The organism is Luteibacter jiangsuensis (assembly GCF_030812295.1).
GTDB lineage: Bacteria > Pseudomonadota > Gammaproteobacteria > Xanthomonadales > Rhodanobacteraceae > Luteibacter > Luteibacter jiangsuensis_A.
Window position 1 is genome coordinate 1,035,839 of the sequence record NZ_JAUSSK010000001.1, and the last position, 57,671, is coordinate 1,093,509.

Consider the following 57,671-nt stretch of genomic DNA (forward strand, 5'->3'; position numbering starts at 1 on the left):
CGGCAAGGATCCGAGCCTGTTCAAGGGCCGTGAGATGACCTACTACGGCCGCTGGACCTACAAGTACGAGGAAGCCGCCCGGCAGGGTGCCGCCGCGGCCTTCATCGTCCACCAGACCGAGCCAGCCGCCTACGGCTGGAACGTGGTGCAGAGCGGCTGGACCATGCCCCGGCTGGATCTCCCCGAAAGCGAAGATCCGGCGCCACGCCTGCCCGTCGCGGGCTGGCTTACCCACGAGGCGGCCCAGCGGCTGTTCGCCAAGGCCGGCAAGGATTTCGACGAGCTGGCGAAGCAGGCGGATATACGCGGCTTCAAGGCCGTGCCGCTGGACGCCAAGGCCTCGATCCATCTGCAAAGCACCATCTCCCATTCGCTCAGCAACAACGTCATCGCCATGGTCAAGGGCAGCGAGAAGCCCGACGAGGCGATCGTCTACAGCGCGCATTGGGACCACCTCGGCCGCGACCCCGCGCTCAAGGGCCACCAGATCTACAACGGTGCGATCGACAACGGGACCGGCATCGCCGCCCTGCTCGAAATCGCCGGCAAGTTCGCTCAGGACAAGCCGAAGCGCTCGGTGATCTTCGCCGCGGTGACGATGGAGGAGTCGGGGCTGCTCGGTTCGAAATACTACGTGGCGCACCCGCCCTTCCCGCTGGCGAAGACCGTCGCGGACATCAACATGGACGCCCTGCCGATCACTGGCCCGACCAGGGACATGGAAGTGGTGGGGCTAGGCCAGAGCGATCTCGAAGATGCCTTCGCCGAGGTTCTCAAGGCCGACGGCCGCGTCGTCAGCGGCGACGCCTCACCCGAAAAAGGCCACTATTTCCGCTCCGATCATTTCAATTTCGCCAAGGCCGGCGTGCCCGCGCTTTCCGCCGGTGGCGGCATCGACATGGTGAACGGCGGGAAGGCTGCCGGCGAGGCGGCCGAGGCCGACTACGTGAAGAACCACTACCACCAGCCCACCGACGTCTACGACATGCGCTGGAACTTCGATGGCGTGACGCAAAACGTGAAGGCGTTCTACGCACTGGGCGAGAAGCTGGCCAACAGCGACATGTGGCCAGCTTGGAAGGACGGCAGCGAGTTCAAGGCGGTACGCGAGAAGTCGCTGGCGGCCGGCTCGAAGAAGAAATAATCCGTGTAGCCGCCCCATGGTGGGAGCCGCTTCTTCGTGGGAGCGGGGTCGGCTCACACCGGATTCGGTCTTTCTCTTTCCGTCGTCAGTAATTGACCTGCAGCTGGACTCGCAACAACTGCCCGTCGATCTTGCGGTGCGGTGCCGTACTCACGTCCGTGCGCCGCATGTTCGCGTAGGCCACCGCGAGTTCGATCGCGTTCGACGGTTGCCACTCGACGCCGGCCTCGAGTTCGTCGACTTCCATCCGCGGCGTGTTCGTATCGAACTTGGATGCGCCGCGATAGGTCTGCCATTTCGCATACGGAATCAGCGAACCGAATCCGCCGTCGAATTTATACATCACCTGAGCATAACCGCCACGCAAGGACCTGGTGCGGATCGTTCGCCGGGCGAGGTCGAGTTCGGGCCCCTTGCCCACGGTCCACTCGGCCTGGAACCCGAATGGCTGCGGGTAATACACGACATGCGCGCCCACGCGGCGATCCGTCGATCCCGCCTCCGGCGCATCCACACCCGGCGTGAACGTGCGGCCGCCGATCGTCGTGGAGGCCGTGCTCACCTTGTAACGGCCTGAGTACGCATCCGCGCCGACCTCGAGATACTGCCCGTTGGCGAACTTGAACGGATACGAGAAGTGGACGACGGAATGCAGCTGGTCGTTGCGATCCGGGCGGTTCGCGCCCTGCCCGTTGTACACGCCGAAGCCGATCACGCCATAGTCGCCCGAACCCTTGAGGCCGGACTTCTGCAGATAGGCGAAGCGCTCCTTCGCCACCTTCGGCGACCAGTAGGCGAACACGCCCAGGTCGCGCTCGTCGCGGACGCCGGAATTCAAGGCATCGGCACGATCGAGCGCGATACGGTTCTGGCTCGACTGCAGGTCTTCCCAACCGTAGGGAATCTTCGACTGGCCCGCGCGGATGCGCCAGGTCTTGTCCTTGGTGAGCCAGATATCGGCGTACGCGTCGCGCAGCTGGGCGAAGTGGGTGGTGCTCGACCCCGATGGAGTACTGGCGAGGTCGGGCTGGATGTAGATCGACATGTTGTCGGTGACATCGCCGCTGATGACGACGCGCGCACGGCGTACCCCGAATCCTTGCTCGCGGCCGATGAAGCGATCGCCCGGCGACTTGAGGTCCTTGGCGTCCTCGCCGAGTTCCTGGTTGTAGCGCATCTGCACATAACCGCGGATGCCGATCTTCTCGTACCAGGCCTTGGCCGACGACGACGCGGGTCTGGCTGCGGCGATGGCGGGAGACGAGGAAGCTGCGGTGCCGGCCGTGCCGGAGGCTGCCGGGGTGGCCGTTCCCGTCGTCGCCACGCTCGCCGCTGGGGCCGTCTCGTCGCTCGCCGGCACGAACCGGCCCAGGCGCTGACGGCCCGGGCCCGGCTCCGCGAAGATCTGCCGCGTGTTCGTGTCGACATACAACTCCACGGCCGCCTGGGGGGCACCCTCGGCCGCCGCGGTACCCCACATCGTCCAGAAGGCGGCAGCCAGGGGAAGTCTTTTCATTGCGCGCTTGCTCCGAATGGATTGAGAAAATACTCAAACGTCGTCGATCATGCGATTAAAATCAGGAAATAGCGTGATCGACGCCAACCCGGCGCAAGGTAGCCATCGCGCATTTCACTTACGTGACACCGGCCGCCTCACGTTGCAAACGCGTGTTACCGCAGCGCAACACTTTCGTCATGACGGTGACACGGGGGATAATTCCATCCAGACGCGCCCTCGCCAGGGGACGACGGCCCTGCCGTCGTCGGCGAGGCACTCTCACCCAGTCCCATCCAGGCGGAAAACCACAACATGTCTCTCGCAAGCTCGCGCCGCATGCCGCGACGTCTCGTCATTGCCTTGTCCATCGCCACGGCGCTTACCGCCGGCGCGGCCATCGGCCAGGACGCCTCGTCCAACACGCAGCCATCCAGCGCCCCGACCCGGACGGCCACCCTGCAGACCATCAACGTGACCGCGGAAAAGCGCACCGAAGACCTGCAGAAGGTACCCATCTCGATGACGGTGGTGACGGCCGAAAAGCTCGAGGCCTTCGGACAGGCGGGCGACGGCGTGCTGCAACTGGCTTCCCGCGCACCCAGCGTGTACGCCGAGACGTCCTATGGCCGCGAGTTTCCGCGCTTCTACATCCGCGGCCTCGGCAACAGCGATTTCGACCTCAACGCGTCACAGCCGGTGTCGATGGTCTACGACGACATCGTCCAGGAAAATCCGATCCTCAAGGGCTTTCCCCTGTTCGACCTGGAGCAGGTCGAGGTGCTGCGCGGTCCGCAGGGCACCCTGTTCGGCCGCAACTCCCCGGCCGGCGTGATCAAGTTCGAATCGCGCAAGCCCACGCAGGAAACGGAAGGCTATGCCCGCGTTTCCTATGGCTCATACGGTACGGCCAATGCCGAAGCCGCGATCGGCGGCAAGATCAGCTCGAGCTGGTCGGGCCGCATTTCCGCCCTCGCACAGCATCGCGACGGCTGGATCGACAACGATTACACCGGCAAGAAGGACGATCTCGGCGGCTACAACGATCGCGCCATCCGCCTGCAGGCGCTCTATAAGGCCACGGAAGACTTCGACGCGCTGATCAACGTGCACGGCCGCTGGCTCGATGGCAGCGCGATGGTCAACCGCGCCAACTCGATCACCCTGGGTGGCGACCAGTTCGTTCCCGGCTTCGACCGCGATTCCGTTTCGCAGGACGGCCGCAACAAGCAGCACCTGTTCACCTGGGGCAGCAACCTGCACCTGAACTGGCATTTCGGCGACCTCAACTTCGCCTCGATCACGGGCCTGGAACGCGCGACCACGTACAGCCTCGGCGACGTCGACGGCGGCTATGACGCATCGGGCACGCCGGCCAAGGCCAGCTTCACCAACCGCGTCACGCCGTTCTACTCCGAGACCGCCGATGCGCTGCCGAAGGATCGGCAGATCACCCAGGAATTCCGCCTGTCCAACGACAGCGCCGAGCGCCTGAAGTGGCAGGTGGGCACGTACTATTTCGACGAAGACATCGCGATCACGAATTTCTCGTACGACACCCTGAACAACCATGTCCTCAATGGCTGGGTCGATCAGAGCCAGCGCACGAAAGCCTGGGCGGTGTTCGGCTCGGCCGATTTCCAGTTCACCGACGAGTTCGACGTGCGCGCCGGTGCGCGCTGGTCGCACGACAAGCGTGACTTCAAGGCGGAGCGCTTCCTCGGTTTCACCGGACCGGTGGGCCCGCTCACCTCGGATCCGACCGACGCCCGCTGGAGCGGCGACCTGACCGGCACCTGGCAGCTGTCGAAGAACGCGAACGTCTACGCCCGCATCGCCAACGGTTTCCGCGCACCGAGCGTGCAGGGCCGCATCAACTTCGCCAACAGCATCTCCACGGCGAAGCCGGAGACCATCACCTCGTACGAGATCGGCTTCAAGTCGACCACCGACGACAACAAGCTGCGTTTCAACGCCGACATCTACAAGTACAACATGCACAACCAGCAGCTCACCGCCGTGGGTGGTGCGACCAACGTCACGCAGTTGATCAACGCGAAGAAGACCGAAGGCTACGGCGCCGAATTCGACCTCGAGGCCTACCTGACGCCGCAGTTCTACATGACCGCCGGCGGCAGCTACAACCATACGGAACTGAAGGACCGCAACCTCGCTGTGGCACCGTGCGGCGGTGGCTGCACCGTGCTCGATCCGCTCAACGCCACGGGCAATGCGCTGATCGACGGCAATGTACTGCCCAACGCGCCGAAGTGGATCGGCACCTGGACCGCGCGCTACGGCATCCCCTATGGCGAAAGCGGCGAGTTCTTCGTGTACACCGACTGGAACTACCGTAGCGAAGTGAACTTCTTCCTGTACGACTCGCAGGAGTTCCGCAGCAAGCCGTTCCTCGAAGGCGGCGTCCGCATCGGCTACAACTGGGAGTTCGGCAAGCGCGAGATCGCCCTGTACGGCCGCAACATCACCAACAAGAAGGTGATCACCGGCGGCATCGACTTCAACAACCGCACCGCGTTCGTCAACGATCCGCGCGTGGTGGGCGTGGAGTTCCGCGCGGAGTTGTAAGCGGCCTCACGGTAGATGGGTAGGTCACGGCCGGCTCCTTCGGGGGCCGGCCGTTTTCGTTTCTGGCCGCGCTGCCGCGCGGATCGCCGACAAGGTCGGCTCCCACCGGGTTATCGCGGCTGGTGGGAGCCGACCTGTCGGCGACAGGCTCCTCCCGAAGCGATGCCGCCTAAACCTTTCCCGCCAAACCCGCATCAGAACGGGTGCCACAGACGCACCCCACCAGCACAGCGCCTCACGGCATAGGCCATAAGTCATAGGGGATTTAACGAAATTCCCGTTGACGACCGAAAATCTGGTGTTATAGTTCACTACAACACCGGTCACCCAGACCACTACTGGAGAGAGCACCATGAAAAGCCCCAACTACATCGCCCTGGCCGCCTCCTTCGCCATCGCCACCGCCGCCCTGGCCGTTTTCAGCAGCACCTCGACCACCGCCGCGCCCCTGACCGAGATCAACGGCGCCAAGGTCACCGACCTCGCCCCCATCGTCGTCTACGCCGATGCCGGCGCGAATGTCGCCTCCCTCTAACCCGAGTCCCGCAACAAGTCATCGGAGTCGTCCCATGAAAGCGCCGAACCTCATCGCCTTGACCGCTTCCATCCTGATTGCCGGCACCAGCGTGTTCGCCCTGCGCTCCTTCGATGACCGCGCCGCCGCGATGCTCGCCGCGCCGCACTTCGTCAACGGCATCCATGTCGTCGACCTGCCCTCGCTCGAAGTGCGGCCCACCGACGCCGATGTGCGCGAGGCCATGCTCCTGGGCGAGGCCACTCTCGATTCGGCCGCGGCCGCACTGAAGCGCAGCGCCGAAGATCGTGCCGCCGCGCTCATCGGTGCGCAGCTGGCCATGCCCTACTATTCGTTCGGTAACGCACTGCGCCACACGGCGAAGGAATGACATACATGTCCATCACCTGGAACGACAGCGTCCCGATCTACCGCCAGCTCCGCGAACGCGTGGTGGCGATGATCCTGGATGGCGCCTTGAACGAAGGCGATCCGCTGCCGTCGGTACGCCAGGTCGCGGGGGATTTTCAGATCAATCCGCTGACCGTATCCAAGGCGTACCAGGAGCTGGTCGACGAACAACTGGTTGAGAAACGGAGGGGTCTTGGCATGTTCGTGATCGATGGGGCGCGCGAAGCGCTGCTCAAGAGTGAAAGGGAGCGCTTCCTGCGCGAGGAATGGCCGGCCTTGTTCGCCCGCCTGCAGCGCATGGGCCTCGATCTGAAAACCCTGATGCGTGAAGCCACAGGCTCCACGGAGGACCCGTCATGACCGCGGTCGTTACCGCCACTGGCCTGACCAAGCGCTACAAGTCGTCGCTGGCCCTGGACGGCGCCACGTTCCAGATCGGCTCGGGCCGCATCGTCGGCCTGATCGGACCGAACGGCGCCGGCAAGACCACGGCGCTGAAGGCCATCCTGGGCTTGACCACCTTCGATGGCCAGCTCAACGTCCTCGGCCTCGACCCGCGCAAGGATCGCGACAAGCTGATGGAGCAGGTGTGCTTCATTGCCGACGTGGCCGTTCTGCCGCGCTGGCTGAAGGTACGCGACGCGGTGGACTTCGTCGCCCACATCCATCCACGCTTCGACCGCGCCAGGTGCGACGCCTTTCTGGCCCGCACGAAGCTGCAGCCGGAACAGAAGGTGAAGCAGCTTTCGAAGGGCATGATCGTGCAGTTGCACCTCGCCCTGGTGATGTCGATCGACGCGAAGCTGCTGGTACTGGACGAACCGACGCTGGGCCTGGACATCCTCTACCGCAAGCAGTTCTACCAGTCCCTGCTGGAAGACTACTTCGACGAGGAAAAGACCATCCTGGTCACGACCCACCAGGTGGAGGAGATCGAGCACATCCTCACCGACCTCATGTTCATCCGCGATGGCAAGATCGTGCTCGACACCGACATGGACAGCCTGGGCGAACGTTTCGCCGAGGTGCTGGTAGGCGCCGAATTCGCCGCGGCGGCACGCGAACTGAAGCCGCTGGATGAACGTCAGGTCTTCGGCAAGAGCGTTTTCCTCTTCGACAACGTCAGCCGCCCACAGCTGGAGCAGCTGGGCGAAGTACGGCGACCGTCGATCGGCGACCTCTTCGTCGCCACCATGAAGGGCACCTACGCATGAAAACCTTCTACTGGCTGGTCAAGCGCGAGTTCTGGGAACACAAGGGCGGCTTCTTCTGGGCACCCGTGGTCACCGGCATCGTCTTCCTGGTGCTCAACACCATGGGCATCATCCTCGGCGAGGTGTTCGGCCGCCGATCCAACTGGGGCGGCTTCAAGTACAACGGCGACCTGCACTTCCAGGGCAGCAACATCACACCGGAAGACCTGCACAATGCGGGGGCCGGTATCGACATCATGCTCTACGCCATCGCCGGCATCGTCTTGGCCGTGACCGCGATCGTCGTGTTCTTCTACTGCCTTGGTGCCCTGTACGACGACCGCCGCGACCGCAGCGTCCTGTTCTGGAAATCCCTGCCGCTGTCCGATACCTCGACGGTGTTGTCCAAGGTCGTCAGCGCCATCCTGCTCGCTCCCGCTATCGCGGTGGTGGTCGGCGTGATCGTCGGGTTGGCCCTGGCCATCCTGGTGGCCATCGTGGCGACGATGCACGGCATCGGGGTGTGGAGCCTGCTGATCGAGGCGCATCCGTTCCGGGTGGTGCTGAACCTGGTGCTGCTGATCCCGCTGTACGCCATCTGGGCGCTACCCACGATCGGTTGGCTCCTGCTCTGTTCTTCGTGGGCCCGTGGCAAGCCCTTCCTCTGGGCGATCGCCCTGCCCGTCGGCGCCGGTGTCATCGTCTCCTGGTTCGGCCTCATGGGTATCGCGGGACTGTCGAGCGGCTGGTTCTGGAAGAACGTGGTCGGACGCATGCTGGGCAGCCTGATTCCGGGCGGCTGGGTGGGTAACGCATCGCCCCTGGTGATGCCGAGCCGCGACGATCCGGCGGCGGTGCTCGAGGCCCTGGACCTGTCCTACCACTACAGCGCGCTGGCCAGCCCGTCCCTCTGGATCGGTGCCGCGGCAGGCGTGGCGATGATCGCCGGCGCCATCTGGTTCCGCCGCTGGCGCGACGACAGCTGATGAGATAACCATCGCGACGGCTCCTTCGGGAGCCGTCTTCTTATTGAACGGGGAGAAGTCGCCATGTTTCGTACCGGTCTTCTGTTTTCCTGTCTGTTGCTCGCCCTGCCCGCCGCGGCCGCCGACAAGCCGCTTCGCGGCGCGGCGCTCGATCAGCGCATCACCTTCCTCATGAAGGAGGCGAAGGTACCGGGGCTGGCGGTGGCCATCGTCGAGGATGGCAAGGTCGTCTCGGTGAAGGCCTACGGCCAGCGCGATGTCGAGCAGGGGCTCCCGCTGACCACCGACACGGTCATGTACGCCGCATCGCTCACCAAGGCAGCGTTCGCCTACGCGACCATGTCGCTGGTCGACGCGGGCACGCTGAAACTGGACGCCAGCATCGCCGGCGACCTGCCCAAGCCCCTCCCGGACTTTCCGAAGTACGCCGACCTTGCCGGCGACGAGCGTTGGCGCCGGCTCACACCGTCCATCCTGCTCAGCCATCGCACGGGCTTTCCCAACTTCCGCTTCTGGCAACCGGGCAAGGACTACGATCCGAACGGGAAGCTTTCCTTCTATTTCGATCCCGGCACCCGCTTCGGTTACTCAGGCGAAGGCATCAACCTGATGCAGTTCGTGCTGGAGAACGGCAAGTCGATCGACGTCGACACCTTGATGAAGAACCGCCTGTTCCAGCGCTACGGAATGACCCGAACCAGCATGACCTGGCGCGACGACTTCGCGGAAAACGTCGCCATCGGCTACGACGAAGAGGGCAAGCCACTCGGGCACAAAAAGCGCGAATCGGTCCGCGCCGCCGGCTCGATGGACACGACCATCACCGACTACGCACACCTGCTCGCGGCCATGTCACGCGGCGACGGCCTGAAGGCCGCCACGTACCGCACGTGGTTGAAGCCGGTGGTGCGTATCCGTTCCGTGCGGCAGTTCCCCACCATCGGGCTGGCGGACAGCCACGACAACGATTCGATTTCGCTGGGTTACGCCATCGGCGTGGGGACGTTCGAGTCACCGCGTGGCCCGGCGTTCTTCAAGGAAGGCCACGACGACGGCACCAACAACCTGTTCGTCTGCCTGGAACGGTCGAAGACCTGCGTGCTCTTGATGAGCAACAGCTCGCGCGGTGAATCGATCTTCGCCTACCTGCTGGACGATGTCCTGGGAAAGACCTGCTTCCCCTGGTACTGGAACAGCTATATCCCCTACGACCGGCCGGAGCTCCGCTCGGAACCGGTCGTGCCGGATCGGCATCCGGCGTGCGCGATATGAAGCGGAGGCGCTGCTATCCTCTTCGCCGCCCGGCAGGAGCCGGATGACACCAAGGGGATAGAGCAATGATTGCCCGCCGTACCGTCCTGCTGTCCGCCGCCATCGTCGCGGCGCTCGGCCTCGCCGCCTGCCACAAGAAAGACGAAGCACCGGCCGCCGATCCGAAAGCCGTCGCCGCCGCCCAGGCGGCCATCGCCTCGCCGGCCTGGCTGCGCCAGCACCTGCCCGCACAGACCGTCGCCTACCTGCGCATCCCGTCGCCCTGGGCGGCGATCGGGGGCGTACCGAACGGACGCCCCCTCGACGCGGCCCTTTCGTCCAAGGCCCACCTCGATACCGTGGCGCGCATTCGCGAAAGCATGGCCAAGGACAAGGTGCTCGCGGATCTCAAGCTTGCACCGGTCGTGAACCTCCTGCTGGGCGACCTGCGCTCGCCGGTGGAAGCCGTGTTGATCGATCCACTCGGCATTCCGGCGCCCACCTCCCGCGTGGTCCTCACCGCCGTACTCGATGTCCCGTCGATCGAGGCGTTCAACGCGCGCATCGCCTCGCTGGACACGACCTCGCCACTGCTCGCCGCGCCGCTGGACGCGCAAGGCAATGGTCAACTCACCGGTGGCGGCGCCATCCGTTACGTCGTCGCCGAACACCGCCTGTGGGCGACCCAGTCGGCGCAGGAGCCGAGCGACAAGACCAAGCTTGACGAAGTGATCGCCACCATCGGCAAGTCCGCACCGGCCACGGCACCCGTCACCCTGGGCACGCTGGAACAGCGTATCGATACCTCCGGCGAAGGCCTGTTCGGCTGGGTCAGCGTGCGCGGTGTCGGCGGTGTCGCCGCCGCGCAGGCCGGCGATTCCCCGCTCGGCAAGCTCCCCGCCGACTTCGCCTCGAAGGCGGACGCCATCGCATTCGGCGGCGGCACGGTCGATGGACGGGCGCAATTTCGCGTCATCGTGCACGCGCCACAGGCTCGCCTGCTGCAATACCTCGCCCCACACGCCTTCGCGCCGGACCTGAAAGCGGCCGGCGAACCTCGTTGGGCGATGACGCTGTCGCTACCCGATGCCAAGGCGTACAAGACCTTCGAGGACAATCTCAACCTCGACTTCGGCCAGGACGCCGCGAAGAGCTACCGGGCTGGCGTTGCGAAGATAAAGACCCGCTACGGCGCCGAGCCGGCCGACTGGTTCCGCTGGTTCGGCCCGGAGTTCCTCGTGTTCTCCGACGATGCCGGCCTGTTCTTCGCCCTGCGCACGCCCGATCGCAAGGACTGGTACGCGCGGATCGACTCCCTCGCCGCGAAGGGATGGAAGACCGGCGTGTCGACGGTCGACGGCACCGAGGTGCACTGGCTGTACATGCCAGGACCGGGCACGGAAGACATGCCGGCCGACGCCGATCCGACGCTGAAACCGCTGATGGCCCTCACCGGGCGCCTCGGTGGTCGCTCGTACTGGGTGGAGGACGGCGACTGGATCGTCATGGCGAAGGTGCCCCAGGCACTGTCCGACCGCGCCGCGGCCAAACCGGACACCTCGCTCGACGACTGGTTCAAGGCGCGCGCCTATCCCGGCAACCGGACCCTCGTCGGCTATACCGCCACCAGCCGCGATGCTCAGCGCGAGGCTTATTACAGCTACCTGCAGATCCTGCAGTTCCTCGGTGCCGCCTCGGGCGCGGATGTGGACATCAGCCGCCTGCCCTCCGCGCATACCCTGAACCTCCCGGAGAAGGGCGTGATCGGCGCGGCGGTGGAGGTCGATCCGGAAACGCTTGCGATCTCGTTCACCTACGAGCAAAGCCCCGTCGAGCTGGTCGGCTCGGTGGGCGGCATGGGAATCGTGGCCGGCACGGCCATCGTGGCGGCTATCGCCGTGCCGCAGTACCAGAACTACATGCTGCGCAGCCAGGTCAGTGGGGCGCTTGCCGCGGCGGATGCCGTGAAAGTCGCGGTGGCGGAGCACCGGCAGAGCACGGGCAAGTTCCCGGCCAGCAACAAGGCCGCCGGCCTGGGTGCGCCGGAAAGCCTCGGCAACGAGTACGCCGGCTCGGTCGAAGTGGGACCCGGTGGCGAGATCGTCGTCACCATGGACGCCACGCCGCCGCACAAGACCGACGCGCGGCTGGATTCCGCCACGCTGGTGCTTACGCCTCGGGTCGAGGGGAACGCGGTCTCGTGGGGCTGCTCCGGCGAGGGCGTGGATGCCAAATACCTGCCGGCGAACTGCCGGGACGAGCCATTGCTGCCCTGACGGCATGGGCGGCCGCTGACGGCGGCCGCGTCCCGCGGGGGCATGCTCACAAGTCATGCGGACGCCACGCTTTTCCTTTATAATCGGCGGCTTCCCAAACCAAAGAGGCGATCCGGCCCACTGCCGGCGCATAACGCATGTCGATCGAAAACCTGCGCAATATCGCCATCGTCGCTCACGTCGACCATGGCAAGACCACCCTCGTCGATCAGCTTCTGAAGCAGTCGGGCACGCTCAACGAGCGTACCGTGCTGGCCGAGCGCGTGATGGATTCGAACGACCAGGAAAAGGAACGTGGCATCACGATCCTCGCCAAGAACACCGCGATCACCTGGGAAGACAAGAAGAAGGGCGTCAAGAACCGCATCAACATCGTCGACACCCCGGGACACGCCGACTTCGGCGGCGAGGTCGAGCGCGTGCTGTCGATGGTCGATACGGTGCTGATCCTCGTCGACGCGATGGATGGCCCGATGCCGCAGACGCGCTTCGTCACCCAGAAGGCGTTCGCGATGGGCTTCAAGCCGATCGTCGTCGTCAACAAGGTCGACCGCCCGGGCGCCCGTCCGGAGTGGGTCGTCGAGCAGGTGTGGGACCTCTTCGCGAAACTCGGCGCGACCGATGAGCAGATGGACTTCCCGATCGTCTACGCCTCCGCGCTGAACGGTTACGCGTCGCTCGACGAGAACGTCCGCGAAGGCGACATGACCCCGCTGTACGAAGCGATCATGCAGCACGCGCCGAAGCCGGACGTCGATCCCGATGGCGCCTTCCAGATGCGCATCAGCCAGCTGGACTACAACAACTTCGTCGGCGTCATCGGCATCGGCCGCATCCAGCGCGGCACCCTGCGCAAGGGTATGCAGGTCGCCGTGATCGACCGCGAAGGCAAGAAGCGCCAGGGCAAGGTCGTCCAGGTGCTGGGCTTCCTCGGCCTCGAGCGCATCGAGCAGGATTCCGCCGAAGCGGGCGACATCGTCGCCATCTCGGGCATCCCCGACCTGACCATTTCCGATACGGTCACCTCGCCCGACGTGCCGGAAGCGCTGCCGCCGCTCAGCGTCGACGAGCCGATGATCAGCATGACCTTCCAGGTCAACAACTCGCCCTTCGTCGGCAACAAGGATCTCTCCGGCGGCAAGTTCCTCACCAGCCGCCAGCTGCGCGAGCGCCTCGACCGCGAAAAGGTGCACAACGTCGCCCTCCGCGTGGAAGACGGCTCCGACGCCGACAAGTTCCTGGTCTCGGGCCGCGGCGAGCTGCACCTCTCGGTGCTGATCGAGAACATGCGTCGCGAAGGCTACGAGCTGGCCGTGTCGCGTCCGGAAGTCATCATCAAGGAAATCGACGGCCAGAAGATGGAGCCGATCGAGGAGTTGGTGATCGACGTCGAGGAAATCCACCAGGGTGGCGTCATGGAGCGCCTGGGCATCCGCAAGGGTGAGTTGAAGAACATGGTGTCGGACGGCAACGGTCGCGTCCGCCTCGAGTATGAAATTCCGGCTCGCGGCCTGATCGGCTTCCAGAACCAGTTCAAGACGCTGACTCAGGGCTCGGGCCTGCTGTTCCATGTGTTCAAGCATTACGGTCCGTACACGCCGGCTCCGATCGCGAAGCGCCAGAACGGTGTCATGATCGCCAACGCCGCGGGTACCACCCCGGCCTACTCGCTCGGCCCCCTCCAGGAACGCGGCAAGCTGTTCGCCGCCGAGGGCGACTCCGTGTACGAAGGCCAGCTGATCGGCATCCACGCGAAGGACAACGACCTCACGGTCAACGCGATCAAGCCGAAGCCGCTGACCAACATGCGCGCCTCGGGCAAGGACGACGCCATCCAGCTGACCCCGCCCACGAAGTTCACGCTGGAGCAGGCGCTGGACTTCATCGACGACGACGAGCTCGTCGAGGTGACGCCGAAGGAAATCCGCATGCGCAAGAAGCACCTGACGGAAAACGACCGCAAGAAGGCATCGCGCGGGGGTTAAGCGCTGTTCCTCGTGCGTTGAAGAGAAGGCCCGGCGAATAGCCGGGCCTTCTCGTTGATGGGCTGCGCTGCCGCGCGGATCGCCGACAGGGTCGGCTCCCACCCCACTCCTCCCTGCCCGGCGACCTTGCCGCTGCCTGGTGGGAGCCGACCTTGTCGGCGATGGGTGCTCGCCTCACCCTGGCGCTCTGCCGACCAGCTTCAACAAAAGGTCGATCTGTTCCTGCTGCTTCGCCAGCATGCGTTCGAGCTGGTCGCTGCGCATCTGGTCGAGCTTGTCGTGCAAGCCCATGATCTCGATCTCGGCCCGCAGGTTCACCTTGTAGTCGTTCGCTGCATCGAGGCGGTCCTTCGCGGCCTGGCGGTTCTGGCTCATCATGATGACCGGTGCCTGGATGGCGGCGAGCATCGACAGCAGCAGGTTGAGGAAGATGTACGGGTAAGGGTCGAAGGGCCGGTGCAGAAGATAGGAATTCAGGCCAGTCCACAGGGCCAGCACGATCGCGAAAATGATGATGAAGGTCCACGAGCCGCCGAAACGCGAGACCTTGTCCGCCAACCGCTGGCCGTAGGTCAGGTCCGAACTGAAGACCTCGTTGACATCCTCGGCCAACAACTTGCGCTGGACCAGACGGTCGAGTATCCGTTGTTCGGCGTGGCCGAGATCCGACAGGCTCTTGGCGAACCAGCGGCGCGCCGCGTGCTCGCTGGGGTGTTCATTCTCTGACATGGGGCTATCCTCTCGAAGACAGGGATCGGTTTCCGGCATGACGCTAGCACGCCCCGAGAGGACATCGCTTGTCGCGATATCCCATAGGCATCCAGCGTCGCGTGGACGTCATCCGATGTCCGAGGACAGGCGTGCCGGCGTCGGCCATGCGGACATCGCTCACCACCTCCCCGCGGACACGCGGAAGGAAGTCCGGGAACTCCCGCCTTACATAGTCGATCAATCCTTCGCGAACCTTGCAGCGCAAGTCCCACGACTTGCCGGAGTTCGGCGAACTCACCAACGCGCGTCGCTGCATCGCCTTGTCGTTGGCATCCACCACCTGCAGGGCACAGACCCGCCCGTCCCATTCCGGGGACGCCTTGCACAGGCGCTCCAATTCCGCACGGAGGGACATGCCATCAGGGCCACGCCGATGCCTAGCACCACGATCACCACCATCGCGGGCGAACGCGAAACGCGTCCACGGATGCGCAAGATCAGGCATCCACTCGGAAGGGTTCATGGGCCCCTACCCTGGAACGGACGATGTCCACGTTTTGTTGTGACGCAGCAGGGGCGAGGTAAAGTGAGGCCATGGCCACCCGCCTCACCACCGAAGCCTTCGTCCTGCCAGACCTGCTGCAACCAGGGCTGCGTCTGGTCATCTGCGGTACCGCCGCCGGGACACGTTCGGCACGGGAGCGCACCTACTACGCCCATCCCGGCAACATGTTCTGGCGCACGCTCTTCACCGTGGGCCTGACGCCCCGCCTGCTCGCTCCGGCGGAATATCCCTCGCTACCGGAATTCGGCATCGGTCTGACCGATCTTTCGAAGTTCCACTACGGCAACGACGCCGAGCTTCCGATCGATGCCTTCGATGTCGCCGCCCTGCGCAGCAAGATCGAACATTACGCGCCGCAGGTGATCGCATTCACCAGCAAGCACGCGGGGCTATCGGCGCTCGGCAAGGGCGCCACCTATGGGTTGCAGCCGGTACCGTTCGCAGGCATTCCCGCCTTCGTGCTGCCCTCGCCTTCCGGCCAGGCAAGGCGATCATGGGACATCCGCGTATGGCAGGCGCTGGCGGATTTCGTCGCCGCTCAGCCGCCCGGGACCGAACGATAGGCACGGACATCGTTTGGCGACACCGAGGGAGCCTTGTTCGACCAGGCCTGCCGGATATAGGTCACCACCGCGGCCGCGTCGTCATCGCTGAGTTTCTGCGAGAACGGCGGCATCGAGTACGGTCGCGGATTCGCCGCCGTGGCCGGGGCGAATCCGCCCGTGAGCACGATGCGTATCGCGTTGATGCCGGTGGGGTCGGTCACCGAGCCATTGCCATCGAGTGGCGGATACGCCTCACCCTTGCCGCGTCCGTCGGCGGCGTGACAATCCGCGCACTGTTCCGCGTAGACCGTGCGTCCCTTCAGGGCGAGATCGCGCGCGTCGGCGCCCGATTCACGCATGCGCGGCGGATCGCGCGCGGGCAACGACTTGAGGTAGGTGGCCATGGCAGCGAGGTCGCCATCGCTCAGGTGCTGCGTGCTGCGCATCACCACCTCGGCCATGGGGCCGATGGCCGCGCCCTTGAGCGAGCGCCCGGTCTTCAACAAGGCGACGACGTCGGCTTCGGTCCATCCTGCGAGGCCACCGCCGGCACCCATCGACAGGTCGGGCGCGTACCAGTTCTGCACGGGCACGATGCCTCCGGCGAGGAAGGGATCGTCGACCATCGCGCCGAAGCTGTTGCGGCGCGCGTGGCATTCATTGCAATGGCCGAGCCCCTGGACGAGGTACGCCCCCCTGTTCCATGCCGCGGAACGCCCGGCGTCCGGCTGGAACTCGCCTTCACTGAAGTACAGGGTGCGCCACGGGCCCATCAACGAACGCATGCTGTAGGGCCAGCGCAGCGTGTCGTCCGTGTTCGCACGCCTCACGGCGGGCAGGGTCTTGAGATAGGCGAAGATCGCGTCCGTATCGGCTCGCGTGACTTTCGTATACGAGGTGAAGGGAAACGCCGGATACAGCGAGGTCCCATCGTGGCCCTCGCCCGAGTGCATGGCACGGTAGAAGTCGTCGGCGCTCCACGCACCGAGTCCGGTATCGCGATCGGGCGTCAGGTTCGGGGCGGGAATGGCGCCGAACGGCGTGGGTACCACGCGGCCGCCCGCGAAAGGCTGGCCGTTGCGCGCGGTGTGGCAGGCGGCGCAATCGCCGGCCGTGGCGAGGTATTGGCCGCGCTGCACGACGTCGTCGGCGAAGGTGACGGTACTGGCCAGGACCAGCGAGAACAGCACGAGGAGGCGGGATATCGTCGTCATGGATCAGCCTCCCAGTACGCCGCAACGCAGCGGAGGCTTCACGCTTCCGGCGGGCTCCGCATGCGCATCGGCGGGAACAGGACGCTGTGCCAGCCAGGCGGATACCGCACTGATGTCGGCGTCGCTCAAGCGGCTGACGATGGTCGCCATGCAATCGGGTTCGACGGTACGGCGCGTATTGGTTCGCCATGATCCCAACTGCGCGCTGATGTAGTCGTAAGGCAAGCCGACCAGCCCGGGAATGTCTGGCTGCACGCCGGTCAGGTTCGGTCCGTGGCAAGCCATGCAGGCAGGAACACCACGGGACGGGTCGCCCTTCGTGGTCAGCTGCTCACCGCGCGCCATCGCCGCGGCCGTCGTCGCCGGCACCGGGTGCCGCGCGTAAGGCACCTCCTGCATGGCGAAGTACTCGGCGATCTCGCGCATGTATCCGTCGGTCAGCGGTGCGACCGTGTATTCCATGATGTCGTAATGGCGCAGGCCACGCTGGAAGTCCTGCATCTGGCGGTGCAGGTAGCCTGCGGGCTTGCCTGCCAGGCGTGGATTGAAGCCGTTGTCACCACCTTCGCCATGTTCACCGTGGCAACTCGTGCAGGCGGCGATGCGCTGAACCAGGGTGTCGGGTACGACCGGCGGGTCGCTGGCCATCACCGGTGCGGCGCAGAGCACGGCAGCCATGATGGCGAGCCGGCGTACGAGACAGCGCATATGACACTCCCTGGTAAACGTGGACCATACCCGTCGGCTGGCAGGCGGGTATGGCATCCGCACAGTATAGCGGTGCGTCGCCCGGGTAAGATTGAGGCGACCCGCCGTCCCACCGCCAAGGGAAACACCACATGCAGCATGTATGGTCAAAACCGGCCGCCCTCGCCGCCGCCCTCGCATTGATGCTTGCCGGTGGCGCGGCCCTCGCCCGCGATGCGGGCGAAGACGACGCCTTCGCCTCGATCGCCACCGTACGCCAGGCCTACGCTTCAGGGGCCCTCACGCCCGAGGGTCTCACCCGGCTCTTCATCGAGCGCATCGCGACGATCGACCAGGCCGGCCCGACCGTCAATTCGATACTCGAGACCAATCCCGACGCGCTCGCCATCGCCCGCAAGAGCGGCAAGAGCGGGCCGCTGGCGGGTATCCCGATATTGCTGAAGGACAACATCGACACGGGCGACCGCATGATGACGACCGCGGGCTCGCTGGCGCTCGTGGGCAAGCCCGCGCCGCGCGACTCGGGCGTCGCCGCTCGCTTGCGCAAGGCGGGTGCCGTGATCCTGGGCAAGACCAACCTCAGCGAATGGGCGAACATGCGCTCCAACCACGCCACCAGCGGCTGGACCGGACGTGGCGGCCTCACGGTCAATCCCTATGTGCTCGACCGCAATGCCTGTGGCTCCAGTGCCGGTTCGGGCGCCGCCGTGGCCGCGGGCCTCGCCACCGTGGCGATCGGCAGCGAAACCGATGGCTCGATCATCTGCCCCGCCGCCATGACCGGCCTGGTCGGCATCAAGCCGACGGTAGGGCTGGTGAGCCGTGCCGGCATCATTCCCATCTCGCACAGCCAGGACACGGCGGGCCCGATGGCGCGCAGCGTGGCGGACGCGGCGACCGTGCTTGGCGCCATCGCGGGCAGCGACCCCCGCGATCCAGCCACGGCCGAGGCGGACAAGCACGCCACCGACTACACGAAATTCCTCGACCCGGACGCGCTGCGCGGCAAGCGCATCGGCGTGGTGCGCCAGTTGGCGGGCATCGAACCGAACGCGGACCATGCATTGGAAACCACCATCGCCCTGCTGAAGGCACAAGGCGCGACGGTGATCGACCCGGTGGAGATTCCGCACCTTAAGGAGTTGAGCGACAACGAACTGAACGTGCTGCTGTTCGAGTTCAAGCACGACATCCAGGCCTACCTTGCCACGCGGCCGGACCAGCCGATGAAGACGCTGGCCGACCTCATCGCCTTCAACCAGCGCGAGGCGGCGAGGGAAATGCCTTGGTTCGGCCAGGAACTGTTCCTTGCCGCGCAGGCCAAGGGTGGCCTGGACGACCCGAAATACATCGAAATGCGCGACACCAACAAGCGGTTGGCGGGCCCGGAAGGCATCGACGCGGCGCTGGCGAAAGACCATCTCGACGCCTTGCTCGCGCCGAGTTGGGGTCCCGCCTTCGTCAATGACCTGGTGCTGGGCGACCACGTGGTGAGCGGCGACCCGACCGTCGGCGGCGTGTCCGCCCCGGCCGCGATCGCCGGTTACCCCTCGATCACGCTCCCGGTGGAATTCGCGCACGAACTGCCGGTCGGGGTGGTGTTCTTCGGTGCGAAATGGAGCGAGCCGACCTTGATCGCGATCGCCTACGGCGTGGAGCGGAAGGCCAACGCCTTCCGTCGCCCGAAGTTCCTGCCGACCTTGCCGACAAGGTAACGGTACTCACACGGGAGCCACTTCCGTTGTGGGAACCGCCCCTGTCGGCGATAGCGACTACGCCTTGTTGGCGAACTCGCGCACGATCGGTGCGAGCTTCGGATCTTCCAGCGCCATCGCCATGGTGGCGCGGACCAGGCCAGCCTTGTTGCCGCAATCGAAGCGCGTGCCCTCGAAACGGTAGGCCAGCACCTTGCCCTTGTCCTTGAGCAGGTTCTCGATGGCATCGGTGAGCTGGATCTCGCCGCCGGCGCCTTCCTTGGTATTGCGCAGGTATTCGAAGATCTCGCTGGGCAGCACGTAGCGGCCGACGACGGCGAGGTTCGACGGCGCATCCGCGGGCTTCGGCTTCTCCACCATGTGGGTGATCACCGATGCGCGATCGCTGAGCTGTTCGCTGGTATCGACGATGCCGTACTTGTCGGTGTCGTTCTCAGGCACTTCCTCGACGGCGATGACACCGGCGTCGTTGGCGTCGGCCACTTCGGCCATCTGGCGCAACGCGCCCTTGCCCTTGGTCCAGATCAGGTCGTCCGGCAGCATCACGCCGAAGCGCTCGTTGCCTACCACGGGTGCGGCGCGCAGCACGGCATCGCCGAGGCCGAGGGCTTCCGGCTGGGTGACGAACACGCAGCGAACGTGACGCGGCAGGATGCCGCGCAGGATCGACAGCAGTTCTTCCTTGTTCTTCTCCGCGAGCTTCTCTTCCAGCTCGTAGGCCTTGTCGAAATAATCGGCGATCGCATGCTTGTAGCGGTTGGTGACGAACACCAGCGTATCGGCACCCGCGTCGACGGCTTCATCCACTGCGTACTGGATCAGCGGACGGTCGAGCACGGGAAGCATTTCCTTGGCCACCACCTTGGTCGCGGGAAGGAAGCGCGTACCGAGACCGGCGACGGGAAATACGACCTTGCGCAGGGGTTGGGTCATGCGTTGTCTCCACTTTCGTTTCGGCGTAGCGGCAGCACGTTGTCGGTCTGCGGCTCGCTCCAGCGGAAGGAAGGCAGCAGCTGCGACACGCACCGGCGCAGGATTTCTTCATCGAACACGGCCACGGCTTCCTCGGCGCGTGCCAGCTGTATCTGCAACATTTCCCACGAAACCTGGCGGTGCTGTGCCTGGAAGATCTTCGCGTGGGTCGTGCTGGTGTAATTCTCCAATGGGTGGAACAGTTCCTCGAACAATTTCTCGCCCGAACGCAGCCCGGTATAGACGATCTGTATGTCGGAACCGGGACGCTTGCCTGCCAGACGGATCATCTGCTCGGCGAGGTCGCGGATCTTCACGGGATCGCCCATGTCGAGCGCGAAAATTTCACCACCCTTGCCAAGGCTGGCTGCCTGCAGGATCAGCTGGCAGGCCTCGGGAATGGTCATGAAGTAGCGCGAGATCTCCGGGTGCGTGATCGTCACCGGGCCGCCCTGGCGAATCTGCCTGCGGAACAGCGGGACCACCGAACCGGCGGAGTCCAGTACGTTACCGAAGCGGACGGTGATAAAACGTGTCGAAGTATGCGCTGCGAGGTTCTGGCACCAGATCTCGGCCATGCGCTTGCATGCGCCCATCACCGAGGTCGGGTTCACCGCCTTGTCGGTGGAGATCAGCACGAACGATTCCGCACCGCAGCGCACCGCGGCATCGGCGACGATGCGCGTGCCGAGCACGTTGTTGCGGAAGGCCTCGCGGAGCTGGCCCTGTAGCATCGGCACATGCTTGTACGCCGCGGCATGGAAGACGATCTGCGGCTGGGTTTCCTCGAACAGGCGATTGACCGCGGTGGCGTCGCGCGCGTCGGCCAGCACGCCGTTGAAGATCAACTCCGGATAGGCCGAGGTCAGCTCCTGGCCGATGCGGTACAGGTTGTACTCGGACATCTCGACGACGGTGAGCGAGCTGGCGCCCAGGCGAGCCACCTGACGGCACAGTTCCGAGCCGATCGAGCCGCCGCCACCGGTCACGAGCACGCGCCGGCCGCTGATGTTCTCGCGAATGGCCGTCCAATCCAGCTCCACCGCATCGCGTCCGAGCAGGTCCTCGATGGCCACTTCCTTGATCTCGTTGAACTGCGCACGCCCCGCGACCACATCCTCGAGGCGCGGCACGGTACGGAACGGCAAGCCCGTGCTCTCGCAGAACGCCACGATCCGGCGCATCTGCGCCGTGGTCGCTCCGGGCACCGCGATCAGCAGCATCTGTACCGCCACGGCCTTCGACAACTCGGCCAGCTGGTCCACCGTGCCGAGGACGGGGATGCCGCCGATCTGCGCACCGCGCAGCGCGAGGTTGTCGTCGACGAAGCCGATGACGCTGTAACGGCTGTCGCGGCGAAGGTCGCGGGACAATGCCTCGCCCGCCCGGTCGGCGCCCACGATGAGCACGCGCTTGGTCGGCGCCGACTGGAACAGGTCGATGCGGCTGTCCTTCCAGAAACGGTAGCTGAGCCGAGGCAGCCCGAGCAGCACCACCAGCACCACCGGGTACACCAGCAGCACCGAGCGGGGCACGCCATCCAGGCGCGCGTACATGACCATGGCCAGGCCGATGATCAGCGCACCGATCACCGTCGCGCGGATGATGTTCCACAGGTCGGGCAGGCTGGCGAACCGCCAGACACCCTTGTAAAGGCCAGTCCAGTTGAACACCGCGCCTTGCACCAGCAGCACGATGGGAAACTCCATCGGCAGGTACGTGACCGGCGCGAGGTCGGGCATCAAGGCATAGCGCAGGGCCTTCGCGGTCCACCAGGCGAGCGCCGCCATGGCCAGGTCGTGCGCGACGACCGCCGTGCGAGGGTGGATGATGCCGATGAACTTACGCAGAAACATGTCGCTCCCTTCGACGCAAGCAGGTTCGCTTGCCAGTACGCCAGACCGCTGCTCCGAACAGGTACACCGCCCCCATGCACAGGGGCGCCGCCGCTGGCGAGCGGAACGCGATCCATGCGACGGGAACACAGACGAGCACGTTCCATGCGAAGTAGCCGGTGGCTACCTTCCGATGTGACGCCCCTCGCCTCACGAGCCACTGGTAAAGGTGTTCGCGGTGCGGAGTGTACCAGCGCGCACCGCGCAGCATTCGCACGAGCAACGTCAAGGTCGCGTCGATGACGAAGGCGGAAGAGAAAATCAACGCCGGCCAGAGCAAATTCGTGCGAAAAACCCATAACGTCGCGGAAATCGCAAAAACCATGAGGCCGACGGTGCCGCTGCCCACGTCGCCCATGAAGATCCGGGCCGGGGAGCGGTTGAACCACCAGAAGCCCGTCGCTGCCGAGGCCAGGGCAAGGGCGGCACCGGCGATGGCCGGATTGCCGGCGGCCCAGGCGAGGGCCGCCGAGGCTGCCCCGAAGAATATCGCCTGCTGGGCGGCCAGGCCGTCGATCCCGTCCATGAAATTGTGCAGGTTGATGCACCAGACGCCGGCCACCAGCAGGGGCAAGGACCAAAGCAGGCTGGCGGTACCTGTCGCCAGCGCGAGGCAGAACAGGAGGGTGGCGGCCAGCTGGATCATCAGGCGCGGCTTGATCGGCAACGACCCATGGTCGTCCAGCCAGCCGATCGCGGCCACCGCGATCACCGCCATGGTGAAGGCACCGGCCGTGACCGCCCCGGGAGAGCCCGGCAGGAGCAGCAAGGCCGCCGGCATGCCGGCCAGCGCACCGGCGACGATGCCGATGCCGCCGCCCCGGGGGGTGGGAAGCGTATGCGAACGGCGCCGTCCCGGCGCATCGAGCATGCCGCGACGATGCGCGTAAGCGATGGCCACGCGCACGCTGGCGAAGGAAACAAGGAAGGCGACCAGGGCGCAGCCGATCAGCAAGGAGCCGGTGCTTGCTACAGTGAACCTCATTCGTTCGCGACGCCATGGATGGGGCGGACCGTGCCCCAGCTCTTGCAGCTCGGGCACTGCCAATGGTGCGCCTTGGCACCGAAGCCACAGCGGCTGCACCGGTACATCGCCTGCCCTTCGAGCAGCTTGCGTGTCAGGTCGCGCAGGATGAGGTAGTTCTCGCGGGCCTCGCCGGAGACCTTGTCCATCGTCGCGTCGATCAGCGCCATCAGGCCGCGCACCGACGGACGCTTGCGCAGCTGCCCGGTGAGGAAATCGATGGCCGTGCGTTCGCCGTCCCTGCCCTCGTAAAGCCGGGTCAGCGCCAGCACGGGCGATATGCCGTGGTAACGCTCCATGATCTCGCGCAGGAAGGCCTCCGCGCGGTCCATCTGCTGCGAGCGCGCATAGCAGTTGAGCAGCGGGGGCAGTATCTCGGGAACGAAGGCGATATCCGCCGCGATGGCGGCTTCGTACGAGGCGATCGCCGGCTCGAGTTCGTCGTCCTCCGAGGAAAGACGACCGGCGATCATGTGCGCGCGGACGCAGTCCTGCTGGCACGCGAAGGCTTCCTTGACGTACTCACGTGCCTCGGTACGCGCCCCGTGCTGGCGCGACTGCTCGGCGAGTTCGCAATAGAACTGGGCGATCATCGCCGACTCGTCCTCACCGGTCATGGTCTCCAGCCGGCGCGCATGATCGATGGCCTTGTGCCACTCGCGCTCGTGCTGGTAAATCGCGATGAGGTGACGCAATGCCGAGGGTGCCAGCGCATCCATGGCCACGAGGTCGGAGAACAGCGTTTCGGCCCGGTCGAGCAGGCCGGCCCGCATGTAGTCCTCGCCCAGTTCGAGCAAGGCCACCGTCTTCATTTCGTCGGACAGTCCCTGGCGCGAGACCAGGTGCTGGTGCAGACGGATGGCGCGGTCGACCTCACCGCGTTTGCGGAAGAGATTGCCCAGGGCAAGATGGGTCTCGACCGTGTCGCGGTTGTACTCGGCAAGGCGCAGGAACACCTCGAGCGCCTTGTCCTGCTCTTCGTTCAGCAGGTAGTTCAGGCCACGAAAGTAATCGGAGGAAAGCTCGTTGACCCGCTCTCCGGAACGCCTCGCATGGCTCCTCCGGCCGAGCCACCAACCGCAGGCAAAGGCCAACGGGGGAACGAGCGCCAACAACCAGATCGGATTCATGCGGCCGTCGCGTTGTCCGCCTTGCGTTCGCCGCGGCTGCGCCGGTGCCTTCGATGGGCGAACGAGGTTCCCAGCCACGCGGTGATCCCGCCTAGGATCCATCCCACCAGCACGGCCACCAGCATCGCCCCTCCCTTGGGCAGGGACAGCTGGGCGACGCCGAGGTCGAACGGCACCAGGTCGGCATTCAGCGCGCCGAAGACGATTCCGGCGGCGATGAACAGCAAGAGAAAGATGATGGCTAGCAGACGCATCCGGGGACTCTACCCGAATCCTGAATAACATGGTGCGGTGCGGTTGGCTTTTCATACAGCTTCGGCGGCACGTTCAGGACTGGGTGCCTGGGATGAGGCGCTTGGTTGCCATGTATATCTTTGACGGGCTCGGCTTCGCCCTCGCGTTCGTCGTGTGCCTGGCGGGGGAGCTGCCGGGCGCCGCCCTCGGCGCGACGGCTCTGCTCCGCACACCCCCACGCGAGGGCGAAAGCCGAGCTGGCGAAGCGCCCAAAAAAAACGCCGCGTCACTGCGCGGCGTCGGTTTCCTCGATAAGGTTTACGCGTTCGCGTAATTCCTTGCCGGGTTTGAAATGAGGTACGTGCTTGCCCGGCAGAGCTACCGCTTCGCCGGTCTTGGGGTTACGCCCCATGCGCGGTGGGCGGAAGTGCAATGCAAAGCTGCCGAAGCCGCGGATCTCGATACGTTCACCCGTGGACAAGGCGTGGCTCATCTGCTCGAGCACACTCTTGACGGCAAGTTCCACGTCGCTGAAGGCAAGGTGGGTCTGGCGCCGCGCCAGCGCCTCGATCAGTTCCGACTTTGTCATGGGTCCCCTGGTGGTTCTCGAAGCTGACGCAAATCTGTCAAACAACAGCGAGGGGCGGCACGGCCGCCCCTCGCCCGACGGTTAGTCGGCCTTGTTCATCTGCTCCTTGAGGAGCGCGCCGAGCTTGGTCGTGCCACCAGCAGCGGACTGGTAGTCGGCCATGGTATCGGCCAGATCTTCCTCGTCCTTCGCACGGATCGACAGCTGGAGCTGACGGCCCTTGCGATCCATGCCGGTGAACTTCGCCTCGACCGCATCGCCGACCTTCAGGTACTGCGTGGCATCGTCCACGCGCTCCTTGGCGATATCGTTCGCGCGGATGTAGCCCTCGACGCCTTCGCCGAGATCCACGACCGCACCCTTGGCGTCGACTTCACGGACCGTACCGGTCAGGACCGTGCCACGCGGATTCGTGGCCATGAACTGACCGAACGGATCCTGCTCCATCTGCTTGATGCCGAGGGAGATGCGCTCACGCTCCGGATCGACGGCCAGGACCACGGCCTCGACTTCGTCGCCCTTCTTGAAGTTGCGCACGAGGTCTTCACCCGATGCCTGCCACGAGATATCGGACAGGTGGACGAGACCGTCGATGCCGCCTTCCAGGCCAATGAAGATGCCGAAGTCGGTGATCGACTTGATCTGGCCGGACACCTTGTCGCCCTTCTTGTGCATGGCGGCGAACGCTTCCCACGGGTTCGAGCGGGTCTGCTTGATACCGAGGGAGATGCGGCGACGCTCTTCATCCACGTCGAGGACCATGACTTCCGTCTCGTCGCCGACCTGCACGACCTTGGCCGGATTGACGTTCTTGTTGGTCCAGTCCATTTCGGAGACGTGCACGAGGCCTTCGACGCCCGGCTCGATCTCGACGAAGCAGCCGTAATCGGTGACGTTGGAGACCTTGCCGAACAGGCGGCTGCCGACCGGATAGCGGCGGGCGATGGCGACCCACGGGTCGTCGCCGAGCTGCTTGAGGCCGAGCGACACGCGGTTGCGCTCGCGGTCGTACTTGAGCACGCGGACGTCCAGCTCGTCGCCGACGTTGACGACTTCGGACGGGTGACGCACGCGCTTCCACGCCATATCGGTGATGTGCAGCAGGCCGTCGATGCCGCCGAGGTCGACGAACGCGCCGTAATCGGTGAGGTTCTTCACCACACCCTTCACGACCGCGCCTTCCGTCAGGCGTTCGAGCAGCTTCTCGCGCTCTTCCGAGAACTCCGTCTCGACAACCGCACGGCGGCTGACGACGACGTTGTTGCGCTTGCGATCGAGCTTGATGATCTTGAACTCGAGATCCTTGCCCTCGAGGTAGACCGGGTCGCGAACCGGACGCACGTCGACCAGGGAGCCCGGCAGGAATGCGCGGACGTCCTTGATGTCGACCGTGAAGCCGCCCTTGACCTTGCCGGAGATCTTGCCGGTGATGGTCTCTTCCTTGTCGAACGCCTGCTCGAGGTCGTCCCACACCATCGAACGCTTGGCCTTCTCACGGGAGAGCTTGGTCTCGCCGAAGCCGTCTTCGAGCGCGTCGAGCGCGACCTTGACCTCGTCGCCCACTTCCACTTCCAGCGCGCCGGACTCGTCCTTGAACTGCTCGATGGGGACGATGCCTTCGCTCTTCAGGCCGGCGTTGATCACCACCACGTCGTTGCGGATTTCCACAACGATACCGGTGACGATGGAGCCGGGCTTCAGCTTGGAAATGGCCTGCTGGCTCTGTTCAAACAGTTCGGCAAAACTTTCAGTCATGTTGATTCCAGGGTTATGAAAGGTCGTACCCGGCGTCTGCCTCGGTTCTCGAGCGCAAGCGGACGGGGGACCCACCGGTCGTGGGCGCATGGGGGAGGCTTGTTGGGAAACCGCCCTGCACCGTTGCCAATATCCCGCGCACACAACGTGCGCGGGCGTTGTGCCGGATGCGCTTAAGGACGCACCACGGCGAATACTTTTTCCACCACCATCTCGATCGGCATGCCGGTGGTATCGATCACCACGGCGCCCTCGGCGGGCTTCAACGGGGCGACCGGCCGCGACGCATCCCTTTCGTCACGTGCCTCGATCTCTCGTTGGAGAATGGCAAGTGTAACGCTCAGGCCCTTATCCTTCAACTGCTTATAGCGCCTTTTCGCGCGTTCGGCGGCGCTGGCCGTAAGGAAGAACTTATGGGCGGCATCGGGGAAAATCACCGTCCCCATGTCCCGCCCGTCCGCCACCAGGCCCGGCGCCTTGCGGAAACCGTGCTGGAGGTCCACCAGGGCCTGGCGGACCGAGGGGATGACGGCGATGGCCGAGGCCGCCGCCCCTGCCGTTTCCGTGCGTAGTTCGTCCGTGGCGTCGTGGCCGTTCACCAGCACCCGGGTCTCCCCGCCGTCGGGGCTGGCCTGGAAGCGGATCTTCACGGTCTGCGCGCAGCGGGTGACGGCTTCGGCGTCGGAGAGGTCGATGCCCTCCTCTCCCGCCGCATAGCCCACGGCGCGATAAAGGGCGCCGGAATCGAGCAGGCGCCAGCCGAGCCGTTCGGCCACCAGGCGGCTGATGGTGCCCTTGCCCGAGCCGGACGGGCCGTCGATGGTCAGCACGGGGACGGCAGCCGGATGGGCCATGGGATCAACCTCGTTCACGAAACGCGCATGATATCGCGTCGGCTGCCCGAAACCGGCCCATGGACAGCCTCCGGGGGCCGTGCTAAAAGCCCCCAACCTCTATGCGCCACGGGTTGAAACGCTCCATGTCCGACCACCTCCAGAGCCAGTTCGAGCGGGCTTACCTGGACCTCACCCGTCTTGGCCAACGGCCCGATAACGACACCCTCCTGCGTATCTATGCCCTTTACAAACAGGGCTCCGAGGGCGACGTCCAAGGCGACAAGCCCGGCTTCTTCGATTTCGTGGGCACCGCGAAGTACGAGGCCTGGGCGGCGCTGAAGGGCGTACCACGGGAAGAGGCGATGCGCGACTACATCGAACTGGTGAGGTCACTGGGAGGTTGAGGGCCCCGCCCGGGGGAGCCGACCTTGTCAGCGGGCCAGATTGAGGCAAGCACCCCTCGCCGACAGGGTCGGCTCCCACCAGATAGGTCAACCCTCCACCGGTCAGTCCGTAGCGGGGCGCTCTTGTGGGAGCCGATCATCGGCGATCCTACGACGCGCGGAGCGAGATCCAGGCAGCGACCGGCAGGCCGCCGAACACCGCCGCGGCGCTGGCCGGAGCCCCCCGTCCGGTCGCCACCGTTTCCAGCCGGCCCTCGGTGAGCACTCCCGTCCACTGGCCTTCGGGCAAGTGCAACGTTGTCCCCTCCCACCGCTCATCGGGAATCGCCGGCGTTTCCGCTCCCGCCAGCCACCCTGCCGTATGCCGCGCCACGGCGACCGCAAGCCGCTGGCCCCGCCATTCGCGAACGAAGGCCACGATATGCCCCGCCGCCGGCCCCTCGGCCGCCAGGGGCCGATAGCTGCCGCGCGCGAACAGGTCGGGATGGGCCTGGCGCAGCCGCAGCAAACGGGCGATCACCGCCTGCTTGATCGAGCCATCCCTCCATACCGGCAACAAGTCCGGTGGCGCGGCATCGCGTTCGAGGGATACGGCCCGGGCCAGGAAATCGACAGGACGACGGTTGTCGGGATCGACCAGGCTGAAGTCCCAGTAATCCGTGCCCTGATAGAGGTCGGGCACGCCCGGCGTCGTCAGCCGCAGGACGGCCTGGGCCAATCCGTTGGCCGCCCCGGGGACGGCGATGTAGCTCGCGAAGGCCGCCACTTCCGCCGCCGATTCGCTCGACAGCACGCTGCGCAGGAAATCCTCACAGGCGTCCTCGTACGGCTCGTTCGGCGAGGTCCAGCGCGTCCAGCGCTTCGCTTCGCGCAAGGCCTTGCGTTGCCACGCGGCGATGCGCGTGGCGAAGCGCTCCACGCTGTCCACGTCGTCCGGCGACAGCCCGTGTGGCCATGCGCCGACCAGCATCTGGTAGAGGATCAGCTCATCCGCGGCCGATGGCGCCATCCGTCCTTCCGCGCGCTGGCGGAACCCGGCATGGCGGGAGCGCCAGCGATCCACTGTCACGATCCAACGTTGAGGCACTTCGGAGAGCACGGCCAGGCGTGCGCGAAAATCTTCGCCCCGTTTGTGATCGTGGGTGGCGGTGGCCAACAGATTGTGCGGCAGCGTGGCGGCGCGTTCCGCGCAGTGACGGTGGAAATGTTCCGGAGCGATCGCCAGACTCGCCGCGTCGACGCCCACCTCGTTGCGCGACAGCAGGCGGCCATAGCGATAGCCGGCGGTGTCTTCCACCGCCTTGGCCGCCACCGGCGAGGTGGATTGCTGGAACATCGCGAGCGCCCTTTCGCGTGCGCGGCGCACCGGGCCCGGCGGCAAAGAGCGCGGCGCCTCGCCACCGAGCCATCGCGCGACGAGATGCAGCAAATCGCTGTCTTCGAGACGAATGGTACGTAGCGCGCCTTCGACGGCCCGCGCGAACACCGCTTCGTCATAGGCGTCGCGGCCGGCGCCCCCCGCATAGGTGCGGTACACCGGAAAATGCACGAGCAGTTCCACCAGCACGCGGCGAATGGCGGCCAGCGATACATCCCGCGTCACGATATCGGCACGCGCCGCGGTGAACAGGGCCCGCGCCGTACGGTCCAGTTCCGCTTCGAAACTGTCCACGAGTATCTGCCGCCGCGCACGCACCGCTTGCGTTCCGAAGTCCGCGCTCTCGCCCGTGAGCTTGCGCCATAGGCCAGTCAGCGGCGCCTCACCGTTTTCGTCGTGCAGCACGGCCGACACCTGATCCATGAATTCATAGCCGGTGGTGCCATCGGTGCGCCAATCGAGGCGCAGGGTCTCGTCCGGCGCGAGGATCTTCTCCACCACCAGGTAGGCCGCGCCGCGCGGAGCTTCCGGCGGACGCCTGATGCGCAGCGTCTCGAGCCGGTGGCGCAACTGGCGGCAGTAGCGTCGTGGATCGGCCAACCCATCGACGTGGTCGCAGCGCACACCGTCGATCAAGCCTTCGGCGTACAGCCGGAAAATGGTCTTGTGCGTGTCTTCGAAGACGGCTGTCCGCTCGATGCGCAAGCCCGCCAATTCGTTGATGTCGAAGAAACGGCGATAGTTGACCATGTCGCTGGCGAGCTTCCAGAACGCCAGGCGATAGTGCTGACGTTCGATCAACGCATGCAGCGCCGCCCTGCCCTCGCCCGTCCCCGGGTCGTGCATGGCCTGGGCTTCCCCGCCCAGTGCCGCCGAGGAGGCTGGCGACAACGGCAGGTGGTCGTCATAGACCCGCAGCATCCATTCGTCGCGCCGCCGCGCCAGGCATACGTGGCCATCGCGCAGGGTCTGCTCATAACCCGCGCCGAGGATCGGTAACAGCAGCCGCCCCTTCAACAACGGATCGGGCGCCTGCCATTCGATATCGAAATACCCCGCGTAGCGGCTTTCCCGTCCATGCCGAAGCACGTCCATCCACCACGCATTCTCGACGCCCACGCCCATGTGGTTGGGCACGATGTCGACGACCAGCCCCATGCCGCGGGAGCGCAGGCTGGCGACGAGACGGCGCAGGGCATCCTCCCCACCGATCTCCGGATTCACCTCATGGCAATCGACGATGTCGTAGCCATGGGTCGAACCGGCTCGCGCGCGCAGGATCGGTGAGGCATACAGATGGCTCACGCCGAGGCGCGCGTAATAGCCGACGACGTCGACCGCATCGTCGAGGGTGAAGCCCGCGTGGAACTGCAGGCGCGCCAGCGCACGCGGGGCGCTCACGCGCGATGCCGGGTCTGGTCGATCGCGGCGCATACGGCGTGGGCGATCGGGCCATCGAACAGGCGTGACGACGAATCGGGCATGCGCCTGCGCCAGTTGGGATGGATCGCGTCGGTGGGACCGGGAAGGTTGGGCTGTTCGTGCAGGCCGAGCACGTCTTCCACCGGAAAGATCGCCAGGGGCGCAGGTGCTTGCGATACGTGCCGGGCCGCCGCCACGACCACGGGCGAGATATCGTCCGGCGCAGGCGGGGCATCCTCGTTCCACGCGGAGCCGGACGCGAACAATGCCCGCCAGAGCATCACCCGCTCAACCTCACGCTGCGCCGCCTCGTCGACATCGGGGTTGTCGAGCCCGGTGCGTTTGCGCCACTCCACGTCGCGCCCGCTCCACCATCCCGCCACCGTCGCCACGTCGTGCGTGCTGGTCGTCGCCATGGCCTTGCCGGACCAGTCCGCCGGGGCGATGAAGCCACCGTCCGCGGCGCGCTCGAACCAGAGCACGCGAATACCGAGGACACCTTTATCGGCGATCGTCTGGCGAAAGTCGGCCGGTACGGTGCCCAGGTCCTCGCCGATGACGATGGCGCGGTGCGCATGCGATTCCAGCGCGATCAACCGCAACATGTCGCTGAGCGGATAGCGCACGTAAGCGCCCTCGGTCGCGCCCGAGCCATGGGGCACCATCCACAGGCGCTTCAATCCCAACACATGGTCGATGCGCACGCCGCCGGCATGCGCCAGCGCGGCGCGCAGCATGCCGATGAATCCCTTGAAGCCGGTCTCGCGCAAGCCGCGCGGCGAGAACGTGGTGAGCCCCCAATCCTGGCCCAGCCGGTTGAGCGCATCCGGTGGTGCACCCACGGACAGGCCGTTGAGCACTTCCTTCTGGTGGGCCCACGCATGACTCCCGCCCGCGTCGGCACCCACCGCCAGGTCGGCCACCAGGCCGATGGCCATGCCCGCGTCGCGTGCCGCCTTCTGCGCTCCCTCCAACCCCTGAGTAGCGAGCCATTGCAGCCACGCGTGAAACGATACTTCACGGGCGTGCTCGCGGGCGAAGGCCGCCACGTCGGGGCTGGCCGGATCATGGAACGCTTCCGGCCAGCCCTGCCAGCCGCCCGCTCTTCCATGCGCGGTGAAGTCGGCATGCAATGCCTCGAAGCGCGCATGGCGTTCCAACGGTTCGCCTTGTTCGCGCCGGAACCGGGCGAAGCGTTCCGAATGCACGATATCCACCGACGCCCACTCGAACACGGAACGGAGGATCGTCATCCGTGCACGCGCGGCACGTGGCCAGTCGATCAACTCGAGCCATTCGAGTTCGGCCAGCTCCTGGCGCAGGTTGTGCGTGTCGATCACCGCGCGCACGGTCTGTTCGCCGCTGGTCCGCACCGGATCGATGTACAGGCCATTGAGGAACAGTCGGCTCGACGGCGCATACGGGCTGTAGCGCTCAGGGGCTGCCGCGAACAAGGCGTGCAGCGGGCTGATCGCCAGGGCATCCGCACCCTTTTCCGCGGCGGCCTTCGCACAGAGTTCCAGTGCCGTGAAATCACCGATGCCGCCGTCGCCGGGCCGGCGCAAGCTGGACATCTGCACCGCGACACCCCAAGGCCGGTTAGCGGAGGCGATGTCGCCGATGCCGAAAGCGCGCGGTGGCGCGACAGCGAGCGTGACCGGCTCCTCGTCGAGCAGTAACGTGTAGTAACCGGGCATGGCCGGCGCACCGACAAACCGCTCGCCGGATGGCAAGGCGCCCTCGCTGACCCGGCCGCCTTCGTCCGTCACGATCTTCCACGACCGGCCGCGCGCCGCCACCGGTAGCTCGACCTGTCCACCCGCGTCGGCGGTAAGCAGCCTCGGTGGCTGCCGGCCGCTCCGCTCTTCCTCCATGCGCCGCAAGCTCGCCTCGACATCGTCCGCGTTGTCCGCCGGCAACCCCAGGGCCTGCAAGACCGAGCGCACCGTGCGCGCCGGCGTCGATTGCGGCCGGTCGAGTGCGTCGCGCCAGTTCACGTCGATTCCGGCCTGCTCGGCCAGTAACGCGAGGCGGTCATCGAGGGGCTCGTTCACGAATCAGGACTCCAGGCAGGCGAGCGTACGGCGGGCGGGAAGCAAGCCGCGCGAAACGGATGCGATATCGGCGGCATCGCCATGCAACCAGGCCGCGGACGGCGATGGTGGCTTCACGAGGGTGACGTCGATGTCGGCGAAATTGACGAACAACGTGAGCGACGACCCGCCCAACGACCAGCGCGCGATGAAGGCGCACTCGCCCGCCGCTTCGGCCCCCAAGCTGCGCGCCTGCTCGATATGCGGGGCGACGTGCTTCTGCCGCGCCGCGATCAATTCACGAACGAGCGTCCGGCGCGCGTCGCCGCGTTCGCGATCCCTCACGGGAATGGACGCGGTAAACGTGGCGTATTCGTTGGGATCGGGAATATCCTCACCGGAGAATCCGGTGAAGGCGTCGAATTCCTTGCGCCGGCCATCGCGCACGGCCTTGCGCAGGTCTTCATCGGGGAAGTCGGTGAAGAACAGGAACGGCGTCCGGCTGGCCCATTCCTCGCCCATGAACAGCATGGGTACGAAAGGTGCCAGCAGGAGCAGCGCGAGCGCGGCCTCGAGCGTTTCCGGGGAAACGAGGATACTCAGCCGGTCCCCGAACGCGCGATTGCCCACCTGGTCATGGTTCTGCAGGAAGTTCACGAATCGCGATGGCGGCAGGTGGGCGCTGGGCTCGCCGCGACGGCGACCGCCCATCGGCTCGCCCTGGAAGGCGAAGCCTTCGCGCAGGCAGCGCAGCAGCTTGTCCATCGGCGGATGGTAGTGCGCGTAATAGCCCTCTCTCTCTCCGGTGAGCAGCACGTGCAGCGCATTGTGGAAATCGTCGTTCCATTGCGCGTCGAACCGGCCACGGCCGAGCAGGTGGGCCTGGTTGGCTTCGTTCTCGAGAATGAGGTGCACATGACGCCCCGGCTCCACGGCGGCATGCACGCGATCCGCCAGCGTTGCCAGCCAACCGGCATTACCGATCGCGTGCACCGCGTCGAACCGCAGGCCGTCGAAACGGAACTCTTGCAACCAGTAGAGCGCGTTGTGCACGAAGTAATCGCCCACCTGCGGCGTTGCCACACCGATGGCCGCGCCCCACGGCGTATGCGTGGATTCGTCGAAGAACGGCGACGCATACGCGCCGAGGTAGTTGCCCTCCGGTCCGAAGTGGTTGTAGACCACGTCGAGGAAGATCATCAGCCCGACCCCGTGCGCCGTGTCGACCAGCGACTTCAGGTCGTCGGGCGACCCATAGGCGTCCGCCGGGGCAAAAGGCAACACGCCGTCATAGCCCCAGTTGCGCTCACCCGCGAACTCGGCGATGGGCATCAGTTGGACGGCGGTGATACCCAACGAGGCGAGGTGTGGCAAGACCATCTCCACGCCATGGAACCCGCCGAGTGCACCCACGTGCAGTTCGTAGATCACGGTTTCGTGCCAGGGCCGCCCGCGCCAACCGGCGTGCCGCCATGCGTACCCCACGGGATCGGTGACCATGCTGAAGCCGTGCACGTCGCCACCGGCCTGCCGGCGCGAAGCGGGATCGGGCACTACCAGGCCATCGCCGAGACGGAAGCGATAGCCGGAACCCACCTCGGCGGGAAGCACGCATTCGAACCAGCCGTCGTCCAGCGCGCGCATCGGCAAGGCGTGCCCGTCGTCGCATTCGATCGATACCGTATCCACGTCGGGAGCCCAAAGCCGGAAACGGGTGCGGCCATCGCCCAGGTGCCTGGCGCCATACGGCATCGCGTGGACGAAGGTATCGCTCATGCCGGTTCCGTCCTCGCCGACGCGGTCAGGAGGATCACACTGCGTCCTTCCACCTCGACCGACGATTCGCTCCAGGGCGTTTCCGGCGCGGACGGCATGGCGCTGTTGCAGCTCATCCGCCAGTTCACGGCAGGCTGGGGAAGGTTGAACACGTGCTTCTCGGGCGTGGCGTTGATCAGGACCAGGGTCACGTCGGCGCGCTTATCCCCGTACGCCTGCGCGCGGCGCAACGCCAGCAAGCGGCCTTCCGTGTATTCCCAGGTCTCCTGGGTCATCTCCGTGCCGCTTTCGTCGAACCACGTCACTTCGCGCATGCCCGGAGCCACCTCCGTGTCTCCACGCAGGAAGTGCGCCGCCCTCAACGTCGGGTGCTTTTCACGAAGGCGGATGAGGCGTGCGACGAAATCGGTCAGCTCCCTGCCCCGTTCCTCCGTGGCCAGTTTCCAGTCATACCAGGACAGTTCGTTGTCCTGGCAGTACGCGTTGTTGTTGCCCTGCTGCGTGCGGCCGAATTCATCGCCACCCAGCAGCATGGGCGTGCCGTGCGAGAAGAACAGCGTGGACAGCATGGCGCGCTTGGCGCGATCGCGCGCGATACGGATAGCGGGATCGTCCGTCGGACCTTCCACCCCGTAGTTGTAGCTTTCGTTGTCGTTGCCGCCGTCGCGGTTGTCCTCGCCGTTGGCTTCGTTGTGCTTGTCGTTGTAGCTGACCAGGTCTTCCAGCGTGAACCCGTCATGCGCGGTGAGGAAATTCACCGACGACCAGGGTTTACGCCGATGGTGGTCGAACAGCTCGCCGGAGGCTTGCAGGCGTCCGGCGAGCACGCCGCGCATGTTGGAATCGCCTTTCCAGAACTTTCGGACGTCATCGCGGAACTGACCATTCCACTCGGCGAAACCCGCCGGATGGTTGCCCAACTGGTAACCGCCAGGTCCGATGTCCCAAGGTTCGGAAATCAGCTTCACGTTCGCCAACACCGGGTCCTGGCGCATGGCGTCGAACAGACCGCAACAGGGGTCGAAGCCGTGCTCCTCGCGGCCGAGGCTCACGCCGAGATCGAAGCGGAAGCCGTCCACGTGGAAGGTCTGCACCCAGTAGCGCAAGGAATCCATCACCAGCTGGAGTACCCGCGGATGCGCGGTGTTCACCGTGTTGCCGGTGCCGGTATCGTTGATGCAATAGCGCGGGTCGTCCGGCATCAACCGGTAGTAGCTCTTGTTGTCGAGGCCCCGGAACGACATGGTGGTGCCCAGCTCGCTTCCCTCGCAGGTGTGGTTGTAGACCACGTCGAGGATCACTTCGATGCCGGCCGCGTGCAGCGCCTGCACCGCCGCACGAATCTCGTTCAGCGCGCCCTCGGCGAGATAGGCGGGCTCGGGAGCGAAGAAGGCCAGCGTGTTGTAGCCCCAGTAGTTACGCAGCTTCATCTCCGTGAGGCGGCGGTCCTGCAGGAAGGCATGCACGGGAAGGAGTTCCACCGCGGTGACGCCGAGCTTCACCAGGTAGTCGATCACATAGGGATCGGCCAGTGCGATGAAGGTACCGCGTTCGTGCTGGCGGATACGCTTCAAGGTGCGCGTGAAACCCTTCAGGTGGGTCTCGTAGATCACCGTTTCCTTCCACGGCGTGTGCGGCCGGTTGCCGTGGGTCCAGTGCATCGGTTCGTCGACGACCACGGCCTTGGGCATCGCCGCCGCGCTGTCGCGCCGGTCGAACGACAGGTCGGCGCGTGACGAAGCCACCCGGTAACCGTGCAGGGCATCCGACCAGCGCACCTGTCCGTGCAGCAGGCGCGCATACGGGTCGAGCAGCAACTTGTTGGGATTGAAACGATGCCCTTCCTCGGGAGCGTAGGGGCCATACGCGCGAAACCCGTACAACGTGCCGCCGCGGACGCGAGGCAGGTAGCCGTGCCAGATCTCGTCGGTGCACTCGGGTAATTCGTAGCGTGCGATTTCGCGCTTGCCCGACGGATCGAACAGGCATAGCTCGATGCGCTCGGCATGGGCGGAGAACACGGCGAAGTTGGTTCCCATGCCGTCACACGTGGCACCGAGCGGGTACGGCGTTCCAGGCTGCATGCGTTCGGGAAGGACAGGCATCGGATTCCTCGTCAATCGGCCACGAAGATGACCGTGGAAAGGGGCGGCAGGCTGATCACCAGCGAGCGGTCGAAGCCGTGCGCGGGAACGTCTTGCGCGTGTCGCTCACCTTCGTTGCCCACGCCGGACCCGCCGTAGTCCGCCGCGTCGGAATTGATCGCTTCGCACCAGCGCCCCCCTTCCGGTACGCCGATGCGGAAGCCATGGCGAGGCGTCGGGGTCATGTTGCTGACCACCAGGGCAGGCCGCTCGCGCTCGGCCAGGCGCAGCCAGGCGAAGACGCTCTGCGCGGCATCGTCGCCGATCACCCAGCGGAACCCATGAGGGTCGGTATCCCACGCGTGCAGGGCGGGTGTCGAGGCGTACAGGAAGTTCAGGTCGCGCACGAGTTTCTGCACGCCGAGGTGCAAGGGATGGTCGAGAAGGTCCCAGGCGATCTGGGCATCGTGGTTCCATTCATGGGGCTGGCCGATCTCGCCCCCCATGAACAGCAACTTCTTGCCGGGGTGCCCCCACATGAAGCCGTAGTACGCGCGCAGGTTCGCAAAGCGCTGCCATTCGTCACCGGGCATGCGGCCGAGTAACGAGCGCTTGCCGTGCACCACCTCGTCATGGGACAGCGGCAGCACGAATTTCTCCGAATACGCGTAAACCATGCTGAAGGTCATCTCGCCGTGGTGCCAGCGCCGGTGGATCGGGTCACGTGACATGTACTCCAGCGAATCGTGCATCCAGCCCATGTTCCACTTGAAGGTGAAGCCGAGGCCGCCCTGCTCCACCGGCTGGGTCACACCGGGCCACGCCGTGGATTCCTCGGCGATGGTCATGCAATCCGGATGGCGCTCCGCCACCAGCTGGTTGACGCGGCGCAGGAAGGCGATGGATTCCAGGTTCTCGCGGCCGCCGTACATGTTCGGTACCCATTCGCCCTGCTTGCGCGAGTAGTCGCGATAGAGCATCGAGGCCACCGCATCCACGCGCAGGCCATCGACATGGAAGCGTTCGAGCCATGCCAGCGCACTGGCGACGAGGAAGGCCGATACCTCATTGCGGCCGAGGTTGAAGATCAGCGTGTTCCAGTCCTGGTGGAAACCCTCGCGCGGATCGGCATGTTCATACAATGGCGTGCCGTCGAAGTGCGCCAGACCGTGGATGTCCGTCGGGAAATGCGCCGGTACCCAATCGACGATCACGCCGATGCCTGCCTCGTGGCAGCGGTCGACGAAACGCGCGAAGGCATCGGGAGTGCCGAAACGCGAGGTCGGCGCGAATTGCCCGAGCGGCTGGTAACCCCACGAGCCGCCGAACGGATGCTCGGAGACCGGCAGCAACTCGATATGCGAAAACCCCATCCCGGCGACGTAAGGAATCAGGCGTTCGCCGAGTTCGTCCCAATGCAACTCGCCGCCATCCTTTCCGCGCAACCACGATCCGGCGTGCAACTCGTAGATGGTCAAGGGCGAGCCTGCATGATGCAACGCACCGCGCCGGCGAAGCCAGGCATCGTCCGTCCAGTGGAAGGCCGCGGGATCAGCCACGATCGAGGCCGTCGCGGGCGGCAGTTCGGCGGCCAGCGCGACCGGGTCGGCGCGTTGGGTCAACGAGCCGTCCGCACCCCATATCTCGTATTTGTAACGCGCCCCTGCGAGGAGGCCCGGTATGAACAGCTCCCAGACCCCGGCCGGCACGCGCTTGCGCATCGGGTGACGGCGCCCGTCCCAGCTGTCGAAATCGCCCACGACGCTGACACGCTTCGCATTCGGCGCCCATACCGCGAAGCGCACCCCGTGCACACCATCGATGGTGACCGGGTGGGCACCCAGGCAACGGAACAACTCGATATGGCTGCCGTCGGAAAGCCTGCGAAGGTCTTCCTCGCCCAGCAGGGTGCCGAAGGCGTAGGGATCATGGGTGTCCTGCGTGGCCGACGGCCAATGCACGCGCAACCGGTATGCGGGCGCCTCGACGAACCCCGCGAACAGTCCCCCCGGATGGACCCGCGCCAGCTCGGCGATCACATGGCCCCCGGCATCGATCAACTCGACGCCCTGGGCGCCGGGTTGCAAGGCACGAACCACCCGACGCCCGTCCAGCGTGTGCGGGCCGAGCAGCGCGAATGGATCGCCGTGCCGGCCCTCGACCAGCGCGTCGGTCGCGGCGGGATCGGCCAGGCCGAAGGTGCGGGGATCGGTCACATATCCTCCTTCAGTTCGTTCGCCATCCCGCCACGCGCGATCTGCAGCAATCCACGCAACGGTACGTCGAGCCATCCCGGGCGGTTGGCTGCCTCGTACACGACCTCATAGGCGGCCTTCTCGATAATGAAGAGTTCGAGCACGGGCGCCAGCGCCCCAGGCGAGATCCAGCGCACGGGGGCGGCATCCAGCACGGTACGGTACGCGTCGAGGAATACCGTCGCCGAGCGCTCGCGAAAGCGGGCCAGGTAACCGCCGAATCCTTCGTCTTCGACCGGTGCCAGGCCGTCCTCGCCGCGCCGGGCCATCGCCGCGGCGTAGTCGAGCGAGCGGAGGAAACCTGCGACGTCCCGCAGTGGCGAACTCTTGCTACGGCGTTCGTCGAGCGTGCGCGCAGGTTCGCCTTCGAAATCGATGATGTAGGCATCGTCCTGCACGACCAGCACCTGGCCCAGGTGGAAATCCCCATGGATGCGCGTGGCCAGCGCACCGTGCCCGGCCGCCGCCAGCGTACCGATACGCTCGCCCAGCGCATGTGCGAGGCCACGCAATGCGTCCACGTCGGTGACCAGGTCGGAGGGCAGTTCCGCCGCCGCATCCACCGACAGCAACGCACGCTCTACCTGGCCGCGCACGCTTTCGCGCCAGGCTTGCACCACGGTCTCGCTCACGGACTCGGGCGAAAATGCCGGGAGTTCGCTCGGTCCCGCCAGCAACGCGTGCAGTTCACCCAGCCGTGTACCGACTGCCGCCGCGAACGCGTCGTAGCCGCCCTCGATCTCGGCCTTGCGTTCCTCCTCGCCCGAATGGCTGAATTCGTCGTAGCTGCGGCGCAGGTAATCCAGTGTCCACGCCCACGCATCGCCCTGGTTGCGAAGGAAACCTTGCAGGACAGCCAGTGTGGTCCGCTCGCCAAGCTCGCCCAGGCGCACCACCTCGCCCAGTAGCGGCGCGGTATTCGCATAGCCGTTCTCGGTGAGGAAACGGCCCATTTCCACTTCGGGATTGACGCCGGCCGAGGTACGTCGGAACAGCTTCACCACCCCGGCATCGTGCAGGATCATGGAACTGTTCGATTGCTCGGCGGAAAGCCAGCGATTCTCGATGGCCACGTCGAACGTGATGCCGGCGAAGGCCATGGTGGGCTCGAAGCGCACGACACCACCTTGGGTCGCCAGCTCCACGCCATTGCGCAAGCCGATGAGGAGTCCGCTGGCAAACGCTTCGAGCGCGAAGCCATCGGTGAGCAGGCCGATCCGGCGCCCGCGGCGAACGCGTGCCAGGGCCAGTTGCTGCGCCCGCGCGGTCGGGTTCTCGTCTTCCCAGACGATGCCCACCGGGAGGCTGTAGCGTTCCTTGCCTCCGTCCGAAAGCGTGGCTTCCACCTCGGTAAGGATGAGGTCGTCGCCACGGTCGGGCCAGGCGGCGCCGTAGAGGATCTTCACCGACTCGATGCCGCGATCCTTGGCCGCGAACCACCGGCGCACGGCGAGGTAGTTCGGCAACACCTGTTTCTCGATCACTCCCCGGTGATGGGCCATCACCGGCCCTTCGACCAGGGCGCCGCGCAGCACGAGCGTCTCGTAGTCGGGCATCGGCTCGGCCGGTACCTCGTGCCATACCGGCATCTGCGCGTTCGGGCAGATCTGGAACGCGTAGAACCCATAGGGCGGCACGGTGAGCAGGTAAGGCAGCTGTCCCACCGGCGGGAACGAGGAGCCTCCCATGATCTCGATGGGTACCTGCCCGTCGAACGCGGCGAGGTCCAGTTCCACCGCCTGCAACGAGCGCGACATGTTCGCCACGCACAGCACGTGCTCACCCTCGTACTCGCGCAAGTAGGCCAGCACTTTGCGGTTACCGGGGTAGAGGAACTTCAGGCTGCCGCGTCCGAACGCCTTGTAGCGCTTGCGCACGGCGAGCATGCGGCGTGTCCAGTTGAGCAGGGAGTGCGGATCGCGCGCCTGCGCTTCCACGTTGATCGCCTGGAAGCCGTACAACGGGTCCATGATCGGCGGAAGGACCAGGCTCGCCGGATCGGCACGCGAGAATCCACCATTGCGATCCACCGACCATTGCATCGGCGTGCGCACGCCGTCGCGATCGCCAAGGTGGATGTTGTCACCCATGCCGATCTCGTCGCCGTAGTACAGCACCGGCGTTCCCGGCATCGACAACAGCAGCGCATTCATCAGTTCGATACGACGGCGGTCGCGTTCGAGCAAGGGCGCGAGGCGGCGGCGAATGCCCAGGTTGATGCGCGCGCGGCGATCGGCGGCGTAGGTTTGCCAGAGGTAATCGCGCTCGTTGTCGGTCACCATCTCGAGGGTCAGCTCGTCATGGTTGCGCAGGAAGATCGCCCACTGGCAGTTGTCCGGGATCGCCGGGGTCTGCCGCATGATGTCCGTGATCGGGAAGCGGTCCTCGCGTGCGATCGCCATGTACATGCGCGGCATCAGCGGGAAATGGAAAGCCATATGGCATTCGTCGCCGTTGCCGAAATAATCCTGGGTGTCCTCGGGCCACTGGTTGGCCTCGGCCAGGAGCATGCGGTCGGGGTAATGCTGGTCGATCTCGGCACGTATCAGCTTCAGGATCGCGTGCGTTTCCGGAAGGTTCTCGTTATTGGTGCCCTCGCGCTCGATAAGGTAAGGCACCGCGTCCAGGCGCAGGCCATCCACGCCCAGGTCCAACCAGAAGCGCATCACGTCGAGCACCGCCTTGAGCACCGCTGGGTTGTCGAAATTCAGGTCCGGCTGGTGCGAGAAGAAGCGGTGCCAGAAATACTGGCCGGCCACGGGATCCCATGTCCAGTTCGACTTCTCGGTATCGAGGAAGATGATGCGCGTGCCGTCGTAGGCCTGGTCGGTGTCCGACCAGACATAGAAATCCCGCGCGGCGGAGCCTTTCTTCGCCTTGCGCGCGCGCTGGAACCACGGGTGCTGGTCCGAGGTGTGGTTGATGACCAGTTCGGTGATCACGCGCAACCCCCGCGCGTGGGCCTCGGCAATGAAACGCCGGGCGTCGGACAACTTCCCGTAGTCGGAATGTACCCCCTTGTACTCGGAGATGTCATAACCGTCATCCCGACGCGGACTCGGATAGAACGGCAGCAGCCACAGCGTGTTCACGCCCAGCTCGGCGATGTAGTCAAGCTTGTCGATCAGGCCCTGGAAGTCGCCGACGCCATCGTCGTTCGAGTCGAAATACGACTTCAGGTGCACCTGGTAGATGATCGCGTCCTTGTACCAGAGCGGATCGTTCGAGAAGTCGGGGGCGACCGTCTTTCTTTTATTGCGGGTAGCCATGGATCAGACTCCGGGAAGCCGCACCTGCCACACCGCGTAAGGCTGGCCGAGGCCGAGCCATACGTGCTGTGTCGTGCCGCGCCAGTTCAAGGGTTGGTCGTGCAGGAGGTCGTGGATGTCGATCGCGGCATCGGTGGACAGGCCCCAGTCGCCCAGCGGCAGGACGAGGTCGGCCGCCTGAGCGTTGTGCGGGTCCATGCTGATCGCCACCAGCACGAGGTCGTCGCCCGTGCGTTTCTCGAAGAACAGCACCTGGTCGTTGTTCGCCGGCAGGAAACGCACGCCCAGGTGCGTCTGCAAGGCAGGATGCGCACGCCTGATCCGGTTCAGCCGGGTGATCTCGGCCACGATGTTGCCTGGCGCGTCGAAATCACGGAGCCGTATCTCGTACTTTTCCGAGTCGAGGTATTCCTCCTTCCCGGGGATGGGCGCGGACTCGCAGATCTCGAAACCGGAGTACATGCCCCACAGCCCGGAGAGCGTCGTGGCCAGCGCCGCGCGAATGAGGAAACCCGGGCGGCCGGACGTCTGCAGGAAGTACGGATTGATGTCCGGCGTGTTGACGAAGAAGTTCGGCCGGAAGAAGTCCTTCGGCGGCGCGGTGGTCAACTCGGTCAGGTAATCGATGAATTCCTGCTTGGAATTGCGCCACGTGAAATAGGTGTATGACTGGCTGAAGCCGATCTTGGCCAGGCGATACATCGGCTTGGGACGCGTGAAGGCTTCGGAAAGGAACAACACGTCGGGATACTTCGCCCGTACCCGCGCGATCATCCACTCCCAGAAGGGGAATGGCTTCGTGTGCGGGTTGTCCACACGGAACGTACGCACGCCCTCGGCCGCCCAGAACAGCACGACGTCGCATAGTGCCTGCCAGAGCGACGGAATCGCGCCGTCGGCGTAGAAGTCGACATTGACGATGTCCTGGTATTTCTTCGGCGGGTTCTCCGCGTACCTGATGCTGCCGTCGGGGCGCCAGTCGAACCACTCGGGATGCTCCTTCAACCATGGGTGGTCGGGCGAGCACTGGATCGCGAAGTCCAGGGCCAGTTCCAGCCCATGCGCGTGGGCGGCGTCGCGTAATGCGCGGAAGTCTTCGAGCGTTCCCAGTTGCGGATGGATCGCGGTATGGCCGCCCTCCGGTGATCCGATGGCGTAGGGGCTGCCCGGGTCGCCGGGACCCGGACTGAGGTTGTTGTTCGGCCCCTTGCGGAACGCCGTGCCGATGGGATGGATCGGAGGGAAGTACAGCACGTCGAAACCCATGTCGCGGATCGCCGGAAGGCGCGCGATCGTGCCGCGGAACGTGCCGTGCTTCTCCTTGGCCCCGGTCATCGAGCGAGGGAACAACTCGTACCAGCTCGCGAACCCGGCCTCGCGCCGGTCCACCTCCAGCAGGTAGGGCCCGGCTACGCTCGACCGCTCGCGCGGATCGGTCGCGGTCATCAGGTCCAGCGTGCTGTCGGCGAGCAGGATCTCAAGGCGGTCGTCGCCTTCGGCCTTGGCCACGGCCGCGGCGAGGTTGCGCAAGGCCTTCGCCTTCGGGCCGGCGGCATCCTTCGCCCGTGCCTCCACCAGCAACCTGCCCTCCTCCAGCTCCAGGGCGATGGGCACGTTCGCATCGTGCTTCAACTCGATTTCATGCCGGTAGGTCGCGAACGGGTCGCGCCACGCCTCGATCAGGAATTCGTAGCGGCCGATGCGCGTCGGCGTGAAACTGGCGGCATGGATGTCGTTGTCGACGAGGGCCATCGTCACTTCGCGCCAGGTCTTTTCGTCCTGCGCGCGATATCGCAGCCGTGCGGAAAGCACGTCGTGACCGTCCATGAAGATATCCGCCGAGACCGCGACAGCCTGGCCGACGACGCGCTTGGCGGGGAACCTCCCCGCGTCCACCGTCGGCGTCACCGCCTCGATGATCACCCGGGGTGCGCGGGTGGATGTCTGCAGGAATTCCTTCTGGGCCAGAGCCCCCAGCTTCCGCTTCGCCGGCGCCGCCTGCGTGCCCCGCAATGTCAGGACGGCACCGGGCGCCAGCGCCACTGCATCGCCCTGGTCGAAGACCTTGCGCCCGTCGGGCATGGTCCAGGGAGCGAAATGGGCCGCCGCGCCGGCCAACGCCTCCGCGGCGCCCAGTGCGACCTCGCGATCCAGGGAAGCGTTCACCAGCGTCAGGGAGGCGCGTTCGGCTGTGCGCGGATCTGCGCCTTCGATGGTGAGGAACATGGCCACGCCGTGGGTCGTCCGGACCAGCGGTGGCCCCGGCATGCGTTCCCCCACCGACTCGTTCGCCGCCTTCACCGTCTTCGTGACGTCCAGCACCGCCTCCCTGGCCAGCGCCGCCGGCGTCACCGGGTTTCCGCGGCGGGGGTCCAGCGCGTCGTGCACGGCGTACTCGAACCCAAGCGGCATCATCCATCCGGCAGGCGACGTGGCGCTGAAGGCAATGGCACGGCGATAGGCGTGGCCGAGCTGGTTTTCCTCGCCCAGTTCGTCACCCAGCCGCGTCGAGAACGGCGCCTCCGTGCAGGCGAGGACGGGCGCCAAGGCGCCGAGGCGTTCGGCTTCCTCCACGAACCAGGATGAACGGAAGTCCCACCAGCTCGCCGAGGAAACCACGGCATCGAAGCCCGCGCCACGCAAGGCAGCCACTTCATCCGGCGTCAGGCCCGGTGTCCACGCCAGGAACACCGTCTGGGGCGCATCCGCTCGCACGGCATCGATCAACGTCTTCCACACTGTCGCACCCAGGCGCTGCGGATGAACCAGGCGAAAACCCGACACACCCGCAGCGGTCCATCGGCGCAAGCGGTCGATCCACCACCGGCAGGCGGCGTCGACCACCTCGGGATCGTTGAACCGCCAGCGCGCGCTATCGCTTTCGCTCGGCGTCCAGCGCGGGTCGGGCGTGCCATGTCGCGCGGCGACCGCGCGAAACCATTCCGGGTGATCCTGGCGCACGGGTGCATCCGCGGCCAGTTCGTCGAGGGGAAGATCCAGCCAGAGTTCGAGGTCGTGCGCGCGGCACGCCTTGGCGATCTGCGCCAGCCGCGTCGCCGCGTCGCCGTCCGCACCCAGGGCGGGGTGCAGCCGGTCGAAATCGCGTGTCACGAAGACATCGCCACACGCCGACGGTTCGAATGGCGGAGCCACCAGCAATTGACGAAAGCCGAGCGCCGCCGCGTGCTCGATCCACGCGTTCCAGGTGGTCAGCGGCCCCGCCAGCAGCGGGTGCAGATAATAAATGCGAAATGGCGCACACGGGCTGGCCGACATGTGACTCGCGTTCCTCGAAGATGGGGACGAGCATGCCGGGCCGGATGTATGCATCGCGCCAATGACCCGGGCACGCGAAGGCCAAGACAGTGACGCAGAGGGGTGTTGCGACAGTGTGAATGCACGCCGCAAGGGCGGCACGGACGGAACCGGGGCGCTAGGCGATGAGCGAGCGCATGGCCCTGGCGATGGCTTGTTCGTCGTCGCCGGTACGTTCCGCGAGCAGTGCCGCCGCGCCGCGGCGGTCGCCCGCGGTGCGGTTCTGGCCCAGCTTCCATTTGCCCTCGATGCGATCGAGGGGAACGCGGATGCCGACGATGCCATTGAGCATGCCTGCGACGTAATCCGCCGGTGCGTCGTCCACCTGCCATGGCCGTGGCTGCGCCGCGTCCTTCTCGGATTGATCGGTCAGGCGTACCAGCAGGGCGCGGAGGCGGGTCGGATCGGCGAAGGTCTCCGGCACCCCGTAGGCGTGTACGGCGATGTAGTTCCAGGTGGGCACTTCGCGATGATGCGTGGCCTTGCCGGGATAGCCGTTCGGCGAGATATAGGCATGTGGGCCGGCGAAGATCGACAGGGCCTCGCCGGCGTGCCGGGCGACATGGTCGTTGCCTTTCGCCACGTGGGCGTAGAGCGTGCCCAGCGGCCCCTCGTCCGGTGCCAGCACGAAAGGCAGGTGCGAGGCCTCGATGCCACCCTCGCCCGACGTCACCAGCGTGCCGAAGGCGATCTCGCGGATCGCCTCGTGCAGCGTTTGCAGACGTTCTTCGCGGAAGGCCTTCGGCGTGTACATGGTTATTGGCCGAACTTGATCTCTTCGCCTTCGTGGCCGCGATCCCAGCCACGCAGTTCGTCGCGCATGTGGGCGATACGCTGGCGGCCGAGGGCGTTGCGTTCCTCGTCCAGGACCAGGCCGTCGAGCAGTTCGGCGAGACGCTGCGCCGTGGGCAGCATCGCATCCCACGCATCCAGTGCCGACACCGGGCCCGGCAAGGCCATGAAGAACGACAGGCCAGGCGTTTGCAGCGTCGCGATGCGTGCCATGTCGAAATTGCCCGGCTTGACCAGGTTGGCCACGCTGAAGATGGGGCCCTGTTCCGGATGGCCGTCGACCAGGCGGTGGTAGATACCCATGTCGCCGAACTCGAGGCCCGCTTTTTCCGCGGCTACCACGAGGTCGGAGCCGTTGAACTTGCTGCCCTCGCGGGAGACGACATACAGGCTGACGATGCGCTCGACCGGTGCATGCGGCGGGCGGCGGCCCAGATCGGACCGGGGCGGTGCCTTGGGTGGTGCCGGGGGCGCTGCTGGAGCGGGAGCCGGGGCTGGCACGGAAGCGTGGACCGACGGCTCGTCGATCTCGAGCGGCAGATCGATGCGTGGATCGACCCGGGACGACGGGCCACGGGGGGCCGGTTCTTCCTTGATGACGGGGGCGGCCGAAGCCGTGCGCTCGCCTGCCAGCGAGGCGCCCAGGCGCTCCAACTCGGCGCGCAGGTCGACATCGAGTTCGCCCTGCGCCGGCTTCGGGCTGAACAGCGGGTCGCCGGCGTCTTCGTCACGCGCGCTGAAGGATTCCGCCGCCCCGGTTTCCAGGTCGTCCCGCTCGTCGCCGAACACGGGCTCGCGGCGCTCGCGCGCACGCTCAGGCTGTTCCTGCACCGGCTTTCGGCGCCCCTGCTCCTTTCGTGGCTGGCCGAACATCCAGAGCAGCACGAGCACGACGATGCCGACGAAGAGCATCGGGATGCCTACCGCGGGATTCCAGGCGAGGCCGATGACGGGATTCATGGTCGATTCCTTGGATGTGATGCTTAGGCGACGCCGACGAGCTTGGTTGCCTCGGCCAGGTCGACCTGGACGAGACGCGACACGCCCGGTTCGCGCATGGTAACGCCGCAGAGCTGGTGTGCGGCTTCCATCGTGGCCTTGTTGTGGCTCACGAAGATGAACTGCACCTTCTCGCTCATCTCCCGGACCATGGCCGAGAAGCGACCGACATTGGCCTCGTCCAGCGGCGCATCCACCTCGTCCAGGAGACAGAATGGCGCGGGATTGAGGCCGAAGATGGCGAACACCAGCGACACGGCGGTGAGCGCCTTCTCGCCGCCGGAAAGCAGCGTGATATTCGACACGCGCTTGCCCGGGGGCCGCGCCATGATCGCCACCCCGGTGTCGAGCAGGTCTTCGCCGGTGAGTTCGAGGTAGGCATGGCCGCCACCGAACAAGCGCGGGAAGAGCTCCTGCACGCCCGCATTGACCCGGTCGAACGTTTCCTTGAAACGTTGGCGGGTTTCGCGGTCGATCTTCTTGATCGCCCCTTCGAGTGTCTCCAGCGCGCCGGCGAGATCGGTCAGCTGCGCGTCGAGGTATTCCTTGCGCTGTGACTGCTCGGCGTGCTCCTGGATCGCGGCGAGGTTGACCGGCTCCAGGCGGGCGATCTTTTGCGATAGTTCGACCAGCTGTTGCTGCCAGCGCTCCGGCTCGGCGTCCTCGGCGAGTTCGGCGAGCAACGCGTCCAGTTCGAGTCCGGAGGTGGCGATGGCCTCGGCGAGCTGTTCCGCGCGCAATTGCAGGGCCTGTGCGGCGAGCCTTTTTTCGGACACGCTCTCGCGCACCTGGTTGAGCACGTGCTCGATACGCTGCCGATCCTGTTCCAGGCGGCGGAACTCGGCGTCACAATCTTCCAGGGCACGGCGTGCTTCGACCAACTGCTTGTCGACCAGCAGGCGCTGGTCGAGATAGGTCTGCCTCTCGGCCTCTAGCTCGGCGATGGGATCGGACCCTGCGGCGAGCTGCTGGTCGATCTCGTCACGACGCGCCACCACCTGGCGAAGCTGTGTGTCGAGGCGGCCCAGCGCCTGTTCCAGCGAACCGAGCGCTGAACGCTTGGACTCCATGCTCAACGCGAGCTGGTGGGCCTGGTCGGCGGCTTCACGCGCGTTGATGCGCGCCTCCTCGCGTGCTTCGAGGAGTTCGCGGCGTTCGTTTTCCAGCCCGCGGCGCTCGTCCTCCCGGTCGCCCATGTGGCCCACCGCCTCGTCGAGGCGTGCACGGGCTTCGCGGGTCTGTCCTTCGAGTTCATCGAGTTGTTCGACGATGACCGAGATTTCGCCGCCGACCTTTTCCGCCCGGGCTCGTGCCGTTTCCATCTTGCCGCGATGGCTCTGCAACTGCCCGGCCAACTCGGAGAGACGGCGGTGCGCGGCGTAGAGATCGCGTTGCGCATCGTCGCGCTGGCGCTCGGTCTCGAACTTGCGCGTGCGCAGGGCTTCCAACTGCTCGGTGCGCTCCTCGATGGAGGCCTCGAGCGTTTCGATCTGTTCGGCGAGCTGGCGGATGTCGCGCTCGCGGGCGAGCACGCCCACCTGGTTGCCCTGCGCGCGCAGCACGCGAGCCCAGCCCGGCCCCATCCAGGCGCCGTCGCGGGTGATGACCGACTGGTGCGGCGCCAGCGAAGCGAGCCGCGAGGCGGCTTCCTCGACCGAATCGGCCACGAAGACATGACCGAGCAGGTTCACCGCGGCCAGCGGCCCGCGCACATGGGCGGCCAGCGTACCGGCAGTGCCGGGGCCGCCCTGCTCGCGTGCGAACAAGGCGACGTCGGCCTGGCCCAGCGCCTCGAATTCCGGCGTCAGCGCTTCCGGGGCGTCGACCAGCACGCCATCGAGCACGCCGGCCAGCACGGTTTCCACGGCGGATTCGTAGCCGGCATCCACTTGCAGGGATTCGCCGAGGCGGCGCGAACGGTCCAGGCCCAGGCGGGCCAGCCAGCCGCTGGCGGCGGTTTCCTCCTGGCCCAGCGCCGCGCTTTGCAGGGCTTCCAGCGAAGCCTGGCGGCCGCGTGCGGTCTGCAATTGCTGGCGAGCGTCGTTCAACGCCGACTGCACCTGGCGTTCCTCGTCGAGCACCCGCTCGTAGGCGACCTTGTGCTGGTCGAGCACGCCGCCGAGTTGCTCCACCCGCTCGCGCTGGGTCTCGTGTTCGGTGTCCAGTTGCTCGGAGGCCGCGTCGAGCGCGGCGACGTCGGTGGCGCGCTGCTCGGCTTCCAAGGCCTCCCGGCGCTTGGACAGGTCGACCGCCTGGCGGTCGAGGTAGGCCAGCTTGGTGCGCTCCACTTCCGCGGCGCGGCTGGATTCGGAAGCGCCACGCGTATGCGTGTCCCAACGCTGCTGCCAGTCCGCGAGTTTGGCTTCGGTCGCGCGCTGCGCCTCGCCCGTCTCGTCCTGGATCTGCTGCAGCGATTCCAGCTTCGGCTCGCCCTCGGCCAGCGCCATGCGCAAGGCCTCGATCTGCTCGCGATCCGCGCCGATATGGCCCTGCAGCTCTTCGTACTCCCGCTCGGTGTCGGCACGCGAACGCGTGAGGCGCTCGTTGAGGTCGCGGTTGTGCCGCACCTGTTGCTCGACGCGCGCTATCTCGGCGCCGACCTTGTACACCTCGGCCTGCACCTGGTTCATGTGTTCGCTGGCGCCCTGATGGCGCTCGCGCACGCTTTCCAGCTGCGCCTCCACCTGGCGCTGCGTGGCGAGGTGCTTCTCGATCTCCAGTTCGGCCTCGCGCAGGCCGGAGCCCTCACCCTCGTGGCGGCGGTGAAGCGTGCGGTATTCCAGCGCGCGCAACTCGGCCTCGCGGCGGGTGTGCTCTTCCTTGAAGGCCTTCCAGCGCTCGGCGGCGCGGGCCTGGCGATTCAGGTGGTCGAGCTGTTTCTCGACCTCGTCGCGTACGTCGCGCACGCGGTCGAGGTTCTCTCGCGTGGACTTGATGCGGCTCTCGGTCTCCTTGCGGCGCTCCTTGTACTTGGAGATGCCGGCGGCTTCCTCCAGGTGCGTACGCAGTTCCTCGGGCGCGGCCTCGATGATCTGGCTGATCATGCCCTGCTCGATGATCGAGTAGGAGCGGGGCCCGAGGCCCGTGCCGAGGAAGAGGTCGGTGATGTCGCGCCGGCGGCAACGCGCACCGTTGAGGAAATAGGCGGACTGGCCGTCGCGGCTGACCACGCGCTTCACCGATATCTCGGCGAAGCTGGCGTATTCGCCCTGGATGGTGGCGTCGCTGTTGTCGAAGATCAGCTCGACCGTAGCCTGGCCCACCGGCTTGCGCGCGCTCGAACCGGAAAAGATGACGTCGGTGAGTGAGTCGCCGCGCAGGCGGCTGGCGGCCGATTCACCCATCACCCATCGAATGGCGTCGATGATGTTCGACTTGCCGCAGCCGTTCGGGCCGACGACGCCGGTCATGTTGGTAGGCAGGTGCAGCGTGGTGGGGTCGACGAAGGACTTGAATCCCGCCAGCTTGATCGTGGTCAGACGCATTATGGTTTCCGTTGGGACGCGGCCGTGGACTCCGTTCGGGAGCCTCCCCCTGGCTGATCGATCACTTTGCCAAAGGGGGACGGGGTGCGCAATACACGAAGCAGCATGAGGTTAAAGCGCTAACCCATTGTTTTAACGAAAAACCACTTTCGGCTTGATGAGCACAGCCTTTGTGGGAGCCGCTTCAGCGGCGATGGGTGCTTGCCGGCAACTGGCCCGCTGCCGCGGGATCGCCGCTGAAGCGGCTCCCGCCGGGTATGGCTCTCCTGGTCCAGATCGGCTCTCCCGATCCAGGTTATGGCTCCCCGGGGGCTTTCGCCTCGATGGCCAGGGCATGGATGCCGTCGGGCATCATCTCGGCAAGGGCCGCGTACACCATGCGGTGCCGCTGGATCGGGTTCTTCCCGGCGAACGCCGGGCTGACGATGCGGGCGAGGAAATGGCCCTTGCCCTCCCCCGAGTGGCCGGCGTGCTTGTGACCTTCGTCGATGACATCCAGCTGGACCGGGGCCAGGGCCTCGGTCAGCAGGGTGCGGATGCGTTCGACTTTCTCGATCGTCATGGCAGGACGGCGCGGAAAGGGCGGACCGTCACCTCGCGATAAACGCCCGCCTCGACATAGGGATCGGCGTCGGCCCAGCGCTTCGCGGCCGCGAGGTCGCTGAACTCGGCGACGATCATGCTTCCCGCGAAGCCCGCCTCGCCCGGGTCTTCCGCATCGATCGCGGGAAACGGGCCGGCCAGCTTCAGGCGGCCCTCGTCCTTCAACGCGTTCAGGCGCGCGAGGTGCGCAGGACGCGCCGCGAGGCGGTTCTCCAGCGAATTCGGGTGGTCGAGGGCGACGATGGCATAGAACATGGGAGTCTCCGGATAACGGGGCTGGATCAGGCCTCGGGGCGCATGGTCGGGAAGAGCAGCACGTCGCGGATGGACGACGAGCCGGTCAGCAGCATGACGAGGCGGTCGATGCCGACACCGAGGCCGCCCGTCGGCGGCAAGCCCACTTCGAGCGCGCGAATGTAGTCGGCGTCGTAATGCATGGCCTCGTCATCGCCGGCGTCCTTGGCGTCCACCTGGGCCTGGAAACGCGCGGCCTGGTCTTCGGAGTCGTTGAGTTCGGAGAAGCCGTTGGCGATCTCCTTGCCGTTGATGAACAACTCGAAGCGATCGGTGATGCCCTTGTCCGTATCGCTCTCGCGCGCCAACGGCGAGACCTCGACCGGATGGTCGGTGATGAAGGTGGGCTGGATCAGCGTGTTCTCGACGGTGGCCTCGAAGATCTCCAGCAGCAGCTTGCCCCAGCCATACGACGGCTTCACGTGGATGCCGAGGCGCTTCGCGTGCGTGGCCATGGCCTCGCGGTCGCGCAGTTCGCCCGGATTGATCTCGGGATTGAGCTCGAGCACGGCGTCTTCCATGCGCCAGCGGCGGAACGCCGGGCCGAGGTCGACCGTGGCGCCATCCCATTCGATGACCGTGTCGCCGACCACGTCGGTCGCGGCCGAGCGGATCATGCCTTCGGTGATGTCCATGATCTCGTGGTACGTGGCGTAGGCCTGGTACAGCTCGAGCATCGTGAATTCGGGATTGTGCCGCGTGGACACGCCCTCGTTGCGGAAATTGCGGTTGATCTCGTAGACGCGGTCGAAGCCACCGACGACGAGGCGCTTCAGGTAGAGCTCCGGCGCCACGCGCAGGAACAAGGGGATGTCCAGCGCGTTGTGGTGGGTGGTGAACGGACGCGCCGTGGCGCCGCCGGGAATGACGTGCATCATCGGCGTTTCCACTTCCATGAAGCGGCGCGGCTCGGCCTCCAGCCAGCGGCGCACGTGGCTGATGATCTTCGAGCGCAGGGCGAAGGTGCGGCGCGACTCCTCGGTGACGATGAGGTCGACGTAGCGCTGGCGGTACCGCTGCTCCACGTCGGCCAGGCCGTGGTGCTTGTCCGGCAAGCCGCGCAGCGACTTGGTCAGCAGGCGGATGGCGTCGACCTTGACCGAGAGTTCGCCGGTCTTGGTGCGCATGAGCACGCCCGCGGCACCGACGATGTCGCCGAGGTCCCAGCGCTTGAACGTCTCGTACGCTTCCTCGCCCAACGTGCCCTGGTGGACGAACAGCTGGATGCGGCCCGTGCCGTCCTGCATCTGCACGAAGCTGACCTTGCCTTGTCCGCGCATGAGGATGATGCGGCCGGCAACGGCGACGCGGCGGGGCGACGTCTCGATGGCTTCCGCGGTCCAGGTGTCCTTGTCGGCGAATTCGGCCTGGAGATCACCCGCGAAGCTGTCGACCTTGAAGTCGTTGGGATAGGCGATGCCCTGCGCGCGCAGCGCTTTCAGTTTCTCCCGTCGCTCGGCGATGAGGCGGTTCTCGTCGGCGGCGATGGCGGAGGCTTCGGCGTTGGCGTTTTCGGTCATGGCGTGGGATGGCGGCTTCTTGGATAGGAAACGGGGGCGCGATCGCGCCCCGGCGTGGATCAGGCGTCGAGACGTTTCGAACCGGCTTCGAGGCCGGCCTTGAGGCTGGCTTCGACGAATTCGTCGAGGTCGCCGTCGAGCACCTTCTGCGTATCGGAACGTTCGATGCCCGTGCGCAGGTCCTTGATGCGGGACTGGTCGAGCACGTAGTTGCGGATCTGGCTGCCCCAGCCGATGTCGGACTTGGTCGCTTCCAGCGCGTCTTTCTCGGCGTTGCGCTTCTGTACTTCGAGCTCGTACAGCTTGGCCTTGAGCATCTTCATCGCGCGGTCGCGGTTGGCGTGCTGGCTGCGTTCGGTCTGGCAGGCCACGACCGTGTTGGTCGGCACGTGCGTGATACGCACGGCCGATTCGGTCTTGTTCACGTGCTGGCCGCCGGCGCCGGACGAGCGGTAGACGTCGGTCTTGAGGTCGGCCGGATTGATGTCGATCTCGATGTCGTCGTCCACTTCCGGCGAGACGAACACCGAGGTGAAGCTGGTGTGCCGGCGGTTGTCGGAGTCGAACGGGCTCTTGCGGACCAGGCGGTGCACGCCGATCTCGGTCTTGAGCCAGCCATAGGCGTAGTCGCCCTCCACGCGGAAGGTGGCGGACTTGATGCCCGCGACTTCACCCGCGCTGACTTCCATCAATTCGGTTTTCCAGCCGCGCGACTCGGCCCAGCGCAGGTACATGCGCAACAGCATTTCGGCCCAGTCCTGCGCTTCCGTGCCGCCGGCACCGGCCTGCACGTCGACGAAGGCGGGCGCCGAATCGAGTTCACCGGAGAACATGCGCTGGAATTCCAGCTTGCCTACGCGTGCGTCGACCGCCTTCAGGTCGGCGACGATCGATTGCACGGTGGCCTCGTCGCCATCGGCGGCGGCCATCTCGAGCAGTTCCTTCGAGTCGTCGAGGGTGCCGGTCATCTCGTCGATGCCAGTGACGATGCCATCGAGCTGGGCGCGCTCGCGGCCGAGATCCTGCGCGCGCTTGGGATCGTCCCAGACGTTGGGACTTTCCAGCTCGCGATTGACTTCTTCTAGGCGTTCTTTCTTGACCGGGTAGTCAAAGATACCCCCTAAGCGACTCGACGCGGGCCCTGAGGTCCGCGATCTGCGCGAGGATCGGATTGGTCTCGATCATGGTTGGCATGCCTGGTGGTGCGGGCGCGGGGCGCGCCGGCTAAAGCGGTGAATTCTAACAAATCGGGGCGTTCACCGCATCGCCGGGAGTGCTTTCGCGAGCACCCGTCGCCGACAGGGTCGGCTCCCACCAGGCTTTGGTCAGGCTGGCTATGGGTCAGGCGGGCAAGGCCTCCTGGTGTACGCCGCGGACCGCGCGGCCCGAAGGGTCGGCCGCCGCCGCGAAGGCGGGGTCCCAGGCCAGGGCCGCCGGCGACGAACAAGCGATCGACTTGCCGCCGGGCACCGTGGCCGCACAGGCCTCGCCAGGGAAGTGCTTCTCGAACAGTGTCCGGTAGAAGAAGGCCTCCTTGGTGGCCGGCGTGTTGACCGGGAAACGGGCGGCGGCCGCGGCGAATTCGCGATCGGAAACCATCTTCTCCGCGTATGCCTTCAACCCGTCGATCCAGCCGTAGCCCACGCCGTCGCTGAATTGCTCCTTCTGCCGCCAGAGGATCGATTCCGGCAGCGCCCCCTGAAAGGCCTCGCGCAGGATGCCCTTCTCGATGCCCTTGCGCGCCACCATCTTCGCTTCCGCGTCGAAGGACATGGCGGTCTCCAGGAATTCGGTGTCGAGGAAAGGCACCCGCGCCTCGACGCCCCAGGCGGACATCGACTTGTTCGCACGCAGGCAATCGTAATAATGCAGCGCGTCGAGCTTACGGATCGTCTCCTCGTGGAACGCACGCGCCGAGGGCGCCTTGTGGAAGTACAGGTAGCCACCGAACACCTCGTCCGAGCCCTCGCCCGAGAGCACCATCTTCACCCCCATCGCCTTGATCCGCCGTGCGAGCAGGAACATGGGCGTGGACGCGCGGATCGTGGTGACATCGTAGGTCTCGATGTGGCGGATCACTTCCGGCAGCGCGTCGAGGCCTTCCTCGAAGGTATAGCGGAATCCGTGGTGCACGGTGCCGAGCGCCTCGGCGGCGATCTCGGCGGCTTTCAGGTCGGGCGAACCTTCCAGGCCGATCGCGAAGGAATGCAGGCGCGGCCACCACGCCTCGCCCCGGTCGTCCTCCTCGATGCGACGGCGCGCGAACCCCGCGGCCACCGCGGCGACGAGCGAGGAATCCAGGCCTCCTGAAAGCAGCACGCCGTAGGGCACGTCGGTCATCATCTGCCGGTGTACGGCCGCCTCGAATGCGGCGCGCAACGCGGCAGGCTCGATCGACTTGCCGCGGGTCGCGTCGTAGTCGCGCCATTGGGGTGTCCAGTACGCCACCGGCTCGCCGCGCTCGCTGTCGTACACGTGCCCCGGCGGGAACGGGGCCACGTCGGCGCATACCCCCACCAGCGACTTCATCTCGGAAGCGACGCACAGGCGCCCTTCCCTGTCGTGCCCCCAGTACAACGGACAAACGCCGAGCGGATCGCGGGCGATGAGGACGCGGCGTGTGCCGGCATCCCACAACGCGAAGGCGAAGATGCCGTTGAGCTTGTCGAGGAACCCGGCGCCCTGCTCGCGGTAGAGCGCGTTGATCACTTCGCAATCCGAGCCGGTGGTGAAGGCGTAATCGCTGGCCGCGCGCAGTTCCCGGTGGTTATAGATCTCTCCGTTCACGGCCAGCGCAAGATCGCCCTCGGGCGATCGCAACGGCTGTGCACCGCTGGCGGGATCGACGATGGCGAGGCGCTCGTGAACGAGGATCGCACCGTCGTCGACGTATACACCGCTCCAGTCCGGCCCGCGATGACGCTGCCGTTGCGAAAGCTCCATCGCCCGCGTACGCAGGGCGACCAGGTCGTCGCCGGCGGCGAGGCCGAACATCCCGAAGATCGAACACATGGACCACTCTCCCGATGAGGAAAACGCGCAAAGAAAAAGGCCCGCCTGGTGAGGGCGGGCCTTTGGTGTATCGGTGGTTTCACTTGCAACCGCCTACACGCCGACCCTCCCGAGATTCCGGGCATTATTGGTATTGGCGTTATTGGCGGCGAAGCGAATCATGGTTCGACTAGAGCATGATCCGGAGCGTGATGCAAGCACCCATCGCCGCTGAAGCGGCTCCCACATCAGGCCCCACCCGCAAAAGGCTCCCACATAAGCGACGCCTGCGCGAAGATGGCGACCACATCAGGCGAGACCACCTCGGTGCCGCCTGGCGTAACCCAAGTGCCGCATACCCCGTGGGAGCCGCTTCAGCGGCGATATCGGTCAAAGCAAAAGGCAAACGAGTCAAATGAACACCCTGCTAGCCCTCGCCCTCATGTCCACCACCACCCAACCCACGCCCGCCTGGCTCGCCGGCGACTGGGAGCCCTACAGCAACGCCTTCATCGGGCTGCGCATGCTCAGCATCGGCAAGGCCACGCTGAGCTGGAAAGGCTGCAAGAACGTCCACTTCGACGTGCTGGAATCCGAGGGCGGCAGCGTGACGCTGCGCCTGGCTCCCGGCAGCACATGCTCGCTCGACGACGAACCGCCCACGCGCATGGACACCCTGCGCCTCACCCTGCGCGAAAACCATTGCGACCTCGGCGTGACGATCTACGCCTCGCCCGAAGCCGCGAAGAAGAACGAACCCGCGGCGGAAGGCCTCTATGGCAAGCCCAGATGCCCTTCGGGCCCGGTGGGTCAGGCCGCCGCCAACCTCTCGACCACCACCCGATAGGCCTGCGCGGCGGATGTCTCCGCCGCATGCGCGAAGTCGCGTACACGCCACTGTCCGCCCACCATCACGTCACGCACCAGGGGCGTGTTGCCGGCGAACAGGAAGCTGTCCAGGACGTCCGCCTCCTCGCGCGCCGCGAGTAATGGCGAACGGTCATCGAGGACGAGCAGGTCGGCGCGTGCACCCGGAGACAAGCGTCCCACGTCGACGCCCGCCGCGCGTGCGCCGCCATGCAACGCACGCTGCCACAGGGCCGTGCCCACGCTTTCCTCGGGACGCCGCGCCGCGACGTTGCGATGCCGCGTGAGCAAGCGCTGCCCGTATTCGAGCCAGCGGAGTTCCTCCACCGGCGACACCGATATATGCGAGTCGGAGCCGATGCCGAAAGTACCGCCCGCATCGATGAAAGCCGCCAGTGGGAACAAACCGTCGCCCAGGTTGGCTTCGGTGGTGGGGCAGAGCCCGGCGAC

Annotated in this window: 43 protein-coding genes (2 of these 43 running past the window's edge); 14 read left to right on the forward strand and 29 right to left on the reverse strand. The window is 65.9% G+C overall.

The annotated features are described in order from the left end of the window. A protein-coding gene (locus J2T07_RS04525; protein WP_306847624.1) for a M28 family metallopeptidase crosses the window boundary here: on the forward strand, positions 1-1,144 show its 3' portion. 599 nt of this gene lie to the left of the window's left edge; only the last 1,144 of its 1,743 coding nucleotides appear in the window; the start codon falls outside the window, past its left edge; it ends in the stop codon at positions 1,142-1,144. A gap of 85 nt (positions 1,145-1,229) precedes the next feature. Here J2T07_RS04525 and J2T07_RS04530 read toward each other — a convergent pair whose 3' ends face one another. After that, positions 1,230-2,660 (reverse strand): porin, encoded by a 1,431-nt coding sequence (locus tag J2T07_RS04530; protein ID WP_306847625.1) that lies wholly within the window; start codon positions 2,658-2,660, stop codon positions 1,230-1,232. Between the two features lie 294 nt (positions 2,661-2,954). Here J2T07_RS04530 and J2T07_RS04535 point away from each other — a divergent pair, with 294 nt between their 5' ends. The 9 genes from J2T07_RS04535 to typA all read left to right on the forward strand — a co-directional run bounded on the left by J2T07_RS04535 (position 2,955) and on the right by typA (position 13,841). After that, positions 2,955-5,225, forward strand: coding sequence for a TonB-dependent receptor (locus tag J2T07_RS04535; protein ID WP_306847626.1), 2,271 nt, complete (start codon positions 2,955-2,957; stop codon positions 5,223-5,225). A 352-nt stretch (positions 5,226-5,577) separates the two neighbouring features. After that, positions 5,578-5,760 carry a hypothetical protein gene (locus J2T07_RS04540; protein WP_306847627.1) on the forward strand — a complete coding sequence of 61 codons (183 nt, stop codon included), beginning with the start codon at positions 5,578-5,580 and terminating at the stop codon, positions 5,758-5,760. Positions 5,761-5,794: 34 nt separating this feature from the next. Continuing rightward, a complete protein-coding gene (locus tag J2T07_RS04545) occupies positions 5,795-6,130 on the forward strand; it encodes a hypothetical protein (protein ID WP_306847629.1) in 336 nt (111 codons plus the stop codon). A gap of 5 nt (positions 6,131-6,135) precedes the next feature. Next, a complete protein-coding gene (locus J2T07_RS04550; protein WP_306847631.1) occupies positions 6,136-6,510 on the forward strand; it encodes a GntR family transcriptional regulator in 375 nt (124 codons plus the stop codon). Then, complete coding sequence (locus J2T07_RS04555; RefSeq protein WP_306847634.1) at positions 6,507-7,364, forward strand: ABC transporter ATP-binding protein; 858 nt, start codon at positions 6,507-6,509, stop codon at positions 7,362-7,364. Before J2T07_RS04550 ends, J2T07_RS04555 begins: the two co-directional genes overlap by 4 nt. Next, positions 7,361-8,329 (forward strand): hypothetical protein, encoded by a 969-nt coding sequence (locus J2T07_RS04560; protein ID WP_306847636.1) that lies wholly within the window; start codon positions 7,361-7,363, stop codon positions 8,327-8,329. The genes J2T07_RS04555 and J2T07_RS04560 overlap by 4 nt, the downstream gene beginning before the upstream one ends. Before the next feature lie 63 nt (positions 8,330-8,392). Continuing rightward, entirely contained in the window at positions 8,393-9,601 is a 1,209-nt protein-coding gene (locus J2T07_RS04565) for a serine hydrolase domain-containing protein (RefSeq protein ID WP_306847638.1), read from the forward strand. A gap of 65 nt (positions 9,602-9,666) precedes the next feature. Continuing rightward, the gene (locus tag J2T07_RS04570) at positions 9,667-11,856 is read left to right on the forward strand and encodes a pilin (protein ID WP_306847639.1); all 2,190 of its coding nucleotides are present in this window, start codon (positions 9,667-9,669) and stop codon (positions 11,854-11,856) included. A gap of 137 nt (positions 11,857-11,993) precedes the next feature. Continuing rightward, positions 11,994-13,841, forward strand: a complete 1,848-nt coding sequence (gene typA, locus J2T07_RS04575) for a translational GTPase TypA (protein WP_306847641.1) — start codon at positions 11,994-11,996, stop codon at positions 13,839-13,841. Between the two features lie 174 nt (positions 13,842-14,015). On the opposite strand, the gene J2T07_RS04580 is transcribed toward typA, so the two are convergent. Together J2T07_RS04580 and J2T07_RS04585 are read right to left on the reverse strand one after the other, a co-directional pair. After that, complete coding sequence (locus J2T07_RS04580) at positions 14,016-14,570, reverse strand: DUF1003 domain-containing protein (protein WP_306847643.1); 555 nt, start codon at positions 14,568-14,570, stop codon at positions 14,016-14,018. 43 nt (positions 14,571-14,613) lie between these two features. Beyond that, a complete protein-coding gene (locus tag J2T07_RS04585) occupies positions 14,614-14,967 on the reverse strand; it encodes a hypothetical protein (RefSeq protein ID WP_306847645.1) in 354 nt (117 codons plus the stop codon). 179 nt (positions 14,968-15,146) lie between these two features. Between J2T07_RS04585 and J2T07_RS04590 the strand changes: the two genes are divergently transcribed. Beyond that, entirely contained in the window at positions 15,147-15,680 is a 534-nt protein-coding gene (locus tag J2T07_RS04590) for a mismatch-specific DNA-glycosylase (protein WP_306847647.1), read from the forward strand. Here J2T07_RS04590 and J2T07_RS04595 read toward each other — a convergent pair. Both J2T07_RS04595 and J2T07_RS04600 read right to left on the reverse strand, forming a co-directional pair. Beyond that, entirely contained in the window at positions 15,656-16,876 is a 1,221-nt protein-coding gene (locus J2T07_RS04595) for a cytochrome c (protein ID WP_306847649.1), read from the reverse strand. The genes J2T07_RS04590 and J2T07_RS04595 overlap by 25 nt on opposite strands. A gap of 3 nt (positions 16,877-16,879) precedes the next feature. Next, positions 16,880-17,584, reverse strand: coding sequence for a c-type cytochrome (locus J2T07_RS04600; protein ID WP_430539306.1), 705 nt, complete (start codon positions 17,582-17,584; stop codon positions 16,880-16,882). A gap of 131 nt (positions 17,585-17,715) precedes the next feature. Here J2T07_RS04600 and J2T07_RS04605 point away from each other — a divergent pair, with 131 nt between their 5' ends. After that, positions 17,716-19,299: an amidase gene (locus J2T07_RS04605; RefSeq protein WP_306847651.1), complete on the forward strand. Its 1,584-nt coding sequence runs from the start codon at positions 17,716-17,718 to the stop codon at positions 19,297-19,299. Between the two features lie 57 nt (positions 19,300-19,356). On the opposite strand, the gene galU is transcribed toward J2T07_RS04605, so the two are convergent. The 8 genes from galU to cmk form a co-directional block, all read right to left on the reverse strand. Beyond that, a complete protein-coding gene (gene galU, locus J2T07_RS04610; RefSeq protein ID WP_306847652.1) occupies positions 19,357-20,232 on the reverse strand; it encodes a UTP--glucose-1-phosphate uridylyltransferase GalU in 876 nt (291 codons plus the stop codon). Beyond that, positions 20,229-22,127 (reverse strand): polysaccharide biosynthesis protein, encoded by a 1,899-nt coding sequence (locus J2T07_RS04615; RefSeq protein ID WP_306847653.1) that lies wholly within the window; start codon positions 22,125-22,127, stop codon positions 20,229-20,231. Before J2T07_RS04615 ends, galU begins: the two co-directional genes overlap by 4 nt. Then, on the reverse strand, positions 22,114-23,151 hold the full coding sequence (locus J2T07_RS04620; RefSeq protein WP_306847655.1) for a glycosyl transferase family 4: 1,038 nt from the start codon (positions 23,149-23,151) through the stop codon (positions 22,114-22,116). Before J2T07_RS04620 ends, J2T07_RS04615 begins: the two co-directional genes overlap by 14 nt. Then, entirely contained in the window at positions 23,148-24,320 is a 1,173-nt protein-coding gene (gene lapB, locus J2T07_RS04625) for a lipopolysaccharide assembly protein LapB (protein WP_306847657.1), read from the reverse strand. The genes J2T07_RS04620 and lapB overlap by 4 nt, the downstream gene beginning before the upstream one ends. After that, positions 24,317-24,574 carry a LapA family protein gene (locus tag J2T07_RS04630; protein ID WP_306847659.1) on the reverse strand — a complete coding sequence of 86 codons (258 nt, stop codon included), beginning with the start codon at positions 24,572-24,574 and terminating at the stop codon, positions 24,317-24,319. Before J2T07_RS04630 ends, lapB begins: the two co-directional genes overlap by 4 nt. Positions 24,575-24,840: 266 nt before the next feature. Beyond that, positions 24,841-25,143: an integration host factor subunit beta gene (locus J2T07_RS04635; RefSeq protein WP_306847660.1), complete on the reverse strand. Its 303-nt coding sequence runs from the start codon at positions 25,141-25,143 to the stop codon at positions 24,841-24,843. 81 nt (positions 25,144-25,224) lie between these two features. Next, positions 25,225-26,898 (reverse strand): 30S ribosomal protein S1, encoded by a 1,674-nt coding sequence (gene rpsA, locus J2T07_RS04640; RefSeq protein ID WP_306847662.1) that lies wholly within the window; start codon positions 26,896-26,898, stop codon positions 25,225-25,227. 173 nt (positions 26,899-27,071) lie between these two features. Then, the gene (gene cmk / locus J2T07_RS04645) at positions 27,072-27,752 is read right to left on the reverse strand and encodes a (d)CMP kinase (protein ID WP_306847663.1); all 681 of its coding nucleotides are present in this window, start codon (positions 27,750-27,752) and stop codon (positions 27,072-27,074) included. A gap of 125 nt (positions 27,753-27,877) precedes the next feature. On the opposite strand from cmk, the gene J2T07_RS04650 reads away from it, so the two are divergent. Then, positions 27,878-28,138, forward strand: a complete 261-nt coding sequence (locus J2T07_RS04650) for an acyl-CoA-binding protein (RefSeq protein ID WP_306847665.1) — start codon at positions 27,878-27,880, stop codon at positions 28,136-28,138. Positions 28,139-28,286: 148 nt separating this feature from the next. Here the strand turns inward: J2T07_RS04650 and treY are convergent, their stop codons facing one another. From treY to asnB, 15 genes are all read right to left on the reverse strand, one after another. Further along, positions 28,287-30,917, reverse strand: a complete 2,631-nt coding sequence (treY, locus tag J2T07_RS04655; protein WP_306847667.1) for a malto-oligosyltrehalose synthase — start codon at positions 30,915-30,917, stop codon at positions 28,287-28,289. Next, positions 30,914-32,992, reverse strand: coding sequence for a 4-alpha-glucanotransferase (gene malQ, locus J2T07_RS04660; RefSeq protein WP_306847669.1), 2,079 nt, complete (start codon positions 32,990-32,992; stop codon positions 30,914-30,916). The genes treY and malQ overlap by 4 nt, the downstream gene beginning before the upstream one ends. A 3-nt stretch (positions 32,993-32,995) precedes the next feature. Then, positions 32,996-34,747: a malto-oligosyltrehalose trehalohydrolase gene (treZ, locus tag J2T07_RS04665; protein WP_306847671.1), complete on the reverse strand. Its 1,752-nt coding sequence runs from the start codon at positions 34,745-34,747 to the stop codon at positions 32,996-32,998. Next, entirely contained in the window at positions 34,744-36,852 is a 2,109-nt protein-coding gene (gene glgX, locus J2T07_RS04670; protein WP_306847673.1) for a glycogen debranching protein GlgX, read from the reverse strand. Before glgX ends, treZ begins: the two co-directional genes overlap by 4 nt. Positions 36,853-36,863: 11 nt before the next feature. Then, positions 36,864-39,122, reverse strand: a complete 2,259-nt coding sequence (glgB, locus tag J2T07_RS04675) for a 1,4-alpha-glucan branching protein GlgB (protein ID WP_306847675.1) — start codon at positions 39,120-39,122, stop codon at positions 36,864-36,866. Continuing rightward, positions 39,044-42,355 (reverse strand): maltose alpha-D-glucosyltransferase, encoded by a 3,312-nt coding sequence (treS, locus tag J2T07_RS04680; RefSeq protein ID WP_306847677.1) that lies wholly within the window; start codon positions 42,353-42,355, stop codon positions 39,044-39,046. The genes glgB and treS overlap by 79 nt, the downstream gene beginning before the upstream one ends. Before the next feature lie 3 nt (positions 42,356-42,358). After that, positions 42,359-45,631, reverse strand: coding sequence for a maltotransferase domain-containing protein (locus tag J2T07_RS04685; protein ID WP_306847679.1), 3,273 nt, complete (start codon positions 45,629-45,631; stop codon positions 42,359-42,361). A gap of 157 nt (positions 45,632-45,788) precedes the next feature. Next, positions 45,789-46,424 (reverse strand): FMN-binding negative transcriptional regulator, encoded by a 636-nt coding sequence (locus J2T07_RS04690; RefSeq protein ID WP_306847681.1) that lies wholly within the window; start codon positions 46,422-46,424, stop codon positions 45,789-45,791. Between the two features lie 2 nt (positions 46,425-46,426). Then, a complete protein-coding gene (zipA, locus tag J2T07_RS04695; RefSeq protein WP_306847683.1) occupies positions 46,427-47,422 on the reverse strand; it encodes a cell division protein ZipA in 996 nt (331 codons plus the stop codon). A 23-nt stretch (positions 47,423-47,445) separates the two neighbouring features. Then, positions 47,446-50,946, reverse strand: a complete 3,501-nt coding sequence (gene smc / locus J2T07_RS04700; protein ID WP_306847685.1) for a chromosome segregation protein SMC — start codon at positions 50,944-50,946, stop codon at positions 47,446-47,448. Between the two features lie 295 nt (positions 50,947-51,241). Next, positions 51,242-51,502 carry a BolA family protein gene (locus J2T07_RS04705; RefSeq protein ID WP_306847959.1) on the reverse strand — a complete coding sequence of 87 codons (261 nt, stop codon included), beginning with the start codon at positions 51,500-51,502 and terminating at the stop codon, positions 51,242-51,244. A gap of 2 nt (positions 51,503-51,504) precedes the next feature. After that, positions 51,505-51,804, reverse strand: a complete 300-nt coding sequence (locus J2T07_RS04710; RefSeq protein ID WP_306847686.1) for a YciI family protein — start codon at positions 51,802-51,804, stop codon at positions 51,505-51,507. Between the two features lie 26 nt (positions 51,805-51,830). Then, positions 51,831-53,363 carry a lysine--tRNA ligase gene (gene lysS / locus J2T07_RS04715; protein ID WP_306847687.1) on the reverse strand — a complete coding sequence of 511 codons (1,533 nt, stop codon included), beginning with the start codon at positions 53,361-53,363 and terminating at the stop codon, positions 51,831-51,833. Between the two features lie 59 nt (positions 53,364-53,422). After that, positions 53,423-54,548, reverse strand: a protein-coding gene (prfB, locus tag J2T07_RS04720; protein ID WP_306847688.1) for a peptide chain release factor 2 whose coding sequence is annotated in 2 segments (ribosomal slippage) — positions 53,423-54,472 and positions 54,474-54,548 — 1,125 coding nt in all. Because the reading frame shifts where the segments join, the coding sequence is not laid out codon by codon here. Between the two features lie 156 nt (positions 54,549-54,704). Further along, positions 54,705-56,375 carry an asparagine synthase B gene (gene asnB, locus J2T07_RS04725; RefSeq protein WP_306847689.1) on the reverse strand — a complete coding sequence of 557 codons (1,671 nt, stop codon included), beginning with the start codon at positions 56,373-56,375 and terminating at the stop codon, positions 54,705-54,707. 394 nt (positions 56,376-56,769) lie between these two features. On the opposite strand from asnB, the gene J2T07_RS04730 reads away from it, so the two are divergent. After that, a complete protein-coding gene (locus tag J2T07_RS04730) occupies positions 56,770-57,201 on the forward strand; it encodes a hypothetical protein (RefSeq protein WP_306847690.1) in 432 nt (143 codons plus the stop codon). Here the strand turns inward: J2T07_RS04730 and J2T07_RS04735 are convergent. Continuing rightward, positions 57,165-57,671 carry the 3' end of a formimidoylglutamate deiminase gene (locus J2T07_RS04735; protein ID WP_306847691.1) on the reverse strand. 849 nt of this gene lie beyond the right edge of the window, so the window shows 507 of its 1,356 coding nt (coding positions 850-1,356); the start codon falls outside the window, past its right edge; it ends in the stop codon at positions 57,165-57,167. The genes J2T07_RS04730 and J2T07_RS04735 overlap by 37 nt on opposite strands.

Excerpts from the sequence above, each read along its gene's own strand:
- J2T07_RS04530 (WP_306847625.1), bottom strand. The coding sequence starts at position 2,660 with ATGAAAAGACTTCCCCTGGCTGCCGCCTTCTGGACGATGTGGGGTACC.
- J2T07_RS04535 (WP_306847626.1), top strand. The coding sequence starts at position 2,955 with ATGTCTCTCGCAAGCTCGCGCCGCATGCCGCGACGTCTCGTCATTGCC.
- J2T07_RS04540 (WP_306847627.1), top strand. The coding sequence starts at position 5,578 with ATGAAAAGCCCCAACTACATCGCCCTGGCCGCCTCCTTCGCCATCGCC.
- J2T07_RS04545 (WP_306847629.1), top strand. The coding sequence starts at position 5,795 with ATGAAAGCGCCGAACCTCATCGCCTTGACCGCTTCCATCCTGATTGCC.
- J2T07_RS04550 (WP_306847631.1), top strand. The coding sequence starts at position 6,136 with ATGTCCATCACCTGGAACGACAGCGTCCCGATCTACCGCCAGCTCCGC.
- J2T07_RS04555 (WP_306847634.1), top strand. The coding sequence starts at position 6,507 with ATGACCGCGGTCGTTACCGCCACTGGCCTGACCAAGCGCTACAAGTCG.
- J2T07_RS04560 (WP_306847636.1), top strand. The coding sequence starts at position 7,361 with ATGAAAACCTTCTACTGGCTGGTCAAGCGCGAGTTCTGGGAACACAAG.
- J2T07_RS04565 (WP_306847638.1), top strand. The coding sequence starts at position 8,393 with ATGTTTCGTACCGGTCTTCTGTTTTCCTGTCTGTTGCTCGCCCTGCCC.
- J2T07_RS04570 (WP_306847639.1), top strand. The coding sequence starts at position 9,667 with ATGATTGCCCGCCGTACCGTCCTGCTGTCCGCCGCCATCGTCGCGGCG.
- typA (WP_306847641.1), top strand. The coding sequence starts at position 11,994 with ATGTCGATCGAAAACCTGCGCAATATCGCCATCGTCGCTCACGTCGAC.
- J2T07_RS04580 (WP_306847643.1), bottom strand. The coding sequence starts at position 14,570 with ATGTCAGAGAATGAACACCCCAGCGAGCACGCGGCGCGCCGCTGGTTC.
- J2T07_RS04585 (WP_306847645.1), bottom strand. The coding sequence starts at position 14,967 with ATGTCCCTCCGTGCGGAATTGGAGCGCCTGTGCAAGGCGTCCCCGGAA.
- J2T07_RS04590 (WP_306847647.1), top strand. The coding sequence starts at position 15,147 with ATGGCCACCCGCCTCACCACCGAAGCCTTCGTCCTGCCAGACCTGCTG.
- J2T07_RS04595 (WP_306847649.1), bottom strand. The coding sequence starts at position 16,876 with ATGACGACGATATCCCGCCTCCTCGTGCTGTTCTCGCTGGTCCTGGCC.
- J2T07_RS04600 (WP_430539306.1), bottom strand. The coding sequence starts at position 17,584 with ATGCGCTGTCTCGTACGCCGGCTCGCCATCATGGCTGCCGTGCTCTGC.
- J2T07_RS04605 (WP_306847651.1), top strand. The coding sequence starts at position 17,716 with ATGCAGCATGTATGGTCAAAACCGGCCGCCCTCGCCGCCGCCCTCGCA.
- galU (WP_306847652.1), bottom strand. The coding sequence starts at position 20,232 with ATGACCCAACCCCTGCGCAAGGTCGTATTTCCCGTCGCCGGTCTCGGT.
- J2T07_RS04615 (WP_306847653.1), bottom strand. The coding sequence starts at position 22,127 with ATGTTTCTGCGTAAGTTCATCGGCATCATCCACCCTCGCACGGCGGTC.
- J2T07_RS04620 (WP_306847655.1), bottom strand. The coding sequence starts at position 23,151 with ATGAGGTTCACTGTAGCAAGCACCGGCTCCTTGCTGATCGGCTGCGCC.
- lapB (WP_306847657.1), bottom strand. The coding sequence starts at position 24,320 with ATGAATCCGATCTGGTTGTTGGCGCTCGTTCCCCCGTTGGCCTTTGCC.
- J2T07_RS04630 (WP_306847659.1), bottom strand. The coding sequence starts at position 24,574 with ATGCGTCTGCTAGCCATCATCTTTCTCTTGCTGTTCATCGCCGCCGGA.
- J2T07_RS04635 (WP_306847660.1), bottom strand. The coding sequence starts at position 25,143 with ATGACAAAGTCGGAACTGATCGAGGCGCTGGCGCGGCGCCAGACCCAC.
- rpsA (WP_306847662.1), bottom strand. The coding sequence starts at position 26,898 with ATGACTGAAAGTTTTGCCGAACTGTTTGAACAGAGCCAGCAGGCCATT.
- cmk (WP_306847663.1), bottom strand. The coding sequence starts at position 27,752 with ATGGCCCATCCGGCTGCCGTCCCCGTGCTGACCATCGACGGCCCGTCC.
- J2T07_RS04650 (WP_306847665.1), top strand. The coding sequence starts at position 27,878 with ATGTCCGACCACCTCCAGAGCCAGTTCGAGCGGGCTTACCTGGACCTC.
- treZ (WP_306847671.1), bottom strand. The coding sequence starts at position 34,747 with ATGAGCGATACCTTCGTCCACGCGATGCCGTATGGCGCCAGGCACCTG.
- glgX (WP_306847673.1), bottom strand. The coding sequence starts at position 36,852 with ATGCCTGTCCTTCCCGAACGCATGCAGCCTGGAACGCCGTACCCGCTC.
- glgB (WP_306847675.1), bottom strand. The coding sequence starts at position 39,122 with ATGGCTCGACGTACCGTTGCGTGGATTGCTGCAGATCGCGCGTGGCGG.
- treS (WP_306847677.1), bottom strand. The coding sequence starts at position 42,355 with ATGGCTACCCGCAATAAAAGAAAGACGGTCGCCCCCGACTTCTCGAAC.
- J2T07_RS04685 (WP_306847679.1), bottom strand. The coding sequence starts at position 45,631 with ATGTCGGCCAGCCCGTGTGCGCCATTTCGCATTTATTATCTGCACCCG.
- J2T07_RS04690 (WP_306847681.1), bottom strand. The coding sequence starts at position 46,424 with ATGTACACGCCGAAGGCCTTCCGCGAAGAACGTCTGCAAACGCTGCAC.
- zipA (WP_306847683.1), bottom strand. The coding sequence starts at position 47,422 with ATGAATCCCGTCATCGGCCTCGCCTGGAATCCCGCGGTAGGCATCCCG.
- smc (WP_306847685.1), bottom strand. The coding sequence starts at position 50,946 with ATGCGTCTGACCACGATCAAGCTGGCGGGATTCAAGTCCTTCGTCGAC.
- J2T07_RS04710 (WP_306847686.1), bottom strand. The coding sequence starts at position 51,804 with ATGTTCTATGCCATCGTCGCCCTCGACCACCCGAATTCGCTGGAGAAC.
- lysS (WP_306847687.1), bottom strand. The coding sequence starts at position 53,363 with ATGACCGAAAACGCCAACGCCGAAGCCTCCGCCATCGCCGCCGACGAG.
- asnB (WP_306847689.1), bottom strand. The coding sequence starts at position 56,375 with ATGTGTTCGATCTTCGGGATGTTCGGCCTCGCCGCCGGCGACGACCTG.
- J2T07_RS04730 (WP_306847690.1), top strand. The coding sequence starts at position 56,770 with ATGAACACCCTGCTAGCCCTCGCCCTCATGTCCACCACCACCCAACCC.